Origin of the sequence: Mesorhizobium robiniae, assembly GCF_040545535.1 — a bacterium.
GTDB lineage: Bacteria > Pseudomonadota > Alphaproteobacteria > Rhizobiales > Rhizobiaceae > Mesorhizobium > Mesorhizobium robiniae.
Window position 1 is genome coordinate 288,357 of record NZ_JBEPMC010000005.1, and the last position, 56,986, is coordinate 345,342.

The 56,986-nt window shown below is 62.4% G+C and carries 53 protein-coding genes and 1 pseudogene (2 of these 54 only partly in view); 23 read left to right on the forward strand and 31 right to left on the reverse strand.

Features of this window, described 5'->3' with window-relative positions:
* The 3 genes from ABID19_RS16180 to ABID19_RS16190 form a co-directional block, all read right to left on the reverse strand.
* On the reverse strand, positions 1-180 hold the 5' portion of the coding sequence (locus tag ABID19_RS16180; RefSeq protein ID WP_354492187.1) for a 5'-methylthioadenosine/S-adenosylhomocysteine nucleosidase. The gene continues 486 nt to the left of window position 1, outside the view; only the first 180 of its 666 coding nucleotides appear in the window; its start codon is at positions 178-180; its stop codon lies off the left edge, out of view.
* A 4-nt stretch (positions 181-184) separates the two neighbouring features.
* Positions 185-643: a PaaI family thioesterase gene (locus tag ABID19_RS16185; protein ID WP_354492002.1), complete on the reverse strand. Its 459-nt coding sequence runs from the start codon at positions 641-643 to the stop codon at positions 185-187.
* Between the two features lie 97 nt (positions 644-740).
* On the reverse strand, positions 741-2,030 hold the full coding sequence (locus tag ABID19_RS16190) for an RsmB/NOP family class I SAM-dependent RNA methyltransferase (RefSeq protein WP_354492003.1): 1,290 nt from the start codon (positions 2,028-2,030) through the stop codon (positions 741-743).
* 336 nt (positions 2,031-2,366) lie between these two features.
* Here ABID19_RS16190 and ABID19_RS16195 point away from each other — a divergent pair, with 336 nt between their 5' ends.
* Positions 2,367-3,044: an MIP/aquaporin family protein gene (locus ABID19_RS16195; RefSeq protein ID WP_128285315.1), complete on the forward strand. Its 678-nt coding sequence runs from the start codon at positions 2,367-2,369 to the stop codon at positions 3,042-3,044.
* Positions 3,045-3,144: 100 nt separating this feature from the next.
* On the opposite strand, the gene katG is transcribed toward ABID19_RS16195, so the two are convergent.
* Entirely contained in the window at positions 3,145-5,340 is a 2,196-nt protein-coding gene (gene katG / locus ABID19_RS16200) for a catalase/peroxidase HPI (protein ID WP_354492004.1), read from the reverse strand.
* Between the two features lie 145 nt (positions 5,341-5,485).
* On the opposite strand from katG, the gene ABID19_RS16205 reads away from it, so the two are divergent.
* On the forward strand, positions 5,486-6,391 hold the full coding sequence (locus tag ABID19_RS16205; protein ID WP_354492005.1) for a hydrogen peroxide-inducible genes activator: 906 nt from the start codon (positions 5,486-5,488) through the stop codon (positions 6,389-6,391).
* A gap of 104 nt (positions 6,392-6,495) precedes the next feature.
* On the opposite strand, the gene ABID19_RS16210 is transcribed toward ABID19_RS16205, so the two are convergent.
* Genes ABID19_RS16210 through ABID19_RS16220 form a run of 3 tightly spaced genes read right to left on the reverse strand, consistent with a single transcriptional unit; the run spans position 6,496 to position 9,414 of the window.
* On the reverse strand, positions 6,496-7,281 hold the full coding sequence (locus ABID19_RS16210) for an ABC transporter ATP-binding protein (protein ID WP_354492006.1): 786 nt from the start codon (positions 7,279-7,281) through the stop codon (positions 6,496-6,498).
* A complete protein-coding gene (locus ABID19_RS16215) occupies positions 7,275-8,342 on the reverse strand; it encodes a FecCD family ABC transporter permease (protein ID WP_354492007.1) in 1,068 nt (355 codons plus the stop codon). Before ABID19_RS16215 ends, ABID19_RS16210 begins: the two co-directional genes overlap by 7 nt.
* Positions 8,332-9,414, reverse strand: a complete 1,083-nt coding sequence (locus ABID19_RS16220) for an ABC transporter substrate-binding protein (protein WP_354492188.1) — start codon at positions 9,412-9,414, stop codon at positions 8,332-8,334. The genes ABID19_RS16215 and ABID19_RS16220 overlap by 11 nt, the downstream gene beginning before the upstream one ends.
* A gap of 161 nt (positions 9,415-9,575) precedes the next feature.
* Between ABID19_RS16220 and ABID19_RS16225 the strand changes: the two genes are divergently transcribed.
* Both ABID19_RS16225 and ABID19_RS16230 read left to right on the forward strand, forming a co-directional pair.
* Entirely contained in the window at positions 9,576-10,364 is a 789-nt protein-coding gene (locus tag ABID19_RS16225; RefSeq protein ID WP_354492008.1) for a class I SAM-dependent methyltransferase, read from the forward strand.
* A gap of 143 nt (positions 10,365-10,507) precedes the next feature.
* Entirely contained in the window at positions 10,508-11,206 is a 699-nt protein-coding gene (locus tag ABID19_RS16230) for a haloacid dehalogenase type II (protein WP_354492189.1), read from the forward strand.
* A gap of 492 nt (positions 11,207-11,698) precedes the next feature.
* Here the strand turns inward: ABID19_RS16230 and ABID19_RS16235 are convergent, their stop codons facing one another.
* The 6 genes and pseudogenes from ABID19_RS16235 to hisS form a co-directional block, all read right to left on the reverse strand.
* Positions 11,699-12,355, reverse strand: coding sequence for a hypothetical protein (locus ABID19_RS16235; protein ID WP_354492009.1), 657 nt, complete (start codon positions 12,353-12,355; stop codon positions 11,699-11,701).
* A gap of 218 nt (positions 12,356-12,573) precedes the next feature.
* Positions 12,574-14,340, reverse strand: a complete 1,767-nt coding sequence (locus ABID19_RS16240; RefSeq protein WP_354492010.1) for an AMP-binding protein — start codon at positions 14,338-14,340, stop codon at positions 12,574-12,576.
* Positions 14,341-14,606: 266 nt separating this feature from the next.
* Positions 14,607-15,546: pseudogene (locus tag ABID19_RS16245) on the reverse strand (IS110 family RNA-guided transposase).
* 323 nt (positions 15,547-15,869) lie between these two features.
* A complete protein-coding gene (hisG, locus tag ABID19_RS16250) occupies positions 15,870-16,571 on the reverse strand; it encodes an ATP phosphoribosyltransferase (protein WP_354492011.1) in 702 nt (233 codons plus the stop codon).
* A complete protein-coding gene (locus ABID19_RS16255) occupies positions 16,568-17,689 on the reverse strand; it encodes an ATP phosphoribosyltransferase regulatory subunit (protein WP_354492012.1) in 1,122 nt (373 codons plus the stop codon). Before ABID19_RS16255 ends, hisG begins: the two co-directional genes overlap by 4 nt.
* A 175-nt stretch (positions 17,690-17,864) precedes the next feature.
* Positions 17,865-19,541, reverse strand: coding sequence for a histidine--tRNA ligase (gene hisS, locus ABID19_RS16260; protein ID WP_354492013.1), 1,677 nt, complete (start codon positions 19,539-19,541; stop codon positions 17,865-17,867).
* 214 nt (positions 19,542-19,755) lie between these two features.
* Between hisS and ABID19_RS16265 the strand changes: the two genes are divergently transcribed.
* Entirely contained in the window at positions 19,756-20,007 is a 252-nt protein-coding gene (locus ABID19_RS16265; protein ID WP_354492014.1) for a hypothetical protein, read from the forward strand.
* Between the two features lie 31 nt (positions 20,008-20,038).
* On the opposite strand, the gene ABID19_RS16270 is transcribed toward ABID19_RS16265, so the two are convergent.
* The gene (locus ABID19_RS16270; RefSeq protein WP_354492015.1) at positions 20,039-20,674 is read right to left on the reverse strand and encodes a DNA-3-methyladenine glycosylase I; all 636 of its coding nucleotides are present in this window, start codon (positions 20,672-20,674) and stop codon (positions 20,039-20,041) included.
* A gap of 212 nt (positions 20,675-20,886) precedes the next feature.
* Here ABID19_RS16270 and ABID19_RS16275 point away from each other — a divergent pair, with 212 nt between their 5' ends.
* Positions 20,887-21,633, forward strand: a complete 747-nt coding sequence (locus ABID19_RS16275; RefSeq protein WP_354492016.1) for a L,D-transpeptidase — start codon at positions 20,887-20,889, stop codon at positions 21,631-21,633.
* Between the two features lie 275 nt (positions 21,634-21,908).
* Positions 21,909-22,829, forward strand: a complete 921-nt coding sequence (locus ABID19_RS16280; protein WP_354492017.1) for a bifunctional 5,10-methylenetetrahydrofolate dehydrogenase/5,10-methenyltetrahydrofolate cyclohydrolase — start codon at positions 21,909-21,911, stop codon at positions 22,827-22,829.
* 18 nt (positions 22,830-22,847) lie between these two features.
* Here ABID19_RS16280 and glcF read toward each other — a convergent pair whose 3' ends face one another.
* The 6 genes from glcF to ABID19_RS16310 form a co-directional block, all read right to left on the reverse strand.
* Positions 22,848-24,179, reverse strand: a complete 1,332-nt coding sequence (glcF, locus tag ABID19_RS16285; RefSeq protein ID WP_354492018.1) for a glycolate oxidase subunit GlcF — start codon at positions 24,177-24,179, stop codon at positions 22,848-22,850.
* Between the two features lie 11 nt (positions 24,180-24,190).
* The gene (locus ABID19_RS16290; protein ID WP_354492019.1) at positions 24,191-24,592 is read right to left on the reverse strand and encodes a DUF4870 family protein; all 402 of its coding nucleotides are present in this window, start codon (positions 24,590-24,592) and stop codon (positions 24,191-24,193) included.
* Complete coding sequence (locus ABID19_RS16295; RefSeq protein ID WP_354492020.1) at positions 24,589-25,845, reverse strand: FAD-binding protein; 1,257 nt, start codon at positions 25,843-25,845, stop codon at positions 24,589-24,591. Before ABID19_RS16295 ends, ABID19_RS16290 begins: the two co-directional genes overlap by 4 nt.
* Entirely contained in the window at positions 25,842-26,426 is a 585-nt protein-coding gene (locus tag ABID19_RS16300) for an ASCH domain-containing protein (RefSeq protein ID WP_354492021.1), read from the reverse strand. Before ABID19_RS16300 ends, ABID19_RS16295 begins: the two co-directional genes overlap by 4 nt.
* Positions 26,427-26,535: 109 nt before the next feature.
* Positions 26,536-27,000, reverse strand: a complete 465-nt coding sequence (locus tag ABID19_RS16305; protein WP_354492022.1) for an endonuclease domain-containing protein — start codon at positions 26,998-27,000, stop codon at positions 26,536-26,538.
* A gap of 50 nt (positions 27,001-27,050) precedes the next feature.
* Positions 27,051-28,547 (reverse strand): FAD-linked oxidase C-terminal domain-containing protein, encoded by a 1,497-nt coding sequence (locus tag ABID19_RS16310; protein WP_354492023.1) that lies wholly within the window; start codon positions 28,545-28,547, stop codon positions 27,051-27,053.
* Between the two features lie 261 nt (positions 28,548-28,808).
* Here ABID19_RS16310 and ABID19_RS16315 point away from each other — a divergent pair, with 261 nt between their 5' ends.
* The 3 genes from ABID19_RS16315 to ABID19_RS16325 are packed head-to-tail and all read left to right on the forward strand — an operon-like array spanning position 28,809 to position 31,614.
* The gene (locus ABID19_RS16315) at positions 28,809-29,612 is read left to right on the forward strand and encodes a FadR/GntR family transcriptional regulator (RefSeq protein WP_352937215.1); all 804 of its coding nucleotides are present in this window, start codon (positions 28,809-28,811) and stop codon (positions 29,610-29,612) included.
* Positions 29,613-29,668: 56 nt separating this feature from the next.
* Positions 29,669-30,805 carry an alpha-hydroxy acid oxidase gene (locus tag ABID19_RS16320; protein ID WP_292405417.1) on the forward strand — a complete coding sequence of 379 codons (1,137 nt, stop codon included), beginning with the start codon at positions 29,669-29,671 and terminating at the stop codon, positions 30,803-30,805.
* A 35-nt stretch (positions 30,806-30,840) separates the two neighbouring features.
* The gene (locus tag ABID19_RS16325) at positions 30,841-31,614 is read left to right on the forward strand and encodes a metallophosphoesterase (protein ID WP_354492190.1); all 774 of its coding nucleotides are present in this window, start codon (positions 30,841-30,843) and stop codon (positions 31,612-31,614) included.
* A gap of 60 nt (positions 31,615-31,674) precedes the next feature.
* Here the strand turns inward: ABID19_RS16325 and ABID19_RS16330 are convergent, their stop codons facing one another.
* On the reverse strand, positions 31,675-31,806 hold the full coding sequence (locus ABID19_RS16330) for a hypothetical protein (protein WP_352937229.1): 132 nt from the start codon (positions 31,804-31,806) through the stop codon (positions 31,675-31,677).
* Between the two features lie 268 nt (positions 31,807-32,074).
* Positions 32,075-32,773 carry a type 1 glutamine amidotransferase gene (locus ABID19_RS16335; RefSeq protein ID WP_354492191.1) on the reverse strand — a complete coding sequence of 233 codons (699 nt, stop codon included), beginning with the start codon at positions 32,771-32,773 and terminating at the stop codon, positions 32,075-32,077.
* An 87-nt stretch (positions 32,774-32,860) separates the two neighbouring features.
* Here ABID19_RS16335 and ABID19_RS16340 point away from each other — a divergent pair, with 87 nt between their 5' ends.
* From ABID19_RS16340 to ABID19_RS16355, 4 genes are all read left to right on the forward strand, one after another.
* Positions 32,861-33,508: a hypothetical protein gene (locus ABID19_RS16340; protein WP_354492024.1), complete on the forward strand. Its 648-nt coding sequence runs from the start codon at positions 32,861-32,863 to the stop codon at positions 33,506-33,508.
* A 31-nt stretch (positions 33,509-33,539) separates the two neighbouring features.
* Positions 33,540-34,274 (forward strand): 16S rRNA (uracil(1498)-N(3))-methyltransferase, encoded by a 735-nt coding sequence (locus ABID19_RS16345; protein ID WP_354492025.1) that lies wholly within the window; start codon positions 33,540-33,542, stop codon positions 34,272-34,274.
* Positions 34,275-34,473: 199 nt separating this feature from the next.
* A complete protein-coding gene (locus ABID19_RS16350) occupies positions 34,474-35,847 on the forward strand; it encodes a glutamate--cysteine ligase (protein WP_354492026.1) in 1,374 nt (457 codons plus the stop codon).
* Between the two features lie 101 nt (positions 35,848-35,948).
* Positions 35,949-37,040, forward strand: coding sequence for a DUF937 domain-containing protein (locus ABID19_RS16355; RefSeq protein WP_354492027.1), 1,092 nt, complete (start codon positions 35,949-35,951; stop codon positions 37,038-37,040).
* Positions 37,041-37,184: 144 nt separating this feature from the next.
* Here ABID19_RS16355 and ABID19_RS16360 read toward each other — a convergent pair whose 3' ends face one another.
* The gene (locus ABID19_RS16360; protein WP_352937205.1) at positions 37,185-37,475 is read right to left on the reverse strand and encodes a DUF1127 domain-containing protein; all 291 of its coding nucleotides are present in this window, start codon (positions 37,473-37,475) and stop codon (positions 37,185-37,187) included.
* 232 nt (positions 37,476-37,707) lie between these two features.
* On the opposite strand from ABID19_RS16360, the gene ABID19_RS16365 reads away from it, so the two are divergent.
* From ABID19_RS16365 to ABID19_RS16375, 3 genes are all read left to right on the forward strand, one after another.
* Positions 37,708-38,664, forward strand: a complete 957-nt coding sequence (locus tag ABID19_RS16365; RefSeq protein ID WP_352937204.1) for a LysR substrate-binding domain-containing protein — start codon at positions 37,708-37,710, stop codon at positions 38,662-38,664.
* A gap of 73 nt (positions 38,665-38,737) precedes the next feature.
* Complete coding sequence (xseA, locus tag ABID19_RS16370) at positions 38,738-40,303, forward strand: exodeoxyribonuclease VII large subunit (protein WP_354492028.1); 1,566 nt, start codon at positions 38,738-38,740, stop codon at positions 40,301-40,303.
* Positions 40,304-40,326: 23 nt separating this feature from the next.
* Positions 40,327-41,457 carry a DmpA family aminopeptidase gene (locus tag ABID19_RS16375; RefSeq protein ID WP_354492029.1) on the forward strand — a complete coding sequence of 377 codons (1,131 nt, stop codon included), beginning with the start codon at positions 40,327-40,329 and terminating at the stop codon, positions 41,455-41,457.
* A gap of 84 nt (positions 41,458-41,541) precedes the next feature.
* Here ABID19_RS16375 and ABID19_RS16380 read toward each other — a convergent pair whose 3' ends face one another.
* From ABID19_RS16380 to ABID19_RS16400, 5 genes are all read right to left on the reverse strand, one after another.
* Positions 41,542-41,796, reverse strand: coding sequence for a DUF768 domain-containing protein (locus ABID19_RS16380; RefSeq protein ID WP_352937201.1), 255 nt, complete (start codon positions 41,794-41,796; stop codon positions 41,542-41,544).
* A 617-nt stretch (positions 41,797-42,413) separates the two neighbouring features.
* Positions 42,414-43,169, reverse strand: a complete 756-nt coding sequence (locus ABID19_RS16385; protein ID WP_354492030.1) for an ATP-binding cassette domain-containing protein — start codon at positions 43,167-43,169, stop codon at positions 42,414-42,416.
* Positions 43,162-44,223 (reverse strand): ABC transporter permease subunit, encoded by a 1,062-nt coding sequence (locus tag ABID19_RS16390; protein WP_354492031.1) that lies wholly within the window; start codon positions 44,221-44,223, stop codon positions 43,162-43,164. Before ABID19_RS16390 ends, ABID19_RS16385 begins: the two co-directional genes overlap by 8 nt.
* A 99-nt stretch (positions 44,224-44,322) precedes the next feature.
* Positions 44,323-45,303 carry an ABC transporter substrate-binding protein gene (locus tag ABID19_RS16395; RefSeq protein WP_354492032.1) on the reverse strand — a complete coding sequence of 327 codons (981 nt, stop codon included), beginning with the start codon at positions 45,301-45,303 and terminating at the stop codon, positions 44,323-44,325.
* A 457-nt stretch (positions 45,304-45,760) separates the two neighbouring features.
* The gene (locus ABID19_RS16400; RefSeq protein WP_354492033.1) at positions 45,761-46,666 is read right to left on the reverse strand and encodes a sugar-binding transcriptional regulator; all 906 of its coding nucleotides are present in this window, start codon (positions 46,664-46,666) and stop codon (positions 45,761-45,763) included.
* A gap of 281 nt (positions 46,667-46,947) precedes the next feature.
* Between ABID19_RS16400 and ABID19_RS16405 the strand changes: the two genes are divergently transcribed.
* Entirely contained in the window at positions 46,948-47,853 is a 906-nt protein-coding gene (locus tag ABID19_RS16405; protein ID WP_354492034.1) for a tagatose-bisphosphate aldolase, read from the forward strand.
* A gap of 149 nt (positions 47,854-48,002) precedes the next feature.
* Entirely contained in the window at positions 48,003-49,454 is a 1,452-nt protein-coding gene (locus ABID19_RS16410) for an ROK family protein (protein WP_354492035.1), read from the forward strand.
* Positions 49,455-49,523: 69 nt separating this feature from the next.
* Here ABID19_RS16410 and ABID19_RS16415 read toward each other — a convergent pair whose 3' ends face one another.
* Genes ABID19_RS16415 through ABID19_RS16425 form a run of 3 tightly spaced genes read right to left on the reverse strand, consistent with a single transcriptional unit; the run spans position 49,524 to position 52,472 of the window.
* On the reverse strand, positions 49,524-50,357 hold the full coding sequence (locus ABID19_RS16415) for a DeoR/GlpR family DNA-binding transcription regulator (RefSeq protein WP_352937191.1): 834 nt from the start codon (positions 50,355-50,357) through the stop codon (positions 49,524-49,526).
* A gap of 60 nt (positions 50,358-50,417) precedes the next feature.
* Positions 50,418-51,191: an SDR family NAD(P)-dependent oxidoreductase gene (locus tag ABID19_RS16420; protein ID WP_354492036.1), complete on the reverse strand. Its 774-nt coding sequence runs from the start codon at positions 51,189-51,191 to the stop codon at positions 50,418-50,420.
* A gap of 12 nt (positions 51,192-51,203) precedes the next feature.
* Positions 51,204-52,472 carry an ADP-dependent glucokinase/phosphofructokinase gene (locus tag ABID19_RS16425; protein ID WP_354492037.1) on the reverse strand — a complete coding sequence of 423 codons (1,269 nt, stop codon included), beginning with the start codon at positions 52,470-52,472 and terminating at the stop codon, positions 51,204-51,206.
* A gap of 407 nt (positions 52,473-52,879) precedes the next feature.
* Here ABID19_RS16425 and ABID19_RS16430 point away from each other — a divergent pair, with 407 nt between their 5' ends.
* The 4 genes from ABID19_RS16430 to ABID19_RS16445 form a co-directional block, all read left to right on the forward strand.
* The gene (locus ABID19_RS16430; protein ID WP_354492038.1) at positions 52,880-53,896 is read left to right on the forward strand and encodes a hypothetical protein; all 1,017 of its coding nucleotides are present in this window, start codon (positions 52,880-52,882) and stop codon (positions 53,894-53,896) included.
* A 129-nt stretch (positions 53,897-54,025) separates the two neighbouring features.
* Positions 54,026-55,309, forward strand: coding sequence for an ABC transporter substrate-binding protein (locus tag ABID19_RS16435; RefSeq protein ID WP_354492039.1), 1,284 nt, complete (start codon positions 54,026-54,028; stop codon positions 55,307-55,309).
* 191 nt (positions 55,310-55,500) lie between these two features.
* Positions 55,501-56,436: a carbohydrate ABC transporter permease gene (locus ABID19_RS16440; RefSeq protein ID WP_354492040.1), complete on the forward strand. Its 936-nt coding sequence runs from the start codon at positions 55,501-55,503 to the stop codon at positions 56,434-56,436.
* Positions 56,436-56,986, forward strand: the 5' portion of a protein-coding gene (locus ABID19_RS16445; protein WP_354492192.1) for a carbohydrate ABC transporter permease. The gene runs 283 nt beyond the window's last position; the window shows 551 of its 834 coding nt (coding positions 1-551); its start codon is at positions 56,436-56,438; its stop codon lies beyond the right edge, outside the window. Before ABID19_RS16440 ends, ABID19_RS16445 begins: the two co-directional genes overlap by 1 nt.

The following is a 56,986-nucleotide window of genomic DNA, read 5'->3' on the forward strand; positions in this document are numbered from 1 at the left end:
CGGCAGCGCCTTTTCAGACTTCAACCATGACAGTTCGGCACCCAGCCTGACGCCCGCCTCGACCGGCCCCACGCCTGTCATGACAGGCGTGAAAAGCCGCTGCAGATGCGGACCGTATTCGGCCTGCGCCGCCATCACGAAAAGGACGTCCCGACCCGCAATTCTGACCGCCTTGGGCATCGGATCAACCTTCAATGCCATCGCGACCGACCACCGTCATCATCGTTCCGGTCATGGTGGCGATCAGCTTGGCCTCGCCGTCGACGGCGAAGGCATAGGCCTGCCCGTCGGCGACGATGATGGTGCGGCCGGGCTTCGTCACCGAGCCGCGGAACAGGAAACGCTCGCCCAGGCCCGGCGCCAGCAGATTGACCTTGAACTCGATGGTCAGCACGCCGGAATTCTCCGGCATCAGCGAGAAAGCCGCATAGCCGCAGGCCGAGTCCAGCGCCGTCGAAATGACGCCGGCATGGAGAAAGCCGTGCTGCTGGGTCAGCGCCGCCGAATAAGGCATTTCGATCTCGATGATGCCGGGCGTCACCAACGTCAGCTCGGCGCCTATGGTCGTCATGGCGTTCTGGCGCGCGAAGGATGTCCTGACGCGATCCTCATAATCGGAGGCGGGTACGATCTTTGCGGCCATGGCTTTTCACGCTCCTGTCAGAAAAGCTTATTGCAGAGGCATAAGCGGCAGGCAATCGCTATTGCTGCACTGCAGCAATCAGGCTCGCTGGCAAAGTTCAGCCGCCCTTGCGCAGCGCGCAGACATAAAACCCATCGGTACCGCTCAGCGCCGGCGACAGCGAAATGCCGCCTGCAGCGCCGATACGCGCGGCCGCCTCGTGGCCCGGAAAGCGGCTGTCCCAGAGCTGACGATGGTCGACCGAAACAAAGCCGCTGTTCCGATCCCGGAAGGCCGCGATCTGCTCGCCATTCTCCTCGTCGAACACCGAGCAGGTGATGTAGACCAGCAGCCCGCCCGGCTTGACGAAGGCTTTGGCCGCGTCGAGGATGGCCGATTGCTCGCCCTTGCGTGCATCGAGCTGCTTCTGCGTCAGCCGCCATTTGGCATCGGGCCGGCGCCGCCAGGTGCCGCTGCCGGTGCACGGCGCATCAACCAGGACGATATCCATGTGGCCCGAAAGGGCGCCGAGCTCCGTCGGCTTGGTGACGATTTGCACGTTGCGGTTTTCCGAGCGGCGGATGCGATCGAAGATCGGCGCCAGCCGCGCCTTTTCGGCGTCATGCGCAAACACCTGGCCGCGATTGTCCATCGCCGCCGACAATGCCAGGGTCTTGCCGCCGGCGCCGGCGCAAAAGTCGAGGACCTGCATCCCGGCCTCCGCGCCAGCCAGCGTGGCGGCGATCTGCGAACCTTCATCCTGAACTTCGAACCAGCCTTTCTGGAAGGCCGGCTCCGCCTGCACGTTCGGGTGCCTGCCGTCGCCTGCGATCGGCGGGATACGGATGCCGTGCGGCGCGATCCGTGCAGCCTTGGCGCCGGTCTCGGCCAGCTCGGCGAGCACTTTGCTGCGATCGGCCTGCAGCGTGTTGACCCTGATATCCAGCGGCGGGCGAGTCGCCAGCGCCGCACCCTCTTCAACCCAGGCGGCGCCGAAGGCCTGCTCGAAGAGCGGTTCGCACCAATCGGGAATGTCGGCACGCACCACCGGCGGCGCATCGTCCAGCTGGCGGGCGGCGATCGCCTTCAATTCGTCGGCGTTGAGCAGCGGCGGCGCGAATTTGTCGCCATCGAGCGCCTCGTTCAGCGACTGCGCGGTCTGGTTCCATTCAAGCAGCAGCGCGCCGAAGCCGATGGCGCGTGGCGTGTCCTCGTCCAAAAGCCAGCCGGCGGAGCGCTTCCGGCGCAGCGCGTCATAGACGATGTTGCCGATCGCCGCGCGATCACCGCCGCCGGCGAAGCGGTGCGACAGGCCCCAGTCCTTCAGCGCATCGGCGACCGGCCGGTGACGCCGGCCGATATCATCCAGCACTTCGATGGCCGCCGCCAGCCGTCCGCCCAGTCGCATCTTGTCATTCCGTTATTCAGCAAATTACTTCCGCCCTGCTCTAAAGCGCTGGACTGGCGCACACAAGCCGGGAGAGCCTCGGACGCTAGATCGAGCACAGATATGTTAGCACCCACAGATCTAGCGCATGACCCCCGAAAATCGGAATCGATTTTCGGTAAGGATCATGCGCAAAATCAAAGTGCTACAGCGTCCTTTGCGCGTCCCAATGGACGCGCGGCGCTGTAGTCAGGCGTAATGCTTGTGCTTCCAAAGTTTTGAAGTTGCGATACTCTTTCGCTGCGTGATTCGCCAAGAACTGCAAGCGGATCGGCGGGAAATTACGAGGAGAGGGCAATGAAGACTTATCTGGCGGAAGTTCTAGGGACATTTCTACTGGTGTTCATCGGCACGGCTTCGGTGGTGACGGGCGGCTTCGGCGGCGCGCTGCCGCTCGGCCAGGAAGGCATCGGGCTTGCATTCGGCATCGGCCTGATTGCGGCGGCCTATGCGATCGGCCCGATCTCGGGCGCGCATCTCAACCCGGCGGTGACACTCGGCGTGTTCCTTGCCGGCCGGATGCAGGCCAAGGACGTCATTCCGTATTGGATCGCGCAGATCATCGGCGCCATCATTGCGTCGCTGGCGCTGTGGATCATCGTCTCCGGACAGGTCGGCGGACACACCGGCGGCTTCGGCGCCAATGGCTGGGATGCGACGAAATGGGGCGTCAGCTCGGCGTTCCTGTGGGAGCTGATCGGAACCTTCACCTTCGTGACGGTGATCCTCGGCGTCACCAGCGGCAGCCACACGACAGCCTTTGCCGGCCTCGTTATCGGCTTGACGCTGGCGGGACTGCACTTCGCCATCATCCCGGTGACCGGCACGTCGCTCAACCCGGCCCGCTCGATCGGCCCGGCGCTGTTTTCCGGAAGTGCTGCGATCGGCCAGCTCTGGCTGTTCATCGTCGCACCGCTGATCGGCGGCGCCATCGCCGGCGTGGTCGCCAAGACCCGGATCTTCGAGAAGGACTGATTTTCGAAGGCTTCAATGCAAAAAGGCGCGGGCCAAGACCGCGCCTTTTTGTTGAGACTTACCGCAAGCGGCGATGCTGTCCGCTCCGGATCTTCGCCGATCAGGCGAGTTCGAACCGATCGGCGTTCATCACCTTGTTCCATGCCGCCACGAAATCGTTGGCAAACTTCTCTTTGGCGTCCGCGGTTGCATAGACTTCCGCCAGAGCGCGCAGTTGGGAATGCGAACCGAAGATCAGGTCTACGCGGGTGCCGCTCCACTTGAGCGCGCCTGTTGCCCGGTCGCGTCCTTCGAACACGTCCTTGGCCTCCGATGTCGCCTTCCACACCGTGCCCATGTCGAGCAGGTTGACGAAGAAGTCGTTGGTCAGCGTCTCAGGCCGATCGGTGAAGACGCCGTGCCCGGACTGGTCGGCGTTTGCGCCGAGCACGCGCAGGCCGCCAACAAGGACTGTCATTTCAGGCGCCGTCAGCGTCAGCAATTGCGCCCGGTCCACCAGCGCCTCCTCGGGAGACAAACGCTGACTGCCGCTAAGATAGTTGCGGAAGCCGTCGGCGGTCGGTTCGAGCGGGGCGAAGGATTCCACGTCGGTCTGCTCCTGCGAAGCATCCATGCGCCCCGGCGTGAACGGAACCTTCACGTCATTGCCGGCATGCTTCGCGGCTTTCTCGATCGCGGCGGCGCCGCCAATGACGATCAGGTCGGCAAGCGAGACTTTCTTGTCGCCGGACTGCGAAGCATTGAACTCGTTCTGGATCGCTTCGAGCTTCTCCAGGACCTTGGCCAGCTGAACCGGCTGGTTGACGTCCCAGTCCTTCTGCGGCGCGAGGCGAATGCGCGCGCCGTTGGCGCCGCCGCGCTTGTCGGAGCCACGAAAGGTCGAGGCGGACGCCCAGGCTGTTGACACCAGTTGCGGCACCGAAAGGCCGGAGGCGAGAATCTTCGCCTTCAGGGCGGCCACGTCCAGCTCATCGACCAGCACATGATCGACCGCCGGGATGGGATCCTGCCAAGGCAGCTCTTCCTTGGGAACGAGCGGACCGAGATAGCGCACGATCGGGCCCATGTCGCGATGGGTCAGTTTGTACCAGGCGCGGGCGAAGGCATCGGCGAACTGATCCGGATTCTCATGGAAGCGCCGCGAGATCTTTTCGTACGAAGGATCGAACCGCAAAGCGAGATCGGTGGTCAGCATCGACGGCGCGTGGCGCTTGGCCGAGTCATGCGCGTCCGGCACCGTGCCTGCGCCCGCGCCACCCTTCGGCGTCCACTGATGCGCGCCGGCCGGGCTCTTGGTCAGCTCCCACTCGTAGCCGAACAAATTGTCGAAGAAGTTGTTGCCCCATTTCGTCGGCGTCGTGGTCCAGGTCACTTCCAGGCCGCTGCCGATCGCGTCCCCGCCCTTGCCGGTGCCGAACTTGCTCGCCCAGCCCAGGCCCTGCTCTTCGATGCCGGCGGCTTCAGGCTCCGGACCCACCAGCGTTGCATCGCCAGCGCCGTGGGTCTTGCCGAAGGTGTGTCCGCCGGCGATGAGCGCGACAGTCTCCTCGTCGTTCATCGCCATGCGCGCGAAGGTGTCACGAATGTCGCGCGCTGCGGCGAGCGGATCCGGATTGCCGTTCGGCCCTTCCGGGTTGACGTAGATCAGACCCATCTGCACCGCGGCGAGAGGGTTCTGGAGATCGCGGTCGCCGCTGTAACGCTCGTCGGCCAGCCATTTGCCTTCGGGACCCCAGTAGATGTCCTGTTCGGGCTCCCATACGTCGGCGCGTCCGCCGGCAAAACCGAAGGTCTTGAAGCCCATCGATTCCAGGGCGACGTTGCCGGTCAGAATCATCAGGTCGGCCCAGGAGATCTTGCGGCCGTATTTCTGCTTGATCGGCCACAGCAGCCGGCGGGCCTTGTCGAGGTTGACGTTGTCCGGCCAGCTGTTCAGCGGCGCGAAGCGCTGCTGACCGGCTCCGGCACCGCCACGTCCGTCGCCGATGCGGTAGGTGCCGGCGCTGTGCCAGGCCATGCGGATGAACAGCGGCCCGTAATGGCCAAAGTCGGCCGGCCACCACTCTTGCGAGTCCGTCATCAGGGCATGCAGATCCTTGATCACGGCGTTCAGGTCGAGACTCCTGAATTCCTCGGCGTAGTCGAACGCCTCGCCCATCGGATCGGACAGTGCCGATTGCTGGTGGAGAACCTGGACGTTCAGCTGGTTCGGCCACCAGTCACGGTTGGCCCTGGCAGCCGTCGTGTGCACGACCGGGCATTTTCCCGCGCTATTGTCATCGGTCTTTGCGTCCATCGTTCTCTCCGATTTGTCGATTTTCCGGGATTTATCGATTTTCCGGGCGGGCCTTGAGCCACGCCATTCTGGAATGGTTCCAGACTAGGCTGCCGTGCCGATAAAAACAAATTGCCTTTCCTGTTTGTTGCGATAGGTTTTCCTTATGATAGGCCTCACTGTACGGCAGATGCATTATTTCGAAGCGTTGGCGCAGACGCTGCATTTCGGCCGCGCCGCGAAGCTGGCCGGCGTCAGCCAGCCGGCGCTGTCCTCGCAGATCGCCGAGATGGAGCTGCGCCTGAATTGCCGGCTGTTCGAGCGCGGCAAATCGGTTCGGATGACCGACGAGGCGCTGGCCATGCTGCCGCGCATCGAGCGCATTCTTGCCGATATCCGCGAGATCGAGACCACGGCCCGGCGCGGCCGCCCCGCTATGGAGGGGCGCTTCCGGCTCGGCATCATTCCGACGGTGGCACCCTATCTCCTGCCGCATGTGCTGCCGGAGCTGAGACGTCATTTTCCGGCCTTGCAGCTCGAATTGCGCGAAGCGGTGACGGCGTCGCTGATCGAAGACACCAGCCTGGGGAAGCTCGACGCCTTCATCGCGGCCCTTCCCCTCGATCAGCCGGGCCTGATCACCGAGGCGCTTTTCTCTGATCGGTTCTTCCTTGCCGTGCCGGCCGGCGATCCCGCCTTCGCCTCGCCGCCGGTGCCACCCGAAAGCCCGGCGCTGGAAAGGCTGATGCTGTTGGAGGAAGGCCATTGCCTGCGCGAGCAGGCGCTTGCGGTCTGCGGCAGCGTGCGCCCGGTGGCAATGGCGAGCTACGGCGCGACCAGCCTGACGACGCTGCTGCAGATGGTGGCGCACGGGCTCGGCGTCACGCTCATTCCGGAAATGGCAGCAGGGCCGGCCAGCGCCATGCGCGATTTGAAGATCGTGCCCTTCCAGGAACCGATGCCGCAGCGCACGATCTGTCTCGCCTGGCGGCGCAACAAGGTTCGGCACGATGAATGTGTGGAACTGGCGAAGATTATTCGCGGGCTGGATGCAGCTGTGCTGGCGGCGTGAGGCGCCTATCGTGAAACGGCGTCATTCCGCGCACGCCCGCAAGCGCCCAAAAGGAGCAGTCGCCGCCCACGAGAATCGGGAATCTCTCTCGCAGCCTTTTCGCGCTACGCCGCCATCGACGCCGGCTTTGTCGCCGCCACTGCTCCGTCTATGATTACATGACCGATGCCGCGGGAACACATCTCGATCCGCGCATCCACCTTGTAGACCTGCCGCAAAAGGGCGCTGGTGATGACATCGCGCGACGGGCCGCATGCGACGAGCCTGCCTTCGACGATGACCATGGTCCGGTCGGCAAAGCGAAGGGCATGATTGATGTCGTGAAGGGCCATCAGCACCACCGCGCCCCTTTCTCGCGCGACCGTTCGCATCAAACTCAGGACTTCCACCTGGCGACTGAGGTCCAGCGCGGAGGTCGGTTCGTCCATCAGCAGCACCTCAGGTTCGCGAACCAGTGTCTGCGCCAGGCTCACCAACTGCCGCTGCCCGCCGCTAAGCTCCCCGATATTGCGAAAGGCGATGTCGGACAGGTTCAGACCGGCTATGGTTAGGTCGATCGTTGCCAGATCCGCGGCGGTGACGCTCCAGGCCGAGTCCTGTTTGCGGGCAAGCAGGATCGATTCGTAGACGGTCAGCACTGCGTTGGCGGCTGTATCCTGCGGCATGTAGCATATGGTATTCCGTGCCGCAGCGCGCGCGCCTTCGACCTCGATACGGCCCGGCCCCCGCAAGAGCCCGGCGATACGTTTGAATAATGTGGACTTGCCCGCGGCGTTCGGGCCGATGACGGCGACCACTTGCCCGCCGGAAAGATGCGGTGTCGTAACCCCGCTCAGCACCAGCCGGTTACCGTGGAAAGCTCCGAGATCGTCAAGCCTGATCGTCACCATGAGCGCCTCGTATTCGAGAGGATGAGCGAGATGAAAAAGGGAATGCCGATGAGTGAGGTGACGATGCCTATCGGGAAGATCGTGCCCGGGATGAGCGACTTGCTCGCGACCGAACTCGCCGAAAGGATGAGCGCCCCTGAAAGAGCCGAGGCGGGCAGGAAGAAGCGCTGATCTTCTCCGATCAACATGCGGGCGATGTGCGGGCCGACCAACCCGATGAAGCCGATCGTGCCGACAAAGGCGACAGGGATAGCGGCGAGCAGGCTCACCATCATCATGGTTTCGAGCCTCAGGCGCGCGACCTTGACCCCGAAACTCGCGGCCTTGTCTTCGCCTAGCCGCAGCGCCGTCAGCGCCCAGGCGCGGCGCGCGAAAATCGGAAGCGTTACAAGGAGGATGAGGCTGGTGATGATGAGCTTGGGCCAGGTGGCCTTGGTGAGGCTTCCCATCGTCCAGAACACGACCGCGGCCAGCGCCTGCTCTGAGGAAAGATACTGGACGAGCGATAGCAGCGCATTGAAGGTGAAGACGAGCGCGATGCCGAGAAGCACGATGGTTTCGACCGTCACGCCGCGCTTGAGACTCAGCAGGTGGATGACGAGCGCGGTCAGCATCGCCACCGCGAATGCGTTGAGCGGGACGACATATTCGATCGCGGCTGGGATGAGTGCCACGCCGAAGGCAAGCGCGAGCGCGGCGCCGAAGCTGGCCGCCGCCGAAATGCCCAGCGTGAAGGGGCTGGCGAGCGGATTGTTGAGGATGGTCTGCATCTGCGCGCCGGCGACCGACAGTGCAGCGCCCACGACCACGGCCATCAGCGCGATGGGAAGCCGGATTTCCCACAGCACCACGCGCACCTGGAGCGGCACGCTGCCGGGAGAAACCAGTGCGAGCACCACCTGGTCGAGGCTGTAGCTGGCAGGGCCGAGCGCGAGGTCCACGCACAGGCTCAGGAGGAGAGTTACGGCCAACCCTGCCAGGATGAGCTGCTTGCGCAGAACAAGGGCGCGGTAAAGCCCGCGCCCTTCTTTGGCCGATAATGCCGCTGGTTCACTGCTCATCGGAGAGTGAGACCCAATGGCCGGGCCTGTAGTCGACCGGCAGGAACTTCTCGTGCAACTCCTTGAACGTGGCCTCGGCGTCCAGGTCGGCGAACAGGTCGGGGTGCAGCCACTTGGCCATCTGCTGGATGGCGACGACCTGATAGGGGCTGTTGTAGAACTGGTGCCAGATGGCGTGGACTTGTCCGTTCTCCACCGCTTTGATGCCGGTTAGCGCGGGCCGTTCCGTCAGGCCCTTGAGCTTCTTCAGTGCTTCCGCTTCGTCCGCGCCGGGACCAACGCCGACCCATTTGCCGCCCGGCACATAGGCCTCCCAGTTACCGCCCGTCACAATCACTTGGTCGGGATCGCTTGCGATGATCTGTTCCGGGTTGAGCGCGCCAAAGGTGCCTGGGATCAGGTCCGCCGCGATATTCTGGCCGCCGGCCATCTCGACGAATTTGCCGAAATTGTCGGTGCCGAAGCTCATACAGCAATCGTCGGAATAGCCCCCGGCGCGCTCGATGAACACGGTCGGGCGCTTGGGATTCTTCTCCGCGATAACATCGGTGACGCGCGCGATCTGGGCCGCGCGGTAGGCGATGAACGCCTCAGCCCGCTTTTCCTGGCCAAAGAGCTTGCCGATGAGGCGCATGCTCGGCTCGGTGTTGGTGAAGGGATGCTCGCGGAAATCGACATAGACCACCGGGATGCCGACGGCGGCGAGCTTTTCGATGTATTGCGCGTCCTCGGTTGCCTGCTTGGACTCGATATTCATGATCATCACGTCCGGCTGAAGCGCGATGGCCTGCTCGATGTCGAAGGTGCCGTCCTTGAAACCGCCGAAGGTCGGGATCGTGGCCATCGAGGGGAATTTTGCCAGGTAGACGGCGTAATTGTCGGGATCGGCCTGCGAGAAATCCTCGCGCCAGCCGACGATCCGCTTCAAGGGATCGTCGGTATCGAGTGCGGCGATCAGGTAGATCTGCCGGCCTTCGCCGAGGATGACCTTCTCGACCGGCGTCTTCACCTCGACCTTGCGGCCGCTAATGTCTGTAACGGTCTCAGCGCGCGCGCCTGGGGTAAGCGCCATGAAGGCCGCGAGGGCGACCGCGGCCGCAAATATCGACTTCAAAATCATTGTGCTCTCGTGATTTTAGTTTGCCGCCCGGCTTATAAAACATGAGTTGTGTAATCAAGAATTATCTTTTAGAGCAATTCCAATGTACAGCTTTGGAGAGAGCGGTTCGGGCGATGACGGCTCACGCAAACTACTCGCTGCGCGACGAAATTCGGGACTATTGGTCCGAGCGCGCCGAAACCTTCGACCTGCAGGTCGGTCACGAGATTTTTTCCGAGCAGGAGCGCACCGCCTGGCATGCCCTCATACGCAGGCATCTTGGACCCGGCGCCGGGCGGACATCGCTGGACCTCGCCTGTGGGACGGGTGTGATTTCGCATCTGATGCACGAGTTGGGATTTGTGGTGACGGGCCTCGACTGGTCGGAAGCCATGCTCGCCAAAGCGCGCGCCAAGGCACAAAACCGCGGCGCCGATATCCGCTTCAGGTTAGGAGACGCTGAGCGGACATTCGAAGACAAGGCCAGCTACGACGTCATTGTTACCCGTCATCTGGTCTGGACGCTGGTGGATCCGAAGGCGGCCTTTGCCGAATGGTTCTCGCTGCTGAAGCCCGGCGGTAAGCTGCTGGTCATCGACGGGGATTTTGTCAGCCGCAACTGGGCGATGAGATTGCGGGAGGTTTGGGAGAAGTTCACGGCAGGCCAGTCCCGGGTCGCGGACAATGACGGCGCTTCGATGGCCAGCCGCCACCTGAGTATTCTTGCCCGTGTCTATTTCTCAGGCGGCGCACGGGCCGGAGAGATAAGGCGCTTACTGGCCGAAGCCGGGTTCGATCAGCCCGTTGTCGACTGGAAACTGGGCGCAATCCATCGCGCTCAGGCTCGACAGATGAGTTGGCCCAGGGCGATCGAACGAGCCACCCAACACCGCTTTGCGATCTGCGCTACGAAGCGGAAGTAAGCTCCGGACAGACTTGATGTCGATTGCGTAAGAGGAACCGCGCGGGCAAAGTTTGACTCAGAGCAGCCGTTCGTGGCTCCACCTGCTGGCGGCTCGGACCACCAGACCGACGAGCATGGAGAGCTAAAGTGACGAAAGTTGAGGTGTTGTTCTTCGACGTCTTGGGAACCGTTGTCGATTGGCGCGGCAGCATAGCGGCGGAGGCGAGTTCGTTTCTGAAGCGCCATGACGCCTCGCATATCGACGCTGGCGCTTTTGCCGATGCATGGGTCGGACACTATGATGCATCGGTTGAAGCCGTTCGCCGCGGTCGGCGGCCCTTTGTCCCGCTCGATCTGCTCAATATGGAGAACCTGGAAACGTGCCTGAAGGAGTTCGGGTTGACGCCATCGGCTGTACCGAGTCCTGAACTGGAAGACCTCAATCTGGCCTGGCACCGCCTCAAGCCGTGGCCGGATTCGGTGGAGGGCGTCTCCAGATTGAAGGAACGCTTCATCGTCGCACCGCTCTCCGATGGGAACACCCGACTTCTGGTGGACATGGCAAAACATGCCGGGCTGCCATGGGATACGATCCTCGGCGCTGATATCTCTGAGGCCTATAAGCCGATGCCACAGGTGTATCTTCGTGCCTGCGAGCTGCTGGGCGTGGAGCCGGACAGGGCGATGCTGGTTGCCGCCCACGACTACGATCTGGACGCCGCGCGTCAATGCGGATTGAAGACGGCGTATGTCGTTCGCTCAAATGCGCATGACCCATCGAAGGCTGCCGCTGTCAAACGGCTCGATGGTTGGGAATACATGGCAAGCGACTTGATCGAACTCGCTGCGATCCTGAAGTAGATTGCGAGGGGCCGCTCCGGCAGCCGGGTAGTAAAAGGCCGCGTTGCTCGCAAAGCGAACAAACTTCCCAACCCGCAACCAGACAACAACCCGGCCACGAAACGTCCCAACGGGGGAGTGCCCCCTGGCGGCAGCTTCTCGCCCGCACCGCTGAACATGGACGTCATCCCTGCAAACTTGTCCTTGTCGGCCGACCACAGGACATCCGCGGCGGGACCAGCGGAGTGCTACAGGCCCTATGGATCGGCCCGACACAAGACAAGGTCATCCCATAGTAGACGGATTGAAGCGCCTTGCCCACTCACGCAGTCTTCTGCATCACCAGCCCCAGATCCTCGACCATCCGTACACTCTAGTTCACCTACACCAATTATATGTTACCTTCTTTCATAGTAAAGAATTCAAAGAATAGACCCGATTCCTCTTTTTGCTTCTTATTTAAGATTCTCTTGGGAGTCCCGTCAGGCAGTCCCCACTGATGTATGGCAAATTCTATACTTGCGTAAAAACTAGCTTTGAATGCCCTCTTGACGATACGGGAATGGATATCGAAAAAGTACAAAAAGGCCAACTGTTTCTCATTTCCAAAAAAAGTTGAAATCCAGCTTTTACCATTGGATTAATTTCCCAAGCTTCTTCCATTGAGACAATCATATTTCCGAGCGTCTTCCTTTTCCAACCCTCCTTTAAATCATCTAGCGTCTTATATTTAAGTTTTTGTTTTTTTGAAATTCCCAGTAAAAATGAGTTTACGATGTAGTTCTCTATTTGATGACATCTTATTAAGCACATACCTAGCATCGTTACAATATGAATAACGGGGCCATTCCAAACGTCTTCCTCATCATAATTGTTAACCAGATCGGAAAGTCCTGGATCCCTTCGCAGTTCGTCTACAGCTCTATGTCCAATCGATCTCTCTTTTTCTATACCACATGGCCTGTAATCATCGACGCTGAAAACAATATCGCATAGAAGCATTTCCTCCTTACTCTCAATATTTCTGAATTCTGCGCCAAGGTCTTTAAATATTCTCCTACCATAAATGTACCAAGGCCATGGGTTTTTCTTATAGTGATCTTGCTTTTTATAATTTCTAACAACCTTTTCAGGGATAGACAGAATCCTTTCCGCAATTACCTCGCTCAACTCAAAATCGTTCTCGCGACATTCAACGCAGCGCGCGCTCCGGCTATTTTTTGCAGCAACAAAACAATCCTCGTACCCATCTGAAGTGACCCAATATAGATGCCAGTTGTTAGATGCCTTGCCCATTAAGCCGCCAATTTTTCGAAAACAAAATCTCTCAAAAATGCCACAGAATTGATCTGACTCTGGTACCTAAGGCGAAGCTAGGACGTGCCCCCTCAAGCCGTCTTCGCCGCCACCAATCCCAGTTCCTCGACCATCGCCTTGCGCATGAGAAACTTCTGCGGCTTGCCGGTCACCGTCATCGGCAATTCGGTGCGGAAGCGGATGTGGCGCGGGATCTTGTAATGCGCGATCTGGCCGGCGCAGAAGGCCTTGATCTCCTCAGCGGTGGCGATCTGGCCGGGCTTCAGCACGATCCAGGCGCAAAGCTCCTCGCCATATTTCGGGTCGGGAATGCCGAACACCTGCACTTCCCTGACCTTGGGATGGCGGTAGAGGAATTCCTCGACCTCGCGCGGATAGATATTTTCGCCGCCGCGGATGACCATGTCCTTGACCCGGCCGACAATGTTGCAATAGCCCTCGGCGTCGATGGTGGCGAGGTCGCCGGTGTGCATCCACCCGTCGGCGTCGATCGCCTCGCGGGTCTTTTCCTCGTCGTCCCAATAGCCCTTCATCACCGAATAGCCGCGTGTGCACAATTCGCCCGGCGCGCCGACCGCAACGGTGGCGCCGTCGGCATCGATCGCCTTGACCTCGACATGAGGGTGGATGCGGCCGACCGTCGACACGCGTTTTTCCAGCAGATCGTCGACGCTGCTCTGGAACGAGACCGGGCTGGTCTCGGTCATGCCATAGGCAATCGTCACCTCCGCCATGTGCATCAGCGACACCACCTTCTTCATCACCTCGATCGGACACGGCGAGCCGGCCATGATGCCGGTGCGCAGGCTTGTGAGATCGAAGGATTGGAAATCCGGATGATCGAGCATGCCGACGAACATGGTCGGCACGCCGTAGAGGCCGGTGCAGCGCTCGCCCGTCACCGCCTTCAGCGTGGCGCCGGCGTCGAAGCCCTCGCCGGGGAAAACCATGGTCGCGCCCTTGGTGACGCAGCCGATCGTGCCCATCGACATGCCGAAGCAATGATAGAGCGGCACCGGGATGCACAGCCGGTCGTCGACGCTCAGCCTGATCGCCGAGGTGACGAAATTGCCGTTGTTGACGATGTTGTTGTGGGTCAGCGTCGCGCCCTTTGGCGCGCCTGTCGTGCCTGAGGTGAACTGGATGTTGATGGCGTCGCCGGGCTTCAGCCCCTCGGAGATGCGGTCGAGGCTGTCATGCTCGTCGCGCCCGGCCATCGCCAGCACGTCGGCGAAATTGAACATGCCGGGCGAATTCTCCTCGCCCATGCGGATGACGATCTTCAGCGCCGGCAATTTCTTCGCGTCGAGCTTGCCGGGCGGCGCTGTCGCGATCTCCGGCGCCAGCGTCTCGATCATACCGAGATAGTCGGAAGTCTTGAATTTGGCAGCCGTCACCAGCGCCTTGCAACCAACCTTGTTCAGCGCATAGTCCAGCTCGACCAGCCGGTAGGCCGGATTGATGTTGACCAGGATCAGGCCGATGCGCGCGGTGGCGAATTGCGTCACCAGCCATTCCCAGCGGTTGGGCGACCAGATGCCCACCCTGTCGCCTTTTGCCAGGCCGAGCGCCAGAAAGCCGGCGGCCAGCGCGTCCACCGTGTCCGAAAGTTCGCTCCAGGTGAAGCGCTTGTCCTGTTCTACGAAAACGGCGGCATCGAGCGTGCCGTATTTGCTGACGGTGTCCGAAAGCAACCCCGGGATGGTCTGCTGCAGCAGCGGAACGGTGCGCTCGCCCGACACATGCGCCCGGCCGTCGACCGGCGCAATGAAGGTTCCGCCATTGCGCTTGCCGCGCAGATTGGTGGCATTCTTCAACTCGTCGAGATTGATCGGCATCGCCGTCTCCTCCGCGGACAAGCCTGAGTCTATCAGCCTGCCGGGGTGGTGGAAATCCCGTCGATGGTATGGCCGGAGTGGGAACTCGCCTGTCCAGGCCGAAAATAAAAAACCCGCCACAGAGGGCGGGGTCTTCGGGGCCAATTGGCACCATAGCGAAATTAGTAGCATAGCTGCCGGCACAAAGCAAGAACAAAATTGCTGTACCTTCATGCCGGCTTGGGTTCCTCGCCCCACGAAAGTGGGGAGAGCGACTATCTGGGGTGTCAAGTTGCAATGGCGAACTCGTTGCGCGCATCGCGTGCTTTTGCATTGAGGATGACCAGGAGTTTTCTGGCGAGTGCGATGCGGATGAGCATTTTTGGCTTTCCCGCCTGTTGCAACCGTTGCGCGAAAGCTTTGAGATGAGGATCGAATTTGGCCACGATGGCTGCGACGATGAAGAGGATGCCACGCGGCCCGGCGCGTCCGCCTCGCACATGCCCTGTTGCTGGTGCGCTTGCCGCTATCGTTGGCGAAGGGAGCGAGGCCTGCCAGCTTGGCGATGGCCTTGTTGGAGATGAGGCCGATCTCAGGCAGTTCGGCCATCAGGCGGGCGACGGTGCGTCCGGCGACGCCCTTGAGCGAACGAAAGGCCCGCTCCAGCCTGGCCCACAGCGGATCGTCATCGATCATCGAGGCAATCTCGCCTTCCAGGCGCCGTTGCTCGCGCTTGAGGAAGACCAGCATCGCCTCGATGCTGGCGCATACCTCGGCGTCGCGTGCGGCACTTCTACGCTGCTTGTTGATGGTCGCATCGCCGACAATCTGGCAAAGCCGGCCAACCAACGCGGCAAGCCGCTGCTGGGCAGCGCTTGGCGGTGGCGTCGGCACCGTGTTCTTGACTACGCCGTAGTGGGCGATGACAGCGGCGTCGATCCTGTCGGTCTTCTCAAGATAGCCCATCGCCTCGGCGAAACGGCGTACGCTCTTGGCATTGACCACGCCGCACGGCATGCCGTGCGCCCACAAGAGCATGAACCCCAGCCGCTCATAGCCGCCCGAAGCCTCCATCACCGCAAGGGCTGCGCCATGGCTGCGGCAGAACAGCCAAAGAGCTGCAATCCCCGCCGCGTCGTTGGCGAAGCGCGCTGCCGCTCCGCCAGGCCAGACATGCGCGTCCAGCCAATCTTTCGAAACATCAACTCCACAAATAATCCTGTTCACGGTAACCTGCCTTGTGCGTACGGTTGGAACCAAGCGACTGTTCGGTCGTGCGTGATGAAGGCGAAGATCCCAAGCTCTCCCGCGGCTGTAACCTCAGGTGGTACGGGCGACTTCGCCAAGCCAAGGTCCGGGCGGCTACCCGGACCTTGGCTCAATCGCTCTAATCCCACGAAATCTCTCTCGTGTAGATACAAGGTGGCTCGGCGAAGCCGAGACGGAGAGGGGACTGCGCCCTACGAAGGCCCCCTCTCCGGCCGCTTCGCGGCCACCTCTCCCCCGCTTCGCGGTGGGCGAGGAACCCTGGTCTTGAGAGGTCGTCCGCGTCAGCCCGCGTTCACCAACGCCATCTTCGCGGCGATGTCGCGCAACACTGCTTCATCCGCAGCCGCACGCGTCTTCCTCGATGCAACAAGGCAGGCCTGCGAGCGCAAGATGACGCCGTCGGCCAGCACCTTCAGATGATTGGCGCGCAGCGTTGAGCCTGACGTGGTGATGTCGACGACGACATCGGCCAGTCCTGCTGCCGGCGCACCCTCGGTGGCGCCCAAGCTTTCGACGATGCGGTAGACCTGGATGCCGTGCTTTTGCGAAAAGAACTGCTGCGTCAGCCGCCAGTATTTGGTGGCGATCCTGAGCCGCCTGCCGTGGCGCTGGCGGAAGTCGGCGGCAACGTCGTCGAGGTCGGCCATCGTGTCGACGTCGAGCCAGATGTCGGGCACCGCCACCACGACATCGGCATTGCCGAAGCCGAGGCGGGCGACAATCTCCGCACGCGCCTCCCAGTCGGCGAGGCTTTCGCGCAACAGATCCTCGCCGGTGATGCCGAGATCGACCGAGCCCTGGCCGATCTCGCCTGCGATTTCGGACGCCGACAGGAACGCCACCTCGACGGCTTCCACGCCTTCGATGCGGGCGCGGTATTTGCGCTCGTCGCCGGGCAGGTTGACGGCAAGTCCAGCTTTGGCCAGCACCTCCAGCGCTTGCTCCTTGAGCCGGCCCTTCGACGGGATTGCCAGCGTGATCATGGCGCCTGCTCCCGCAGCGCTTCGATGCGGTCGAGCCAGACGGAAAAGCCGACGCCGGGGATCGGCGTTTTCGCGCCGAGCAGCGTCAGCAGCCGATCATAGCGGCCGCCGCCGGCCAAAGGTCGCTCGCCGTCTTCCGCCGCGATCTCGAAGACCAGGCCGGTGTAGTAATCGAGCGGACGGCCAAAGGCGGCATCGTAGCGGATTTTTTCGACTGGCAGGCCAAGAGCTTCGATCGACTTTGCACGTGCGGAAAAATTGTCCAGCGCCGCGCCCAGCGAAAGCCCTGCGCCGGTCGCAAAGATTTCGAGCGCTTTTGCTGCTCCGTCCAGCGGCACGTCGATCGCCAAAAAAGTCTTCAGCGCCGAAAACGCCTCGTTGGACAGCCGCACGCTGCGCAACTCGGCCTTCTCGATCAGACGCCGCGCAATGTCGGCCGGCGACCGTCCGGCCGACGCCGACAGCCCGGCCTGCTCCATGCCGCCGGCGATGTGCGACGAAAGCCCTTCCAGATCGCCATCGAGCACAAGGGCAGCGACCGCACCGGCGAGTTGACCGTTGCGCGGCGGGTTGGCGAGGTCGGCAAGCGCTGCCTCCAGCATCGCCGCCGAACCGAAGGCGCGGGCCAGCCGCATGCGCCAGCCACGCGGTAGGCCGAGGGCGGCGAGCACCGCCTCGAAGAGGGTCTGGTCGCCGAGCGTGACCGTCAAAGGCCGTGCCGGTAGCACCAGGGAAAGCAGCGCATGCGCATCGGCCAGTGAACGGGCGTCGGCGGCGGCCGTGTCGCGGTCGCCGAGATCCTCGATACCGGCCTGGAAAAACTCATTGGCGCCCTCGCGGCGCTGGCGAAACACCTCGCCGAGATAGGAATAACGGCGCGGCGTGCCGGCCTGCGAGCTGATATGGTCGAGGCAGACGGGTATGGTGAATTCGGGCCGCAGGCAAAGCGTCTGGCCGGTCTCGCTTTCGGTGAGAAAAATACGCCGGCGCAAATCCTCTCCGGCCATGTCGAGAAACGGGTCGGCCGGCTGCAGCACTGCGACTTCCACCGCATGGGTGTTGCGCGTGGCGAAGAGCTTGGCGATGTCGGCTGATATGGCGGGATAGCGGGAGGTCATTGATCGGTTGGGCGCGAGGCACCCCCCTCTGGCCTGCCGGCCATCTCCCCCGCAAGGGGGGAGATCGCCCTCGTCACCGCCCTCGCCCTACTTTCAGGGTCGAAAGGCAAGTGGCGCCGACGCTGCCGATCTCCCCCCTTGCGGGGGAGATGGCCGGCAGGCCAGAGGGGGGTGTTCAAGCGCCACCTTTCGCGCGATCGGCCGCCTGCGCCGCGAGTATCTTCCCCACCTCGCCAACCAGCTCGCTCTCCGCCACCGTCACCTGCGCCGGCCGTGCGGCGCGCCATTCGGCGTTGTCCGCGATCTCGGCCGACATACGCGCGCCTTCGATCAGGTCCTTGATCTGTACCTCGCCCTTGGCGCGCTCGTCGCCGCCCTGGATGATGGCGACCGGGCTACCGCGACGGTCGGCATATTTGAGCTGCGCCTTCATGCCGGCGCCGCCGAGATACATTTCGGAGCGGATGCCGGCGGCGCGCAACTCAGCCACCATCTTCTGGTAGCGGCCGAGGCTTTCCGTGTCCTTGTCCATCACCAGCACGACGACCGGTGCGATCACATCCGACGTGTCGAGCTTGCCGAGGTTCTTCAGCGCGGTCATCAGCCTGGAGACGCCGATGGAAAAGCCGGTTGCCGGCACCGGTTCGCCACGGAAACGCGAAACGAGGCCGTCATAGCGCCCGCCGCCGCCGACCGAGCCGAAGCGAACGATCTGACCGTCCTCATTGGGGATTTCTGCGAGCAGCTCGGCCTCGTAGACAGGGCCGGTGTAATATTCGAGGCCGCGGACGACCGAGGGGTCGATAAGAACACGATCAGCACCATACTCGGCAGCATGGGCCATCGCGGCTATATCGCACAGCTCTCGGTATCCGTCATATGAAGACATATTCGCCGAGAAATCGCCTCCAACTTTGAAGAAAACGGCCCTAATATATCCAAGTGCGCTTGCGTTCTCAGCTCCAAAGGCATCAATGATTGTTTGAGCTTGGTCTGAGTGTTTCTTCGTTCGAAGCTGATCTCTGGTGATCTCTTCAAACCTTGGATTATTTGGCTCATCACCCTCGATCGCAATTGTTATTGTTTCGGCATTGCGTCGGAAAAGCAAAATTGGTTCCAGAACCGAAATCGATTGCTCACTAAGCCCAGCGCCTTTGGTGAAATCCCCCTCGCCTTCCTTGCCCCCATCCCAGCGCCCTTTGCCGAGCAAGAGCTTCACGCCATCCGGCCCTAATTTATCCAGCTTATCGATGGCACGCAGCACCGTCAGCCGGCGCCCGGCATTCTCATCACCGCCCAGGCCGATTGCCTCCAGGACGCCGTCGAGCACCTTGCGGTTGTTGACGCGGATGACGTAATCGCCGCGTTTGATGCCGAGCGCTTCCATCACATCAGCCATCATCATTGCCATTTCGGCATCCGCCGCGACGCCCGGCGTGCCGACCGTATCGGCGTCGAACTGCATGAACTGGCGGAAGCGGCCGGGGCCGGGCTTTTCGTTGCGGAACACCCAGCCGGAGCGGTAGCTGCGGTAGGGTTTCGGCAGGCGCTCGTAATTCTCGGCGACGAAACGCGCCGTCGGCGCGGTCAGGTCGTAGCGCAGCGACAGCCACTGGTCGTCATCGTCCTGGAACGAGAACACACCTTCGTTTGGCCGGTCCTGGTCGGGCAGGAATTTGCCCAGCGCATCGGTGTATTCGATCAGCGGCTGCTCGACCGGCTCGAAGCCGTAAAGCTCGTAGACCCCTCGGATCGTTGCCATCATCTTTTCGACGGCACGGATGTCGTCGGCGCTGCGGTCGGCAAAGCCGCGCGGCAGCCGCGCTTTCGTCTTTTCCGATTTGTCGGCCATGGCATGGGTACCCGGTGTTTCGTGGTGCTCCGTGGATCGGTGAATAACCGATTTCCACGGCGCGGGTGTCCTAACCGATGCAGCCGGGAGCGGCAAGCGTTTGCACGTTTCCTGAAACAAACCGGACCCAAAACGAAACAATTCCGCCATAAGCGCGGCATTGTGCCGACACAATCGCAGCCGATAAAGCGCGCCGAAACAAGAGGTTCGGGCCATGATCACGGCACGGGAATTCGACATCATAGACAGCGGCGCCGCCGACCTGCCCCGGCTGCGACGGGCCGGTGGCCATGCATCCGGATTGGCCGGCCAAACGGCGGGGCCATTCGAGATCGCCGCGGACGAGCGTACAGGACCGACCATGCGCGATGCGCTGATGACCAGCCTGCTGGTGATCTATCCGGCTTTTGCCACGATAGCGGCCATCGTCGCCGGGCTCTTTCTGGCCGGCGCCAGCGGTGCTTGAGTTTTGTCGCCCACTTCGACCGTGAGGAAGCTCACTTCGGCCTTTTGAACGCCTTGCGGTCCGCTTCGACCTGTTCGCGGCAAACGCAGCCTTCGAGATGGTCGTTGACCAGCCCCATGGCTTGCATGAAGGCGTAGACGGTGGTCGGGCCGACAAAGCTCCAGCCGCGTTTCTTCAGCTCCTTCGAAATCCGCACAGAGACCGCCGTGGTGGGATTGGCGCGCAGATGGGCGAGATCGACGATTTCGGGCCGTTCGTCCGGGCCGGGTTCGAACTTCCAGAACCATGCGGCCAGCGAGCCGGCCTTGTCGGCCATTTCGCGCGCACGCTTGGCGTTGTTGATGGTCGAGACGATCTTTCCGCGGTGGCGGATGATGCCGGCATTGCCGAGCAGGCGCTCGACATCCTTGTCGGTGAAGGCGGCGACCTTGTCGACGTCGAAGCCGGCGAACGCCTCGCGGAAATTCTCGCGCTTGCGCAATATGGTCAGCCAGGACAGGCCCGACTGAAAGCCTTCGAGGCAGATCTTTTCGAACAGCCTGCGGTCGTCGGTGACCGGCCGGCCCCATTCGTGATCGTGGTAGTGCAGATAGTCCGGCAGATTGCCGTGCCAGAAGCAGCGCGCGATACCATCGGGGCCGGCGAGCAGGCCTGTGTTCTCATTCATGGCGGAATTCCACTTCGTTAATGCGCTTTTGCGCCGCTTTACTCCGGCTTTACCAGATTCCTGAACCGGCCGGTAACCACACCGAAAGCTTTACTGACACATCCGCATTTTACGCATTCCGATTCATGTTTCAGTTGCCGCTTCGCGCCAATGTCCGGGCGATCGGGGACGCCTTTGCGCCCCGGCATGTTCGACGATCAAGGTGCGTTTCGATGAAAACATTTTTGTTCCCGCTGCTCGGCGCCGCAGCCGTACTGGCGGCCACCGCTACATCCTCCAGTGCCCGCGACCGTTATGCCGACAGGCCGCCGGTGGTGGTGAGTCCCGACCTTTCGGCGCCCTGGGTGCTGCAGCTTGGCCACGCGCCGGGCATCGTCCGGCAGGGTAGGCAAGAGATGCAAAGGCCGCAGCGCCGTTATCAACGGCAGGCGCAACCGGCTCAGCTGCACACGGCCGCGGTGCAGGCGCCGTCCAAGAAGCGCATGGTCGCGCGCCCGCAGATCAACCCGATCTACCTGCCGCAGGAAGTCGCTTATGACGGCCCGCACAAGCCGGGCACGATTGTCATCGATACGACGGAGAATTTTCTCTATCTGGTCGAGAACAACGGCAAGGCGCGGCGCTATGGCGTCGGCACCGGCAAGCCAGGCTTCGAATGGGCCGGCAAGCACAAGATCTCGCAGAAGAAGGTCTGGCCCGAATGGCGGCCGCCGGCGGAGATGATCACGCGCGAGGCCGCCAAGGGGCGTTATCTGCCGACCTATGTCGCCGGCGGCGCCGAGAATCCGCTCGGCGCACGCGCGCTTTATCTCGGCTCGACGCTCTACCGCATCCACGGCACCAACCAGCCATGGACGATCGGCGGCGCGGTGTCGTCGGGCTGCATTCGCATGCGCAACGAAGATGTTGTCGACCTTTATGAACGCGTCAATGTTGGCACGACGGTTGTCGTGATATAATCTGCAGTTGATTTTATTGCTGATTCTGTCCAGAAAAGCTCTGGATCAGGGATACCAGACAACTCTGGATCAGGGATAACGGGGGACGGGCCGTGTGGGGATGCGGCCGGTCAAGAAAGGGCAGCGCGGCAAACCGCGCTGCCCTTTCTGTTTCTGGAACACGATCGGGCTTGGCCGGCACGTCGCGCTGAAGGTATGGCGGTTCGCATTCCCGCTGCCATTCTTCTCGTTTTTTTGCTATGTCGGCCGCAGCGCTTCCAGATAAGGCCAATCTCATGCCCCTGCCCGACGACAGCCGCTATCTCAAAGGTGGCCCGGTCGCCCAACGCATCATCGCTGCCGTTCGCGAGGATGCAACGATCGCCACCGCCGAAGGTTTTCCGCCCAAACTGATATCGATCACTGTCGGCGACACCGCAGCGGTCGACGTCTATGTGCGCAACCAGCGTGCCAAGGCGGCATTGGCCGGCATCGGTTTCGAGGAAAGACGGTTTCCCGCCGACATCACATCAGGCGAACTGGAAGCGGCGATCCACGGCCTTAATGCCGATCCGCGCGTCACCGGCATCATCATCCAGCGGCCGGTGCCGGCGCATATCCCGATCAAGACGCTGCAGGCGGCGGTGCATCCGCTCAAGGATGTCGAGGGCATGCATCCGGCTTCCATCGGCAACATCGTCTACAACCAGCTCGACCTTGCGCCGTGCACGGCCGCCGCTTCGGTCGAACTGCTCAAGGAAACCGGTCTCGATCTCAAGGGGCTCGAGGTCGTCATTGTCGGTCATTCCGAGATCGTCGGCAAGCCGATCGCCTTCCTGCTGATGAGCGAAGGCGCGACGGTGACGGTCTGCCATCACATGACGCGTTCGGTGGCAGCGCACGCGCGCCGCGCCGACGCGCTGTTCGTCGCGGTCGGCAAGCCGCGGCTGATCAAGGCCGACATGGTCAAGCCGGGTGCGGCCGTCATCGACATCGGCATCAATGCCGAGATCGGACCGGACGGGGAACGCCGCATCGTCGGCGACGTCGATACCGAGAGCGTCAAGGAGGTGGCGTCCTGGATCACGCCGGTGCCCGGCGGCGTCGGCCCCATCACCGTGGCGATCCTTTTGCGCAACACGATGGTGGCGCTCAGCCGGCAACGCGCGCGTTACCAGGCGACCTACGGCGTGGTGGACAAGCTCGCAGCGGAGTGAGAGCAGTGTGGAGTCACGTCACTCCGCAGCCACGACTGCCCTGTTTTCCGGAACGCCCTCCGGCTGCGGGCCGCCGTAGGCCCAGTCCAACAGCTTGATCGTGTGCACCACCGGCAGCTTCGCAGCCGAGGCGATCTGAGTGATGCAGCCGATGTTGCCGGTGGCGACGATTTCAGCACCGGTCGCCTCGATATTCCTGACCTTGCGGTCACGCAGCTGAGCCGAAATCTCGGATTGCAGGATGTTGTAGGTGCCGGCCGAGCCGCAGCACAGATGGCCCTCGCGCGGCTCGCGCACGACGAAGCCGGCCTTGGCCAGCAGCTCCTTGGGCTGACGAGTGATCTTCTGGCCGTGCTGCATCGAACAGGCGGAGTGATAGGCGACGATGGTGCCCAGCTTGCGCACGGGTTCCGGCAGGTCGAGGCCCACCAGATATTCGGTGATGTCCTTGGCCAGAGCCGACACAAGCGCCGCTTTGTCGGCATAGGCCGGATCGAGGCGCAGCATGAAGCCGTAATCCTTGATGGTGGTGCCGCAGCCGGACGCGGTGATGACGATGGCATCCAGCCCGCCCCGGTCGATGGCGCGCGTCCAGGCGTCGACATTGCGTCTGGCCGCAGCAAGTGCGGCCTCCTCGCGGCCCATATGATGCACCAGCGCGCCGCAGCAGCCCTCGCCCTCGGGCACGACCACCTCGACGCCCAGCCGCGTCAGCAGCGCGATCGTCGTGTCGTTGATGCCGGGATCGAGTACGGATTGCGCGCAGCCGGTGAGGATGGCGACGCGGCCCATTTTTCTCGCACCCTGCCCGGCATGGATGCCCGGCGAAGCCATTGGCGAGGCGACGGGAACCGACGCCGGAGCGAGCTTGAGCATCGCGCCCAGCGGCTTCAATGCCGAGACCTTTTCGAACAGACCGGCAAACGGCTGGCCGAGCTTCGCCAGCTTGAGCGCGGCGCGAAAGCGCGTGGGATAAGGCAGGACGAATGCCAGCATGGCGCGTGTCAGGCGATCGAGCAGCGGGCGCTTGTAGGTTTCCTCGATATGGGCACGGGCATGATCGACCAGATGCATGTAGTTGACGCCCGACGGGCATGTGGTCATGCAGGCGAGACATGACAGGCAGCGGTCGATATGGGTGACGATCTCCTTGTCGGCGGGGCGACCGTTCTCCAGCATGTCCTTAATCAGGTAGATCCGCCCCCGCGGCGAATCCAGCTCGTTACCAAGCGTCACATAGGTCGGGCAGGTGGCCGTGCAGAAGCCGCAATGCACGCATTTGCGCAGGATCTTTTCCGATTCCGCGACATGCGGATCGGCAAGCTGGGCAAGCGAAAAATTTGTCTGCACGCAAAGGAATCCTATAATCCCAGAAACCAGCTTTCCGGGTTTTTGACCGGCTCGCCGCGCTGCAGCGCCTGCAGGCCGAGAATGCAGCGAGCGATGAACCAGACGGCGACGGCGAACATCAGCACGACCCCTATCGCCACCATCATCAGCACAACCGAGACCAGCGCATAAAGCAGACCGATCCAGAAGGTGCGGATCAGGAATGTGTAGTGGCTCTCTACGAAGCCGCCTGATTTGCCGCGGTTGATATAGGCCAGAACGATGCCGACAATGCCGGTGACGCCGATGACGAGGCTGGCAAGATAGAGGATGTATATGACCAGTGCGTTGGTCGGGCCGGGCTCCAGCCAGCGGTCGGTCTGGCGCGGCGCGGGTTTGCCTGAATCGGTCGGGCCTGGATTGATGTCGCTCATGATGCTGCTCCCTCGGTTGCCGAGCCAAGAGTAGCAGAGCCTGCAGCCGGCGCCATACGGCCGGGATTGAGGATATTCTTGGGGTCGAACTCGGCTTTGAGCCGCGCCGACAATGCTGCCAGTTGCGGCGCCTGCGGCTCGAACACCGGCACAGCGGCGCGATGCGACGGGGCGGCGCGCACCAGCGTCGCATGGCCGCCGCCATGCTGTCTCACCAGTCCGCGCAGGAGATCGGCTTCGGGATCGCCATGCTCCATGCGCAGCCAGATCAATCCGCCCTGCCAGTCATAGAAGGCATCGACCGCCGCCTGCATACGCAGCGCCAGCACCATCTGGTGGCCTTCCGCCGGCGCCATCGAGACGCGCCACACCGGCTTTTCCAGGCCGTCGGCAAACGGCACGCAATCTCTGATATCGCGCCAGACGGAACGCGAGATATCGCCCGAGATTTCCTCGAGCGGGCCGGCATTCCTGAGCAGATCTTTCAGCGCGGCAATGCGGTAGGCAACAGACGGACCGAACCCCTCGACGCGCAACAGCGTCGCGGCCGTGCTACCGAGACTACCGCCGGCGACCCGCGCGGCGACGCGTTCGGGAAGATGGGCAGCGCTCGACACTTCGGCACTGGAGCCGAGCGCCAGCGCCATGGCGGCTGCTGCGTGATCGTCGAGCAGGCCGCGCAGAGCGAGCGAGACTTCGGTCTCGGCGGCTGGCAGGACCTTGAAGGCGACGTCGGTGAACACAGCCAGCGTGCCCCAGCTGTTGGCCATGAGCTTGGACAGGTCATAGCCGGTGACGTTCTTGACCACACGACCGCCCGACTTGAAGGCCTCGCCGCGGCCCGAAACCGCTGCGATGCCGAGGATATGATCGCGCGCCGCGCCCGCCTTCAGCCGGCGCGGGCCGCAAAGGTTCGCCGCCAGCACGCCGCCAATGGTGCCTTTTCCCGGCTTGCCGCCGAGCAGCGGGCCATAGTCCAGTGGCTCGAAGGCAAGCTGCTGGCCGTTTTCGGCAAGCAGGCTTTCGATTTCGGCGAGCGGCGTGCCGGCTTTCGCCGACAGCACCAGTTCGGCCGGCTCGTAGAGCGTGACACCGGACAGTTTCGACAGGTCGAGCGTGTGTTCGGTCTGCAGCGGCCGGCCAATGTCGCGTTTGGAGCCGTGGCCGAGGATTTCGAGCGGCGATTCTTCCGCCGCGGCCCAGGCAACGGTGGAGAGGACTTCGGCTGATGTGGATGGGGTGAAGGTGGTCAAAGCCTATGCTCCCGAAGTCTTTCGAGAACTGCCTCACCTCTTGGCGACAATTTGTAACCGACATCAAGGCTCTCGGTCAGGCCAAGTTCCTTGAGCTTGCGGACGTCCTGTTTGAATTTCGGCTTTTCGACGCTGAATTTGTCGGCGAGGGACGCTGCTGATGTGGCAGCGTTTCTCGCGATCAAGCTGAGTATCGCAGCGAAGTAGCCAGGAGCGGTCTTGTCCCAGCGTTCGAAACGCGCCGCAAGCGCATGCCAGTCGGCATCGGACAGGTCCCCCGAATTGCGCAAGCCAATCCGTGCGTCTACCTCAATGCCGTCGAAAGCAATCCGGTAGAGGCTGCGGTCACCACCGGCGCGGAGATCCGCAAGGAGGGCGGCGCGATCGGCGTAACCCGCAGCCATCGCATCTGCGTCAGTCAGTCCAGCCTCGTCTGTCGGTTCCACCTTGCCGATGCGCACGACGCCGGCTGCCGTCCGCAGCCTCGTGCCGGCCTTAACCGTCGGCCGCTTCCATCGGCGAAAGGCGAGCGTAATGTCGCCGCGGGCGATTTTGTCCAGCGAGGATTGTTTGAACAGCAACTCAGGCCTCACGCGGGTATGTGGACAAGCGCGGCAGAACTTGGGTTCCTCGCCCCCGCAACGCGGGGGAGAGGTGGCTCGGGCGAAGCCCGAGACGGAGAGGGGGCAATCATAGAGCGCCTCCTCCAACCCTCTTGGGCGTAAAAACGAACCTCAGGTCCGAGGCGATCACGTCTTCGGCCAATCGCCCTTCCAGCGCCGCAAGAATGGTCTCGCAAACGTTCGTCCGGCTCTTGAGTACGTCGAGGTTCCAGAACCGCATCACCGAGAACCCTTCACTCCGCATGAATTCGTCGCGTCGCCTGTCGTAGGAACTGTCGGCATGTTGGCTTCCGTCCAGCTCAACGACCAGCTTTTCGCTCCGGCACGCAAAGTCTGCAAAATACGGCCCAATCGGCATCTGCCGCACGAATTTGTACCCGCCTAGCCTTTTGGCCTTCAACTCATTCCAGAGGGTCGCTTCCGCCTGATTGTCGCCGCGACGAAGTGCGCGGGCGCGGGCGATCTTTTCCGGTGAACGCCGGCTCGGCGCATCGGTCGCCCCCCTCTCCGTCTCGGGCTTCGCCCGAGCCACCTCTCCCCCGCTTCGCGGGGGCGAGGAACCGCCATTCTGCGACGCTACCATCAAAACCTCGGAATGTCGGGAAACGCCGTCTGGCCGCGGTGTACGTGCATGCGTCCGAGCTCGGCGCAGCGGCGCAACTGCGGAAACACCTTGCCCGGATTGAGCAGATGGTTGGGGTCGAAAGCGCATTTGACCCGCATTTGCTGGTCGAGGTCGATCTGGTTGAACATTTCCGGCATCAGGTCGCGCTTCTCCACCCCTACCCCGTGCTCGCCGGTCAGCACGCCGCCGACCTTGACGCAGAGCCGCAGGATGTCGGCGCCAAAACTTTCCGCCTTGTCGAGTTCGCCCGGTATGTTGGCGTCATATAGGATGAGCGGATGCAGGTTGCCGTCGCCGGCATGGAAGACATTGGCGACGCCGAGCCCGTATTTCTCGGAGAGCTCGCGCATGCCGGCGAGCACGCGCGGCAGTTCCTTGCGCGGGATGGTGCCGTCCATGCAGTAATAGTCGGGTGAGATGCGGCCGACCGCCGGGAAGGCTGCCTTGCGGCCGGCCCAGAAGCTCAGCCGTTCCTGCTCCGACTGCGAGATGCGGCATGTGGTCGAGCCGTTCCTATAGGCGATGGCTTCGACAAGGCCGATCAAATGATCGACCTCGACGCCGGGCCCATCGAGCTCGACGATCAGCAGCGCCTCGACGTCCAGGGGGTAACCGGCATGGACGAAATCCTCGGCGGCGTGGATCGCCGGGCGGTCCATCATCTCCATGCCACCAGGGATGATGCCGGCGCCGATGATGTCGGCGACGCACTGGCCGCCCTGCTCGCTGGTCGGAAAGCCGATCAGAAGCGCCCGCGCCGTCTCCGGCTTCTTCAGGATCCGCACGGTGACTTCGGTGACGACGCCAAGAAGCCCTTCGGAACCGGTCATGACGCCGAGCAGGTCGTAGCCTTCCGCGTCGAGGTGCTTGCCGCCGAGCCGCACCACCTCGCCGTTCATCAGCACCATCTCGATGCCGAGCACATTGTTGGCGGTAAGACCGTATTTCAGGCAATGTACGCCGCCGGAATTCTCCGCGACATTGCCACCTATCGAGCAGGCGATCTGGGAGGATGGATCGGGGGCGTAATAAAAGCCCTCCTGCTCGACGGCGGTGGTGATGCCGAGATTGGTGACGCCCGGCTGGGCGACGACGATGCGGTTTGGAAAATCGATCTCGAGGATGCGGTTGAAGCGGCTCATCACAAGCAGCACGGCATCTTCGAGCGGCAGCGCGCCGCCGGACAGCGAGGTGCCGGAACCACGCGGCACGACGCGGATGTTGCGGTCGTTGCAATATTTCAGCACGCGGGAAACCTGCGCCACCGTTTCGGGCAGCACCACGACCAGCGGCAATTGCCGATAGGCGGTGAGGCCGTCGCTCTCGAACGCACGCATCGAATTGGCGGCGTCGACGACGCCTTCGCCGGGCACGATGATGCGCATATCGGCGACGATCTCGTCGCGCCGGCGCATCGTGGCGTCATCTGGCTTCGGCATCAGCAGGCCGGACATTCACAGCCTCCTTCGGTTGAGTGGTAAAAATGTTTTACCAGCGACTTGTGCTTGTTGCAAACCCCCACTTGGCCGAAAATCGGGAACCGACGGCCTGGCAATCTTCCATGTCGGCAATGTTCAGTCGCAAACAAGAAATTAGCCGAAGACGATGTCCGCCGCAGCGCAACCTGCCCGGCGAACCAATTGGATAAATAATTTGACCGCTCAACGACACTGGCTTTATCCTGCGCGACACCGGTTCAACCCCAGGCATTCCCGTTGAGCGACATATTCTCCAGGATCGAGCATTCCCGCACCGCCGACGAGGTGGTGCAGCAGATCGAGAACCTGATTCTCGAAGGCGTCCTGCGCACCGGCGACAAGCTGCCGGGCGAACGCGAGCTGGCGCGTCGGTTCGAAGTATCGCGGCCGATCCTGCGCGATGCGCTGAAGGTGCTGGAGGGTCGCGGGTTGCTGACGACACGGCCCGGCGGCGGCACCCATGTCGCCGACGTCATCGGCCAGCTGTTCACCAAGCCGGTGACGGACCTGATCTCGATGCACCGCAAAGCGGCAACCGACTATCTGGAATACCGCCGCGAGATCGAAGCGGTAGCGGCCGAGTACGCGGCGCGGCGCGCCACATCCGACGACCTGGCGCTGCTCGACCGCATCATGGCGCGCATGGATGAGGCGCACCGGACCGGCAACTTCGACGACGAGGCGGAAATCGACGTCGAGTTCCACCACGCGATCTGCGAATGTGCGCACAACATCATCCTCTTGCATACGCTGCGCTCGTGCTACCGGCTGCTGTCGGAGGGCGTGTTCCAGAACCGGCTTTTGGTGTTCAACGTGCCGGGCGCGCGCGAGGCGCTGCTTTCGCAACACCGGGCGATCTACGCAGCGGTGAAAGCCGGCGACCCGGCGGCTGCAAGACAGGCGGCCATGGACCACATCACCCATGTCGAACGCGCCATGACCGAGGCCGAGCGCAGCGGCGACTGGCAGCGCGTGTCGCGCCTGAGGCTCATGCAGCGCTCCGAAGCCGGCGACAGCGAGCCGGCAAAGAAGCGCTCTTGAGCGCCGGCAAGAAAAAATCAACAACGCCGAATTAGCGAAGAACCAGCGGGAAGCCCATGAGCATGATCCTCACCATCGCCGATCTCAAGGACCTGGCGCGCCGCCGCGTGCCGAAGATGTTCTTCGACTATGCCGATTCAGGTGGATGGACCGAAAGCACCTACCGGGCCAACGAGGAGGATTTCCAAAAGATCAAATTCCGCCAACGCGTGCTGGTCGACATGAGCAACCGTTCGCTGGAATCGACCATGATCGGCGAGAAGGTGGCGATGCCGGTGGCGCTGGCGCCGACCGGCATGACCGGCATGCAGCACCCCGACGGCGAGATGCTGGCAGCGCAGGCGGCGGAGGAATTCGGCGTGCCGTTCACGCTGTCGACGATGAGCATCTGTTCGATAGAGGATGTCGCATCGGTGACCAAGAAGCCGTTCTGGTTCCAGCTCTACGTGCTGCGCGACAAGGATTTCGTCCTCGACCTGATCGACAGGGCGAAGGCAGCGAAATGCTCGGCGCTGGTACTGACGCTCGATCTGCAGATTCTCGGCCAGCGTCACAAGGATATCCGCAACGGGCTTTCGGCGCCGCCGCGTTTCACGCCGAAGCACATGTGGCAGGTGGCGACCCGGCCGGGCTGGTGCATTGGCATGGCAGGCACCAAGCGCCGAACCTTCCGCAACATCGTTGGCCACGCCAAGGGCGTCGGCGACCTCACCTCGCTGTCGTCATGGACGACGGAGCAATTCGACCCGCATCTGTCGTGGAAGGACGTTGCCTGGATCAAGGAGCGCTGGGGCGGCAAGCTGATCCTGAAGGGCATCCTCGACAAGGAAGACGCGCTGATGGCGGCCAAGACCGGCGCCGACGCGATCATCGTCTCCAATCATGGCGGACGCCAGCTCGATGGTGCGTCGTCGTCGATCGGAGTGCTCGAAGAGATCGCCGACGCGGTCGGCGACACGATCGAGGTCCATATGGATGGCGGCATCCGCTCGGGCCAGGATGTGCTGAAAGCGCTTTGCCTCGGTGCCAAGGGCACCTATATCGGCCGGCCTTTCCTTTACGGCTTGGGCGCGCTCGGTAAGGAAGGCGTGACAAAAGCCTTGGAGATCATCCGCAAGGAGATGGACATAACGCTGGCGCTGTGCGGAAAGCGTTTGGTAACCGACATGGGCAAGGATCAGCTTCGACGTTAGACTCCCGTGACGGCATGATCACAGAGATGCAAGCATTGACCGCCCCCGGCATCCACTTTCTCGACGCGCGCGGACCGGAAGGCATCCGCCTTTATGCGGTCGGCGACGTGCATGGCCGGCTCGACCTGCTTGCCGCCATGTACCACCGGATTGCGGCCGAGATCCGCCAGGCACGGCCGGCCGACTGGCGTGTCATCCATCTCGGCGACTATGTCGACCGCGGCCCGGATTCCAAGGGGGTCCTCGATTTCCTGATCGAAGCGCAAAAACGCGACCCGCGCCACCTGATGCTCGCCGGCAATCACGACATCGGCTTCCTCGACTTTCTCGACACACCGGATGCTGACGGGCTTTTCATGCGCTATGGCGGCATCCAGACTGCGCAATCCTACGGCGTGGCGCTCAATGAAGGCGGCGGTGCATGGTTTGGCAGGTCCGAGGCAGCACTGCGGCAAGGCCATGCAGCACTTGTCGAGGCCGTGCCGAAAAGCCATGTCGACTTCCTGCAGTCGCTGCCGTTTTCATTGACGTTCGGCGACTTCTTCTTCTGCCATGCCGGCATCCGGCCGGGCATTGCGCTGGAAAGTCAGACCACGCAGGACCTGATCTGGATCCGCGACGTTTTCCACAACCATGCGGGCCTCCATCCGAAGATCGTGGTGCACGGCCACACGCCGGTGCCGGAGGCGGAGGTGATGGTAAACCGGGTCAACATCGACACGCTCGCCTACCAGACGGGGAACCTTACCGCGCTCGTCGTGGACGGCGCCGACAAGCGTATCCTGGTGGTGTCAGGTGAGAGGGCTTAAAGCGCGTCGCGCTTCAAGTCTTTATTTGTTTATCCCAAAAACCGCCGCGCACCCTCGGCATTAGCGAAGCGCAGTGGTGACGCCATAGCCGTCGATGGCGTTGTGATTGTTGGCTGCGTCGCCGGCATAGGTGCCGAGGCCGCACAACACGATGGCCGACAACATGACAAAGGACAGAAGCGCTGCTTTCACGGACGTCATCTCTTGTTGAGCTTTCTGTATCTGTGCACGAGCCGGGTTACCAAGGGGTTGAAACGGAAAACACGATTTCGCGCTTCTAGGGATATTCTGTATCGGCGATGTGTCGCGCGAGTGATCCGAAGGGTTCATCGCGTTGCACGGACGATGCAGAGCGCGTGCCTTCTAGGGTGGCGGGCGGCCACAAGCCAAGGACGAAAGAAACTGTCCACAGCGGATTTTTGCCGGCGTGCCAAATATGCAACGTCGGTCCTGACAGGCGTCAGATTGCCGCCACCCAGGCGCGGGCGATGGCCAGCCCGGCGGCATCGGCATCCGGTCCGTTGCGGGCGATTTCATCGTCGAGCCGATCGCTCCAGTCGGGGTGCCGCTGGGCTATGAGCGGGGCGAAGGACTTGCTCCAGTCGCGGACCATCGGACGGTCGGCCTCGAAATGGAACTGAAAGCCATAGACGGCGCGACCGATGCGAAACGCCTGGTTCTCGGCGACATCGTTGCCGGCGAGCCGCACGGCCTTTTCAGGCAGCACAAAGGTGTCGTCGTGCCATTCGAAGATGGGAAATTTCTCGGGCAGCGCGCCGAGCACCGGATCGGCCTTGGCCGCCGGCGTCAGCGATACGCCGCACCAGCCGAATTCGTTGGCAGTGCCGATCCGGTTCTCGCCGCCAAAGGCGCGGGCGACCAGCTGACTGCCGAGACAGATGCCGAGCACGGCGCGGTCCCTGTCGGCGAAATCGCGGGTCAGTTCGAGCAAGGCGGGGAAATAGGGATAGTCGTCGTCGGCCAGCGCGTTCTGGCCACCGCCAAGCACCACCAAGGCGTCGTGCCCGGCAGCATCTTCCGGCAGGGCATCGCCTTGATAGGGTCGGCGCAGATCGAGATCGGCGCCGGCTTCAGCAAGCGCTGCGCCGACCTGGCCAAGGCCCGTTTTGTCGTAGTTCTGGACCACCAGCACCCGCATAGAAAAACCTGCTGACATGAAAAAGATGCGACGAGCGATATCATGCCGCCGTCATTCCAGCCAAGATGCGTATTCGGGGAGAAAGCTATGCCACTGCAGAACCGGGTAGACCCGTTCGGCGTCATCCACGCCGTGCCGGAACGCGGCCTGTTCATGGGCAATCGCGGCATCATCCATGATCCCGAAACGAAGACGCTGCTGAAAAAGCGCTGGGCGCTGCATGCCTGGATCATCTGCGTGTGCGAATTCCGCGATGCGCAGCGCGAGCCGATGGGCCGAAATCGGCCAGGAGGAAAACCCGGCTGGACCGAATTGTTTTTCCTGGACGAGGTGACGGCGCTCTCGGCCGGGCATCGGCCCTGCTTCTTCTGCCGGCGCGAGCGGGCCAAGGATTTCGTCCAGCGCTTCGGCGTATCCTTCGGCATTGCCGAGCCGCGCGCACCGCAGGTCGACAAGCGACTGCATAAGGAGCGGCTCGCGGCAGGCGGGCGGGCACCGGTCGTATCCGCAGAAGAGCTTGCCGGGCTGCCGGACGGCGCTATGGTCGCGGACGGCGGCAACGCTCATGCATTGCGCAGCGGCAAGGCACTGCGCTGGTCGTTCGCAGGCTATAGCCATCCGGTGGGATTCGGCGGCTTTGCCAACCGTCCAATCCGCCTGCTCACGCCGGCAACCACCGTGTCCGTGCTGAGGCAAGGCTACGAACCCGTCTGGCATCCCTCGGCCGAGACTTGACGCCAGGAGCCGGCTCGCCCATTCCTCGGCGATGCGCGCCAATTACAAGATGCAGCGGCTGTTCGTGCCGGACGACCTCGGACCGGATATCGAGTTTGAGGCGAGCCCGCAGCAGGGCCACTATTTGATGCATGTGCTGCGGCTGGGCGAAGGCGCCGAAGTCCTGTTGTTCAACGGCCGCGACGGCGAATGGTTAGCGGCAATCGCCGCCAAATCCAAGAAAGCGGTACGCCTGAAGGTGCTCACCTTGCAGCGGCCGCAGCCGCCGCTGCCCGATCTCGTCTACTGTTTTGCGCCGATAAAGCAGGGGCGGCTCGACTATCTGGTGCAGAAGGCGGTCGAGATGGGCGCCGGCGTCCTGCAGCCGGTCGTCACCCAGCACACGCAAGTGACAAAGCCTGGCATAGAACGCCTGCGCGCCAATGTCGTCGAGGCAGCCGAACAATGCGGTATCCTGGCGGTGCCGGAGGTGCGCGAAGCGGAAAAATTCGAACGCCTGCTGGCAGGCTGGGACAAGGAACGGCGGTTGATCTTCTGCGACGAGGATGCCTCGACCAACAATCCCCTGCCTGCGCTGCAAGCGTTGCGGGAGAAGAAGTTCGGGCTGCTGGTCGGGCCGGAGGGTGGGTTTTCCGACGAGGAACGAAGGCTGCTGAGGGCGCTGCCCTTCGTCACGGCGATTCCGCTTGGTCCGCGCATTCTGCGCGCCGATACGGCTGCGGTGGCGGCACTTGCGGTGATGCAGGCGACGGTCGGGGACTGGTGATCAATTCCACTTGACCTGTGGCTCAGGATTTTTCGCTTGATCGGCTACTGACATTTCGTCATCTAGCGCCGGCGGTCGTCTGGCCGCCTGCAGCGCCGCGCGTCCTTTCGGGCGCGCATAGGACGTTGTAGCACTTTGGTTGGCGCATGATCCCAGCGAAATCGACCGATTTCGGAGTCAATGCGTCGGAGGGCTTTTGATGGCGCGCGACACAACCGATTTCCGGCCCATTGAAGGCGTCGACGAGCTTGTCGAGCATCTGGCCGAAGGCAACAAGCCGCGCGACAAATGGCGCATCGGCACCGAACACGAGAAATTCCCGTTCTATATCGACGGCAATGCGCCGGTGCCCTATGGCGGCGAGCACGGCATCCGCGCCATTCTCGAAGGCATGCAGGAAAAACTCGGCTGGGATCCGATCATCGACGACGGCCGCATCATCGGCCTGGTCGAGCCGACCGGCCAGGGCGCGATTTCGCTGGAACCCGGCGGCCAGTTCGAGCTGTCTGGCGCACCGCTGGAGACGATCCACCAGACCTGCCGCGAGGGCAATGCGCATCTGGCGCAGGTGCGCGAGATCGCCGAGCCTATGGGCATCCGCTTCCTCGGCCTCGGCGGCAGCCCGAAATGGTCACTGGCCGAGACCCCGAAAATGCCGAAATCGCGCTACGAGATCATGACGCGCTACATGCCCAAGGTCGGCACCAAGGGCCTCGACATGATGTACCGCACCTGCACCATCCAGGTGAATCTCGACTTCGAGAGCGAGGCCGACATGCGCCGCAAGATGCAGGTGTCGCTGAAGCTGCAGCCGCTGTCGACGGCGCTGTTCGCCAACTCGCCCTTCACCGAGGGCCGGCCCAACGGATTTCAGAGCTGGCGCGGCGACATCTGGCGCGACACCGACAACCAGCGCTCGGGCCTGCTCGAATTCTGCTTCTCGCCCGATTTCGGCTTCGCCGACTATGTCGAATGGGCGCTCGACGTGCCGATGTACTTCGTCATCCGCGACGGCCAGTACCACGACATGACGCACGTCACCTTCCGCCAGTTCATGGCAGGTGCCGCCCGCAAGGAGATACCCGACGGGCTGCCGACGATGGGCGATTGGGCGAACCATCTGTCGACGCTGTTTCCCGACGTGCGCTTGAAGCGTTTCCTTGAAATGCGCGGCGCCGATGGCGGACCGTGGCGGCGCATCTGCGCGTTGCCGGCCTTCTGGGTCGGGCTGCTCTATGACGCGGCGGCGCTCGACGCGGCCGCGGCGCTGACCTCGAGCTGGAACTATGAAGAAGTGCTGGCGATGCGCAACGCCGTGCCGGCGCAAGGTATTTCGGCGCCGTTCCGCAACACGACACTGCGCGAGATCGCCCGCGACGTGCTGGTCATCTCGCGCATGGGGCTGAAGAACCGCGGCCGCAAGAACCGCGACGGCTACGACGAAACTTCGTTCCTCAGCACGCTGGACGAAGTCGTCGCGCGCGGTACCACCAGCGCCGAAGAGCTGCTCTCGGCCTATCATACGCGCTGGGGCGGTTCGATCGAGCCGGTGTTCATGGAGTATGCGTATTAACTGTTCGCTATCCGCTTGGCCGATAGCTCAAGAAAGCCGCTTCAATCAATGATGGAAACGGATTAGTTTCTCTCCCTAGGATTTTCCCGAGGAGAAAACCAATGCCTTCCTTGTTCGACATTCTGGCACAGGCTCAGAACGGCAACGGCATACAGGCGCTGGCCCAACAGTTCGGGCTTTCGCAGCAGCAAACGCAATCGGCGGTCGAGGCGCTGCTGCCGGCCTTTTCGCAGGGGCTGAAGCGTAACACCTCCGACCCTTACGGGCTCGGCTCGTTCATGACGGCAATGGCCAGCGGCCAGCACGCCAAATATTTCGAGGACGCAAGCCGGGCTTTCTCGCCGCAGGGCGTCGATGAAGGCAACGGCATTCTTGGGCATCTGTTCGGCTCGAAAGATCTGTCTCGCGCCGTTGCCGGCCAGGCTGCGCAGGCAAGCGGCGTCAGCCAGCAGGTCTTGCAGCAGATGCTGCCGGCCGTCGCTTCGATGGTGATGGGCGGATTGTTCAAGCAGACCAACAACCAGATGCAGGCGGCCGGCGGCTTCGGCGGCAGCGGCAATCCACTCGGCGAGCTGATCGAGCAGATGATGCGGCAAGCGGGCGGCGGCGGCCAGCCGCCGGCACCACAGCAACGCCAGGCGCCGCAGCCTGCAGACCCAGCTGACAATTCGCTTGGCAAGGTGCTGCAGGACATATTCGGCGGCGGTGGCCAGCAGCCGCAAAGCCAGCCACAGCAGACACAGAACCCGATGGGCGACAATCCGCTCGGCAAGGTGCTGCAGGACATGTTCGGCGGTGGTGCGCAGCAGCCGCAGCGCCAGCCCCAGCAGACGCAGAATCCAATGGGCGACAATCCGCTCGGCAAGGTGCTGCAGGACATGTTCGGCGGTGGCGCGCAGCAGCCGCAGCGCCAGCCCCAGCAGACGCAGAACCCGATGGGCGACAATCCGCTCGGCAAGGTGCTGCAGGACATGTTCGGCGGCGGCCAAGGGGGCGGCATGGCTGGCGGGCAACCGGCGCCGCAACAGCGCCAGGCACCGCAGCCCGCGCCCAATCCGAGCGGCAGGCCAAGCAATCCATTCGACGATCTGTTCGGCAAGATGTTCGAAACGGGTGCGCAGCAGCGCGACGACTACCAGAAGGGCATGGAGTCGATCTTCGACCAGTTCAAGCAAGGAATGGGTCGGCGGTAAACTGACGAGGTCGCCGACACCTGATCTTCAGCGCCCAAAGAAAATGCCCGGTCCTTGTGAGAACCGGGCAGTGTGCAGGCGAGCCGGCGGGGAACCGGCAGGGAGTGGGAGCCTGCGAAATCCTGGGCAGCAAACGGAACGCGATCAGGCCACCTTGCGGGCAAGATCCTCGATCGTGTCCGCGCGATCGGTCGCGATGACGCGAAGCCTCTCGGTTGGATCGCGGCCAAACGGTACCTCAATGGCGACGTGGAGATCGGCGCGCGTCAAGCCGATGTCGGCGAGTTCGGAGTCCGACATTTCGCCGAGGCGATAGAAGGCGCGGCGGTTTTTCCAAGCGCGGTAGACGTTGGAAATGGCGTTGGCCGCGCGCGTCGCAATAGCCGGACGCGACGTGATGCGCGAAGTCTCGGTGGCGAAGTCGAACGTAGCCATATCAGCCTCCTTCAAATTTTGAACGGACGAAGCGGGGCGATCGGCGCTGGCACCAGCGGCCGTTCCGGTCCCAATCCACGTAGAAGATGCACGTCGTCGTCCCAAAAACGGTGACCACTTAGGCGACATGCACTGCCTTGATGTGGACAATGCCGAATCTGCCACCGCTTGATTGATTAATCCAACGAATGTTTCTAATCTTTAGCATCAACACTAATGATGGATTGGACCGATGAAAGCGCCACTCGATCTCGATCAGTTGCAGACCTTTGTCTCGATCGTCGACACCGGCAGCTTTACCCGCGCGGCGGAAGAGGTGCATCGGACGCAGTCGGCGGTGTCCATGCAGATGCGCCGGCTGGAGGAACGGGTCGGCAAGCCGCTGTTCGAGAAGGACGGGCGCACCAACAAGCTGACCGAGGATGGCGACAGGCTGCTGTCCTATGCAAGGCGGCTGCTGTTCCTCAATCGGGAAACGCTGGCTGCGTTCGACGACCGGCGGCTCGAAGGCACGATCCGCATCGGCACGCCGGACGACTATGCCGATCGCTTCCTGCCCGAGATCATGGCCCGCTTCGCCCGTTCCAATCCGCGTGTCGAGCTGACCGTGATCTGCGAGCCGACGCCGGGGCTGGTCGACCATATCAAGCGCGGCAATCTCGATCTGGCGCTGGTGACGCACAATGACGCGCACGGCCAGTCGGAAGTGGTGCGGCGCGAACCGCTGCTGTGGGTCACTTCGGCCAACCACGCGACGCATGAGCAGGACACGTTGCCGATGGCTTTCGGCCGGCCGAACTGCATCTGGCGGCGGGCTGCCGTCGACGTGCTCGACCGGCAGAACCGTGACTACCGCATCCTGTTCACCAGCTTCTCGGCAACCGTCATCACCGCCGCGGTGCTTTCCGGCCTGGCAATCTCGGTGCTGCCGGAATGTGCTCTGCGGCCCGGGATGAGGGTTCTGGGCGACGCCGACGGATTCGGCCCCCTGCCCGATTGCCGCATCGGCATCATGCGCGGCCAGACGTCGCGACCGGAGATCGTCGAGGCGCTTGCCCGTCACATTTCGGAAAGCCTCGACAATATTTCCGTGCCGCTCGGCGAAGAGACGGGGACCTTCGACTTTGCAGCGCTCGCCTTTTCGAAGATGAAGCGAACCAAGCCGAACCAGATCCTGCCGGGCTGGTGAAAGAGCCCGCAATTGGGCAGGCACCGGACACAGCCGTCTTGACGCGGACGCACAACCGCCCCCCAATCGGCCAATGAGCGACGCAGTATCCGAATCACGCACCAATGCCACCGAATACACGGTGAGCGAGATTTCCGGCGCACTGAAGCGCACGGTCGAGGACGTCTTCGGCAATGTGCGGGTGCGCGGCGAAATTTCCGGCTATCGCGGGCCGCATTCCTCGGGCCATGCCTATTTCTGCCTGAAGGACGACCGCGCGCGGCTCGATGCCGTGGTGTGGAAGACCACGATGAGCCGGCTGAAATTCCGCCCCGAAGAGGGCATGGAGGTGATCGCCACCGGTAAGCTCACCACCTATCCTGGAAAGTCCAACTACCAGATCGTCATCGACAATCTGGAGCCGGCCGGCGCCGGGGCGCTGATGGCGCTGCTGGAAGAGCGCAAGCGCCGGCTGCAGGCCGAAGGCCTGTTCGATGCCGACCGCAAGCGCTTGCTGCCGTTCATGCCGCGCGTCATCGGCGTCGTCACCTCGCCGACAGGCTCCGTCATTCGCGACATCATCCACCGCGTCAAGGACCGGTTTCCGCTGCATGTGCTTGTGTGGCCGGTGCGGGTGCAGGGCGAGACGGCAGGCGCGGAAGTGACCGCCGCCGTCAACGGGTTCAACGCACTGGCGCAGGATGGTGTTATCCCGCAGCCCGACCTGTTGATCGTGGCGCGTGGCGGCGGCAGCCTCGAGGATCTTTGGGGGTTCAATGACGAGGCGCTGGCTCGTGCCGTCGCCGCCTCACGCATTCCAGTGATCTCCGCCGTCGGCCATGAAACGGACTGGACGCTGATCGACCTGGCGGCGGATGTGCGGGCGCCGACACCGACGGGTGCCGCCGAAATCGCGGTGCCCGTGCGGGCCGACCTAGAAGTGACGCTTGCCGGTCTTGGCGCGCGGCTCAAGGCTGCGGCATCGCGTAATTTCGAGCGCAAGCGCCAGGCGGTCCGTGCCGCCGCCCGTGCGCTGCCCTCGCCCGACCAATTGCTGGCGCTGCCGCGCCGGCGTTTCGACGAGGCGACGAGCCGGCTTGGCCGGGCGCTGTCCGTCAGCGTCCAACGCAAGCGAGCCAGGCTTCAGGCGCAGCGACTGACACCGGCGACGCTGTCGCGACGCATGAACGAGGCCCGCACGCTGGCCGGCCGCGACCTCGCCCGCGCGCAAGCGGCGTTCTTCGCCATCGTGCGCGAGCGGCGAACACGGTTTTCGCGTACCGCTGCAAGGCTGTCCCCCGCGCCGATTGCAAGGCGGCAGAAATTGCAGGCCGATACTTTGGCTGCTTTGTCACGGCGGCAGGACCGGGTGATTTCGGTGCGAATCGAACGGTTGCGCGGGAAACTGACGCAGGCCGACCGGCTGCTGGCGACGCTGTCGCACAAGGCGGTGCTGGCGCGGGGTTTTGCCTTGGTGAAAGACGCCGACGGTACGGTGATCAAGCAGGCGGCTGACGTGGCGTCGGGGATGGCGCTTTCGCTGGAGTTCGCCGACGGAACCGCCAATGCGGTTGCGACCAGCGGTGCCGCACGGCCGAAAGCAACTGTAAAGCCAGTTGCCAAAGGCAAGGAGCCTGGCAATCAAGGCTCCTTGTTCTGAATCCCCATGACTTCTGAATGGCAATGACCGACAATCATCACCAGACGACACCGTCCGGCAGGCCTCGCGCAAGGGCGTTCGGCATAAGTTTTGACGGCGCCCCCGGACCTTTCAACGCCATCACCGATGTGCCTGGCGTTGCGGTCGGTTATTCGACGCTGATTTCCGGCGATGGTGCGCTGGTGGTCGGCAAGGGCCCGGTGCGCACCGGTGTGACCGCTATCCTGCCCAGACCGCGTGCCGAGCTGGCCACACCGGTCTTTGCCGGTATCTTCAGCCAGAACGGCAATGGCGAATTGACCGGCTCGCACATCGTCGAGGAAACGGGCGCCTTCAATTTCCCGATCACCATCACCAACACGCATTCCTGCGGGGTTTCACGCGACGGAACGCTGCGCTGGATGCAGCGCGTGCTGCCAGCCGCGCTCGACAGCGCCTGGGGCCTGCCGGTGGCGGCGGAAACCTATGACGGCTTCCTGAACGACATCAACGGCCACCATCTCACATTCGAGCATGTTGCCGCGGCACTCGACGGCGCGACCAATGGGCCGATCGAGGAAGGCAGCGTCGGCGGCGGCACCGGCATGATCGCCTTCGGTTTCAAGGCAGGCTCCGGCACGGCATCGCGCGTCGTCGAATGGCACGGCCGGCGCTACACGGTCGGCGCGTTCGTGCAGGCGAATTTCGGCAAGCGGAGCAATTTTACCATTCGCGGCCTGCACGCCGGACCAGACCTCGTGGAACCGGCGATCCGGGAAGGCATGCCACGCGCCGAAAAGGGCTCTATCATCGGGATCGTCGCCACCGATGCGCCATTCCTGCCGCATCAGATGAAGCGGCTGGTCCGCCGGGTGCCGCTCGGTGTCGCCATGACCGGCGGCTTCGGCTATCACAGCTCGGGCGATATTTTTCTGGGCTTTTCGACCGCCAACCCCGAGGCGGCACTGGCGCCGTCAGGCCGCATCGCCAACGCCGATTTCATCCCCGATAGCGATATCGATCCATTCTTCGACGCGGTGATCGGGAGTGTGGAGGAGGCAATCCTCAATGCGCTGGTCGCCAATGACGACATGACCGGGCGGGACGGCAATTTTGTGCCGGCGCTGCCGAAGGCATGGCTCGAGGGCCGATTCGGTGCAAGTCAGGGGATGTAAACTGCCTGGCGCTCGCACGCGGGGTGCAGGTCTTGCAAGTTGAGCCGGGTCAATAGATGCCCGGCCTTTCGCCGGATCGGCATATCACTCGGCTGGCTTTTCCGAATTCTTTTCTTCCTCACCGGCCTCGGCCGCTTCTTCCAGCCTCGACGCTATAAGCTCCTTGATATCGCCAACCTCTTCCTGGATGTCCTCCAGCGGTATGCCGGCCTCAGCCGCCTTGGCGGCGCATTCCCTGGCGAGGGTCTCGGCCTGCTTCTCGATCCTGTCCGGCGAGGCGTGGCAGTGGACCTTTTCGCCGATCCACTCCTGCAAGAACTCGATCGCGTGTTCACTCATACTGCTATTCCCTGGCGGCTGCGCCGGTTGGTAATCATAAACGCCAGCATCCCGGAAAAGATGCACGCCCCATTCCAACCGAGTCGTCGTCACCCGGCAAGCCGATCTTGTCCAAGCTCCACAGAGCTGAAGGAAATCGAAGGTTCAAGGAGCACATTCTAATTCTTGAGGGATTCTGTTTTCTTGAGGAGACCGGCACCGTATGCTGGGATCATGTCCCGGAACGCGCCATTGTTTCTACTTGCTTTTTTTCGGTATTCCAGCCGATTGCCATCACTACAGGTGTCATAATATGTGACGCCATTCGCCGCGCGACCCTAGGTACGCGGGCCAAAGCCGCCGCTATATAGTGACATCCTCATGCAATGTCGACTCTGCTCGCCATCCTGCCTCTTCCCGCTACGTCGCGCATAGCTGGATGGCATCTTACCGTCATCGGGAGCGAGCATATTTCGCCGAAAATCGACCGAGCGCATTGCGATGCTGCGTAGCGGCCAAGCGCGGTGGCTGTGCCGGCGACCTGGCTGTCCTGACGGGTTCTGGCGCCGTGCAGGCCGCGATACGGCGACGCATGTTAGCCTAGAGAAGTGGTTGTTTCAGCAGTCGAAAAGTTCGGCCTATCCACCAACCATGAGCTTGACGACTTCGTCATGATTGGTTTCCGAAATCTTGCGCTCGCCGGCCTGAACGCCCCGGCGCAGCACGACGATGCGGTCGGAAACGGCGAAAATATCCTGCAGATTATGCGAGATGAAGATCACGCCCCGCCCTTGCGCCTTGAGCTGGTGGATGAGCGAAATGACCTTGCGCTGTTCGGGTACGCCGAGGGCCGCGGTTGGTTCGTCCATGATCAGGATTTGCGCGTCCCAATAAACGGCCCGGCCGATGGCGACGGCCTGCCGTTGGCCGCCCGAGAAATTGCTGACCGGGGCGTCGAGCCGGCTGACATGGAAATCCAGCCGGCCCATCGTCTTCTTGGCGGCAACCGCCATGGCCTTGCGATCGAGCACCGGCAAAAAGCCGAAGGCCTTGCGCATGGGCTCACGGCCGAGGAAGATATTGGCGCCGATAGACAAATTGTCGGCGAGCGCGAGATCCTGATAGATGGTTTCGATGCCTTTGTCGCGCGCCTCATGCGGCGTCGCGAATGTCACCGGCTGCCCCCTCAGCAGAATTTCACCGCCCGTCGGCTGAAAGACGCCCGATATCGCCTTGATCAGCGTCGTCTTGCCGGCGCCGTTGTCGCCCGCCAGGGCCACCACTTCGCCGGGCCGCACAACCATGGAGAAATCGTTGAGCGCCCGGACGGCGCCGAAGTGCTTGGAAAGGTTCCGGACTTCCAGAAGGGGGGCGGTCTGGGCTGGGCTATTCATCCTGACGGGCTCCACTGAACCGGCGCTGCGCCTGGTCGATGAGAACGGAAATGATGATGACGAAGCCGACGGCGATGAATTGCCAGAACGGCTCGACATTGACGAAAACCAGCCCGTACTGAATGACCGCGATCACCAGCGCGCCGGCAACCGTCCCGAAGATGGTGCCGGATCCGCCGAACAGGCTGGCGCCACCGATCACGACGGCTGCGACGCTGTCGAGCAGCAACGGCTCGCCGGCCTGGGCCGCGCCCGCGGCAAAGCGCGCTGCATAGAGCGCGCCACCGAGACCTGCGCACATCGCCGAAAGCACATAAAGACGCAAGGTATGGCCCCTGATGTCGATGCCGGCACGACGCGCCGCCTGCACATTTGCGCCGATAGCGTAGTTGTGCTGGCCGAACCGGGTCTGGCTCAGGATATAGTGCATCACGACGACGAAAACGGCGGCGATGATGACGAGATAAGGCACGCCGTAGAACCTGCCGTTGCCGAGCAGCGCGAACCAGGAATTCTGGACCGGCACCGTCGTGCCGCCGGCCAGCAGGTAAGCAACGCCGCGCGCAACGCCGAACATGCCAAGCGTGCCGATAAAAGGCGGAACTCTCAGGCGCGAGATCAGCAAGCCGTTGATGACGCCAGGCACGCCTGCGACGATCACGGCCGCCAGAATGCCCAACATCATGGCCAGTGGCAGCGGCATCGCGACGCCGGCCAGATTCGTGGCATGGGCCGCGACAACAGCCGCAAGGCCCATGATAAAGCCGAGCGAGAGGTCGATGCCTCCCGAAATGATGACGAATGTCTGTCCGGTCGCAAGCAGCAGCGGCGCCACGGCGAATATCGCAATAGACTGCAGGTTGAACGGATTGAGCATGAAGGTCGCGCCGAAGGAGAGCCTCGACCAAACCTCGAAACAGATGATCAGGCCGGCGAGAAACAGCCAGGCCCGCCCATCGGCGATGCGTCCGAGCCAGGTCCTGGCTGGATCACCATGGTCAGCCTGTGGAGCGACATGGGGTTCGCTTTGCTCGATTGGTGATGTTGAGGTCATTGATATCCGATCCGCGGCGCGGCCTCCGTCAACAGGGTCCCAGAGACCCGGCGCAGATCTCCTCCCGGTAAGCCGGAAGGAGATCAAGCTGGTTTGGACTCATTCGGAATAGAGGTACTTCGAGATGTTCGGATCGGCGATGTTCGACTTGTCCATGATCGTGAAGCCGGTGCCGATCGCAACCGGGATCGACTGCCCGGTCAGGTGGGCATAGGCCGAAACGACACCATAATAGCCGATCTCAGCCGGATGCTGGGCAATCGCAACGTCCACCAAGCCGGTATTGATGTTGTCGGCGATGCTGGTCGGCGCGTCGAACGCCACCACCTTGACGGTGCCGGTCTGCCCAGCTTGCTGGACGCCATTGGCCGCGCCGAGCGCCGAAAACAGATTTGCACCGAACACGCCAACGAGATCGGGATTGCGCGCGAACACAGCCTGCAGCTGCGAGGCGGCCTTATTGGCGTCGTTGTCGTTGAACTGGGTTTCGAGCACGGTGATGCCGGGATGGTTGGCCGCCATCTCCTTCTTGAAGCCCTCTTCACGCTGATCGGTGGTCGAAATGCCAGGCTTCACGTTCGAAACGTAGACCTTGCCCTTGTCGCCTACGGCCTTGGCCAATGCCCGGGCGGCGATTTCGCCGCCGAGAACGTTGTCCGAAGCGATATAGGACAGCGGGAAATCCGCCTCGCCGGCGCCGGTCTGGTAAACGCCGCTGCCGATGAAGGTGTCGACCGTGATCACCGGAATGCCGGCATCATGGGCCTTGCGGAGCGGCTCGACCAATTGAACCTTGTCGGTCGGCGCGATCAGGATGGCGTCCGGCTTCTTGGCGATGACCGCATCAAGCACAGGGACTTGCGTGACCGGATTGAAATCCGGAGCGCCCTGGAAAACCAGGGTCACGCCAAGAGCATCGGCTGCCGCCTGAGCTCCCTTGCGCATGGTGATGTAAAAGCCGTCGGTGGTAAGGCCCGGAACGAGAGCAACGGTGAACTTCTTGTCCTGCGCCAAAGCGGGCGTGATCAGCGCCGTTGCGCAGATGGCGAGAGCCGCCAGGGCGGCAACAATCTTCTTCATAACATCCTCCTCTTAATGTTGGCAGATTTGCCGTTGCGACTGACGTTGGAAATGGCCGTCAATTCGTTTCGGCGACGTGACGTGCTGACGGCGAGAAACGGATTTCGCCTGCTTACTGTTATGGGCAGCTTTCCTCCCGAGCGCCCCCCATTCGTTTAGATCAGCCAGTCGAAACCGACCAGCCTGCTGCGTGCAGTCCCGGTCCTGGCCCCCGCAAGATCCAGGGAACAGCGCCGCTCGGCGCACATGCGCCTAGTCGCGAGGTTGTAACACTTTGCTGAAAGAAATTGCAACCCAGGTATTTCCGGGTCGAAACGCTTTCAAAACCGCACAACATCTGGCTGCTCCGCAGAGCCCGTACGCACGCAGCCTATTGCTCCAACTCTTCAACGACAACTGATGATTTCGCAGCGGCCGGCTCGCGAGCCGCGGTTGATGTCGATCAGCTTGGGATCGATTATTGCGGCAAGAGAGCCTCGAGGATGGCCTGAGCAGTCTTGGTGTCTGTTACCAGGGCATTGATAAGCTTGGCGCGGACGGCACCGATAATGGCCGTCGCCTTCTCCGGCGAGGCGGCAACACCGATCGCCAGGGGAACGGCTCGAAGCTGGGCCGGCGACATTGCGATCATCCGGCTCTCCCCCTCCCACGGGATAAGATTACCTTCGGCGTCGAAATAATGCCTGATAACGTCTCCAGCCGCATGAAACAGGGCCTGTTCGCTCAGCGTGGCCGCGCTCGCCTCAGGCTGGTTGATGGCATGGGGCAGGCCGACACCGACGATTGCAACGTCGGTCCGCTCCCAAAGCGCGACGCTGTCGCGGATGGCCGCATCGCCGAGGAAGACCTCACGCAATTCGCTGGACGGCAGATAGGGCGCATGGATGAAATGCGGCGTCCCGCCGAACTCTTCAGCGGCGAGCCGTACGAATTCGTTGATCTGAAAATGTGGCGCCTGCTGCTGCATGCCGCCGGTGGCAGCGACGGTAAGAACGCCGGGAATGCGCGGCAGGCCTGCCCGGATCACCTCGCGAACGGCGCGCCCCCAGCCAATGGCGACCGCCGAGCCGGCCGTCAGTTCGGCTTGCTTGAGCAAGGCGCCGAGCGGTGCCGCGAGCGCCGTCAGCGTGCCAGCTGCCGGCGTCTCGATGACCGCCGCGTCACGAAGTCCTAGCCCTTCGATCAGTTGCGTGGCGATGCCTTCAGGCGCTGCAAGATCGAGAACCTCGATCCGCACGATACCCTCTGCCCTCGCCCGCTGCAGGAGGCGCGATATGGTCGCGGTGGAGACACCGAGCCGCCGCGCGATGTCGACCTGCGACATCTCCGCCTCGTAGTGCAGTTTGGCGACCGTATGCAGCATTGTCCGCGATGCGGCCGCATCTTGTGCGGGAGGGACAGACAGGTTGCAATTCCTTTCAGCAATGTGTTACAGGCTTCCCGACCGATGGGAGTTATCGCGCAAATTCGGCCGACTCGCAACGTGGGCTCGTTTCCGGAGCCGGTTGCGGGCCAAGGCGGAATTCTCGGTTCGATAGCGCATCAAAGCGGCAAAATCTCTGCCGACAGGCAGGTAAAACTGAACCTTTCTTGTTCCACGGATCCGCGCCCTGGCGAATGGGCGCCAACATCGGACAAAAGACCATGACAAAGATGACGACCGCAGAGTTGCGCGGCTACCAGCAGATATGCGGCAAGGACGGGGCCATGATGGCCATCGCCTGTGACCAGCGCGGCGGCATGAGGAGCCTGCTCGCATCAGACCCTGCAGAACAGGCCAAGATCACCAACGACATGCTCGGCGACACCAAGTCGGACATCACGCAATACCTCGCCAGCCAGGCATCCTGCGTGCTGCTCGACCCGCTCTGCGCGGTGCCGCGGGTTGTCGATGAAGGGGTACTGAATCGTGATACGGCTCTGCTCATCGGCCTCGACGCCTCGGGCTTCGACGTCTCGCCCGCCGGCTACCGCCTGTCGCGCCTCGTTCCCGACATCGACGCGCGTCGCGTTCGCGAGCTCGGCGGTACCGGCGGCAAGATCATGGTCTATCTCAGGCCCGATAGGCCTGAGGCGAATGAGCACAATGTCGCCATTCTGCGCCAATGCATCGCCGACTTCGCGCGAGAGGACCTTTTGCTCGTCGTCGAGTTCCTGACCTATCAGGTTGAAGGCGAAAGTCTTGAAGACTATACGGCCAAGGTTCCCTGGCTTGTCGAAGAGGGCACCCGGATTTCACTGGAATGCGGGGCAAAGGTGCTCAAGCTTCCTTATCCCGGAACGCCGGAAGCCTGCGCCAGGATCACCTCCATGGCTGGCGAGGTGCCATGGGCGGTCCTCTCCGCCGGCGTCAACCATGAGACTTTCCTCGGCCAGGTCGAAATCGCCATGAAGAACGGCGCGTCAGGCGTCATCGCCGGCCGGTCGCTGTGGAAGGACTGCATCTCGCTTGACCGTGACATTCAGCGGGAAAGGCTTAGGACTATCGCAGTGTCGAGATTGCGCGAGCTTCAGGCGGTGATCGGAAACTACCGGCAGAAAGCCGCTTAACTATTCGGCGTTCACACCAGGCACGCACGGGACGTCATGCTCAGACCATGATCCCGAAAAGTGGGGACCGGTTTTCGGAAAAGATCATGGTCAAACAGCAAGATAGAGCCCCATTTCGATTTAGTCGAAATGGATCAGGCTCTAGTTCGATGGCCATAGGAATCGATATCGGCGGCACCAATCTGCGCGCCGCCCGCATTTCCGGCACAGGCGAAATCCTCGATCGTATTTCCGAGAAAAGCGCGCCGGATCCGGAGCTCGTGCTCTCCCGGATCGCCGGAATGGTGCGCCGGCTCGATTCACCCAGCGTTGCCGCCATCGGCATCGGCGTCCCCGGACGCGTCGATGCACGGCTTGGCGCGGTCTTGTCCGGAGGCTATGTCAACCTGGCTTCGATATCCCTGGCGCAGCGACTGGAAAGCCTGGCGAGCAAGCCCGTCGTAATCGACAATGACTGCAATATGGCACTGGTCGCGGAAATGGCATTAGGCGCCGCCAGAGGCCATGAAAGCATCGTCATGTTCACGATCGGGACCGGCATTGGTGGTGCCGTGGTTCAAGACCGGCGGATCGTCCGCGGCAAGGGGACGGCGGGGCAGCTCGGCCATATCACTGTCGACATATCGGGTGAAGCGTGCGTCTGTGGCCGGCGCGGCTGCGTTGAGACCACCAGCTCAGGCACCGCACTTGGCCGTCACGTCGCGCGGGCAGGCCTCGGTCCGGATGTTTCGGTCGATCAGCTTTTTGCCCGGGATGCGGACGGTGACATGCTGGCGCGCGGCATACTGGAAGCCTGGGCCAGACCGCTGCGTGCGGCAATCGATTCGGCCGTGGCCATGTTCGCCCCCGATCTGGTCCTGCTCGGCGGCGGACTTGGCCTAGCGGCCCACAGGGCACTTGCCATCGCCCCCGCGTTGGCTCCCTGGTACCAATGCCCGGTGGAACCGGCGCAACTTGGCGACGACGCCGGTGTCATCGGCGCCGGTCTGGAGGCGCTCGCCGCACAGGCAACAGTCGCACCACCGTCGCCAGTGTCTCTGCCGCCCGCCCGGCTCGGCCGGACCAGGCGCGCCGTGCTGGTCAACGGCATCCCGGCCAGCGGCAAAAGCACGGTCTCACGCGGCATCGCCGACCGGATGGGATGGCCGCTGCTTACGCTCGATACGATCAAGAACCCGTTCCTCGAAGCGCTCGGCGGCGGCGACCGTGAATTCAACCGCATACTCGGCCGTGCCAGTTACCAGGCCATCTGGTCGGTCGTCGGCGAAGCTCCAGCGGGCACCACGATTGTCGTCGATGCCTGGTTCGGCTTCCAGCCGCGCCAGCTGCTCGAGGATCACCTACGAAGGGCCGGCGTCGAGCAGACCGCCGAAATCTGGTGTCACGCGCCCGGCGAGGTTCTTGCCGAGCGCTATCGCGCACGGCTCGATCAGCGCCCCGCCGGCCATCCTGGCGCGGCCTATATCCCCGAACTCATCGAACTGGCCAAGCGCGCCGAGCCGCTGCGGCGCGGACCGCTGTTTGACGTCGACACCACCAAACCGATCGCTTTCGATGCCATCACGCAATGGCTGCAGGCGACGATTGCGGCGGATCCATAGGCAGAGCGGCCGCCTGACAAATTCGGGGCAAGTTGATTGCCGTCGGCACTTCGTCACAGGGCGACGGCATCACAATTTTGAACGCCCTGAAGCTGGCAAGGCGCCGACGCAAACCACCGTCACTTTTCGCTCGGCGGAGCGCAAGGACGAAAGTGCGTCCTGGGAGATACCCTCGTCGGTGATCACCTCGTCAATTTCGGAAATGTCCGAGAGCGTACAAAAACCAGGTGCGGTGAACTTCGAGCTGTCGACGAGCAGGATCGTCTTGCGGGCAGAAGAGATCATGGCGCGCTTGAGCGAAGCCACCTCCAGCGAGGTTTCCGTCAGCAGCGTGCCCGTCACAGCCGAAGCACCGGTCATGCAGAGGTCGGCATGGAGCGTCTTGATGAAGCTCTCGCCCGGCTCACCGGCAAGGTGCCGGTAGCCGGGACGGACGGTGCCGCCCGGCAAGATGATGCGCCAGGATTTGATGTCGGCCGCGAAATCGGCAATCTCTAGACTGTTCGTCACAACGGTTAGCGGCAAATCCCGATCGGCGGCGGCGCGCACCACCTCCATGACGGTCGAGGAACTATCGAAGATCACACTGTCGCGAGCGCTCAACCGCTGCGCGGCTTCGCGGCCGATCGCTACCTTCTCGGCGTGCTGCAGCTCTGCATTGACGGTCATCTCGCGTTCGAAGGTGGCGCGCATCGGCTGCAGCAAATGCGCGCCACCGTGGGTACGCTCGAGATAACCCTTTTCCACCAGATGTTCGAGATCTCGCCTTACCGTCGATTGCGATCCGCCGATCGTGTCGGCGAGTTCCTGGATGCTGGCCGCGCCGCTAACGCGCAGGTGCTCCAAAATAAGAGCCTGCCGCTTGGCAGGAACGATATCGACGCGTTTGCTCGGAGACTCCATGCTTCACCCGCTTGGTAGCCGACAGGGAGGTCGACAGATTTCAGCCAAATCGGTCAATCTCTACCAAATCGTATAGCCGCAATCCACGACCACAACCGCGCCGGTCATGGCACTCGCGGCATCCGAGGCGAGGAAGAGGATGGAGGCGGCAATCTCGTCCGGGCGCGCAACGCGCTTCATCGGCGTCATCTCCATCCACACCGGCATCAGCTTATCGTCGGTGAAGCCGCCGCGCGACATGACGGTATCGACATAGGTCGGCGCGACACAGTTTACCCTCACGCCGCGTTCGGCCCATTCTCCGGCAAGGGAGCGTGTCATGTGGTGGACGGCTGCCTTTGCCGAATTGTAGTGCACCTGACGTTGCGGCTTGTTGGAAATCAGTCCGGACATGGAACCGAGCGTGACGATCGCGCCCCGGCCCCGTTCAAGCATGGGTCTTGCGAATTCCCGGCAGGACCAATAGGCGCCGTTCAGGTCGACGTCGACCACCTTCAGCCATACCTCGTCGCTCATCTCCTCCCCACCCGTGTCGGGCCAGGCGATCCCGGCATTTGCGATCAGGATATCGACCGCGCCGTGACGCTCGTTGGCGGATCGCGCAGCTGCGGCAACGGCCTTGGAATCGGTTACGTCGAGCTGTACCGCCTCGATATCGTGGCCCTTCCGCCTCAGCTCGTCACGCCCTGCCTCCACAACTTGCGGATCCATGTCTGATATGATGACCCGTGCGCCGGCTTCGGCGAGCGCTTCGGCCGTCGACAGGCCGATGCCGCGGCCGCCGCCGGTGATGAAGGCCGTTTTGCCGTCCAGGCGGAACCGTTCGAGAAACATGCGGATTGTCCTTCAGGCGTGTTGGAGAGTGGGGCCGGCGTCGGCGTGGCGGTTGCGTCCGAGGATGAGCAGACAGCCGGCGGTGAAGCTGTCACCCAGGCCGAGGGTCGTCACTGGCTTCTCGACATAGGGAGAAGCACAGGCAACGAAGGTCCAGCGCCCCTTGCCGACAGGCGTCTCGAAGGGAAGCGGATGGAATTCGGCCGTCGGTGCGATCGCGATGGTTCGTGCGGGCTCTCCGTTCGCGGCCCTGGCGCTGGCGATTGCGCAGCCTGCCATCAGCGCGCGTTCCTCTTCCTTCGGGTCGTTCAAGGTTGCAGCGGCGGCCCATGTATCGGCATGCACGCAGACTCGCTCCAGATCAAGCCGTTCGCCGAGCGCCACAAGAGCCTCCATGGGATGATGGGCGGACGGGTTCATGGCGAGCAGTTCGGAATGGCTCATTCCCAGCGAGGTGATCGCGCCGCGGGCATGGACAAAAAGCTCCTCGACTGCCTGCTGCGTCGCATAGCCCGCCAGCTCGAAATGGATGGTCTTGAGGCCGGCTGCCTTCCAGTCGCGGCTAAGTGCGAAGACGTGCCGGCTGGCGGCGCCGACATTCTCCACCGCCTCGTCGTTCAGTCCGGAAAGAAGCCCGGCGGCGGCTGACGGTGCCAGCCGACGTGACATGGCCTCGAAATGCTCGTCATGCTGAATGCCACGGTCACAGAAGCGGACGATGACACGCGAGGAACGGGTCGGCACGACAGCGCCGATCGCGCGGCCGGCGGTGAATTCGAAGATGAATATTTCGGGGATGTGCGGGCCAGCGGCCGATATCGCATTCGCCGTTTTGAGCGCCCCCCTTTCCGCCAACAGAACGCCGGCTGGAATCTGCCGCAGCATCGCCGCGTGGCGATCCTCGATAGCGACGAGAGAGCGGACGCCAAGTTGCCCGAGCACCCAAGCCGCCTGAGGACCGGTTCCGCCCAGTGCATAGCGCAGCGGGAGCCGCTCGCGCAGCCATGCCGGGCCTTCCGACCAGTCAAACCGTACCTCGCCGCCCACCCCGCACGCGGCACGGGAAAGAAGAAGGTTGGCAAGTTGCGCCGCAGGGGTATCGGCGGGCGCGTCCAGAAGCGGCTGCATGTCATGCATCTCGACCCGCGCATCGACGCATGCGCTGATGCCGCACAAGAAAAGGCCTGCCGACGACAGGGCGTCCGCGCCAAGCGGACCGGACCGTGGATCGACCAGGGCGGAATAGCGTTCTGCGCACGATCCGGTGAAACCATCCCTCATGGCCGCGCTCCTCCTCGTCTAGCGACGCTGTCAATTGCTACCATTATCTTCCAAGTCGTCAACGTGATTTTGCCATCTCGTACCAAAATTGCACAAAATATGTTATTGCAGACTCTTTCCCTGGGCGCTGCAGCAAGAAATTTTGTGAAAATGCTCAAATTTGCTCCATGCCTCAGGTCTACGAAATTTCATCGTAAAAACTTATAGTTATCTCTAAATAAGCAATGGGTTTGTGATGCCGAATTGTGATATTGCATCGTCCGGCAGCTTAGTGTGGTCGAAATTAGAGAGAATTAGATAGCTATTGACAGATTATGAGAAATATCCGCATATGGCATCAAGCCTGGAGCGGCGAAATGAAGACCGCCGGCGACAGAGCCATACAACACGCCTACCGAGGAACACTTATGGTCACGAGACTCGACAGAAAGCTGGCGAACATCCGCGCCGGCCGCTACAAGCCGACCGACTTCGTCATTGCCGATGCCAAGGACAGCGACGTCGGCGCCGGCGTGACCGCTACCGGTTTCGACTACTCGGTCAAGCCGCCGCGCCGCCGCAGCCGCCAGGAATTCCTCGCCCAGATCGAGGAGATCATCAAACAGGACATCGTCGACATCATGCTGGTGTCGCAGTCCAACCTTGATCTTCTCGACGAGCGCGGCGCCTTCTTCGGCAGTGAGATGAAACCGGCGATCCGCGGCAATCTGGAAACGATGTGCTGGGGTGCCGTGCGCCACGGCGTCTATACCCAGAAGCCGTCGGTGCCCTTCCGCGATGCCAATCTTTCGCGTGCCATCGCCAACTATCCGACGCGCGGCACGGACCTTGCCCTCTATTCGGTTTCCTTCAGCAACGACGTCGAACTCGACATCCGCACGTTGAATGCCTTTGCCGAGTTCCGCGCCGAGGCGGCCCGGACCAACTTCAAATATTTCTACGAGGTCTTCAATCCAAGCGTCGATATCGGTCTCAGCACTGAGCAAATCGGCGAATTCGTCAACGACAACATCATCAAGTCATTGGCGAGCGTGCCGAAGGCCGAGCGTCCGCTGTTCCTGAAGACATCGTATAATGGGCCGAAGGCGATGGAAGAACTCGCCAATTTCGATTCCGAGTTGATCGTCGGCGTGCTCGGCGGCGGGGCTGGCACCACCCGCGACACGTTCGAGCTAGTCGCCCAGTCGCAGCGTTACGGCGCTCGCCTGGCGCTTTTCGGCCGCAAGATCAACCTCGCCGAGGCGCCGCTTCACCTCATCGTTTTGATGCGGGCGGTTGCCGACGGCACGATCGGCCCGGAGGAAGCGGTGCGCGCCTATCACGGAGAACTGCAAAAGCTTGGGCTGACGCCCAACCGCTCGCTCGCGGACGACCGGGTGATCACGGAAGACGTGTTGACGGTTGCGGCGGCCAAGGCCGCCTGACGCCGGAACTGATGAGCGGCGGAAGCATGAACCGCCGCTCCGTTTGGAACGTGACCCTCCAATGGGTCGCTGCGCCCGCGAGTAGGAGGCTTGCGACGCGCACCACGTGGGAGAAAAGGGAGGAATATGATGAGGAAGATGCTGTTTTTTGCGACGACGATCCTCGCCGCCGCTCTTTCTGCTTCGGCGAATGCCGAGCAGAAAGAGGTGACCGTCTGGTCCTGGTTCGTGCAGAGCACGATGAACAAGTCCATCGCCGCCTTCGAGAAGGCACATCCGGACGTCAAGGTGAAATATACCTATTACAACTATTCGCCCGAATACATCACCGCCCTGAAGGCGGCGGCGGCGTCCGGGAGCCTTCCTGACGTGATCGGCTTGCAGCCGGGATCACTCACCCAGCAGTATCGGGAACATCTCGAAGCAGTGAACGAACGCGCCGCCAAGCAGTGGGGCGATAACTGGGCGGACAAGATCTTCCCGGTCAACCGCAAGCAGATGCTGATGGGCAACCCGAAGGGCGACGAAAATTATTACATCATCCCCCAGGAATCCCAGGTTCTGTGCATCTGGTACAACCGCAAGATCTTCGAAAAACTCAATCTTTCGGCGCCAAAGACCTACGACGAGTTGAAGGCTGCGGCCAAGGCGCTGACCGACAACGGCTATATCCCGATGTTCCAGGGCGCGGCCGACGGCTGGCAGAACGAGAACGTTTTCCTCATGCTCGCCAACCAGTTCTCGCCGGGCATCGTCGACAAGGCCCAGGCCGGCGAAACGCCTTGGACGGCGCCGGAACTCGTCGATGCCATGAAGGCCTGGAAGGGTCTTTTCGACGACGGCATCTTCCAGCAGGGAGCGCTCGGGGCTCATGCCTATCCGACCGGCGCGCAGCTTTTTGCACAAGGCAAGGTCGGTATGATGGCACTCGGTTCTTGGTGGATGCAAGAAAGCAAGTTCCCGCCGCCGCTTTCGGACTATGTCCAGAACATGGACGGCTTCGATTTCTTCTATATGCCCCCTGTCAAGGACGGCAATTCCGCGAGCCCGCCCGTCGGCGGCATCGACATCGGCTACGGCCTGACCAAGAACGGTGGCAAGAACCCGGAAGCCTGGACCTTCCTTGCCGAACTCACCAACGGTGTCGGCCTGCAGGAGGCGTTGAACGACCTCAATGACCTTCCCGCCTTCGAGGGTAATTCCCCGAAGGGCGACATCACCGATCATGTGAAGGAGATTTCGGCCCGCTTCATGGCAGATCTGCCCAAAGCGGAAAACCAGCGCTTTGCCTCGCCGGCAGTCGCAGAGGCGCTCGACAATGCGCTTGCCGGCGTCGCGGCCGGCAGCATTGAGTCGGAAGCCGCGCTCGCCACCGTCCAGGCGGCGACAGAGAAGGCACTTGCTGTAAAGTAAACTGAGACGAACGACCGGGCGCAGAAGCGCGCCCGGTTCCCTTTCAGTCTAGAGCGGTTCAGCTTTTGATAGAATCGCTGACCCGCCCTAAGTGTGTGTTTTTACGCAATTCCCCAGGGAAAGCGCTACGCGCTTTTCCCGGGAAAACCACTACGCACTTTTCCTGGAATTGCTCTGAAATGGCGAGCATCATGAGCACAGAAGCCATGCGAGCCGGATCTGCCATCACGGCGGTCAAACGGCGACCGGCAGCCAGAGCTTCGAGGCTCTATCTTTTCGTTCTTCCGGCGACGCTTCTGTTTGTCGTCTTCATCGCCTACCCGATTCTCTGGGTTGCCGGGCAGAGCCTCTATGTCGGCACGAGTGGCGGAGCGGCCTTTGCCGGGCTTGCCAACTACACGACGGTTCTAGGCGATCCGACCTTCTGGATCGTGGTGCGCAACATGTTTCTATGGGGCGTCATCACCATACCGGTGCAGATGCTGATCGGCGGACTGCTCGCCTATTTCATCGAGCGCCATACCCATGCCCTTCGCGGCTTCTTTCGCACCATGTTTTTCCTGCCGGTGGTGACCTCGGTTTCGGTCATCAGCCTGGTGTGGGTGCAAATTTACGCGCCCTACTATGGCATCGCCCAGGAATACCTAAAGGACGTCGGCATCGTCATGGTGACGTCGCCGATCGGCGACCCGAAGACCGCGATCTATGCGTTGATCATCGTCAATATCTGGCAATGGACCGGTTTCTCGATGCTCATGTACATCGCCGGCATTGCCAACCTGCCCAGCGAAGTGCTCGACGCCGCCCGCATTGACGGCGCGAAGGGCTGGCGGCTTGCCGTGCATGTCATCGTACCGATGCTGGCGCCAGCAACGAAATCCCTGTTGCTCCTAGGCGTCATCGGCACGTTGCAGACCTTCCCCATCGTGCACCTGATGACCGGAGGCGGCCCGAATCGGGCCAGTGAGGTCTTCGGCACTTTCATCTTTAAACAGAGCTTCGTGCTGGGCGACACCGGCAGCGGGGCAGCACTCTCCGTCATCGTGCTGGTCATCGCACTCACCCTCTCGCTGATCCAGATCGCAGCGCTAGGTGCCCGTCTGACGCCTGCCGGGAGGCGGCCGTGATGATATCGTTCGCCCGCAGCCGGATCCGCAGCATGTTTATCCATGCGGTTCTCTTCATCGTGCTCGGCTTCTGGATGGTGCCCCAGATCTATATGCTGTCGATCGGGCTACGCACCCCGGCGCAGGCCTTCGACGCCGAGCTCTTCACCTGGCCGGTGACCTTCGACAATTTCGTCACCGTGGTTCGCGACAATCCGCTGGGGGCGATCTTTCTGAACAGCCTGATCGTCACCGTTGCGACGGTGATGATCGTGGTCTCGGTCTCCTCGCTCTTTGCGTTCGCCTGCGCAATCCTGAGGCTGAAGGGCTCGACCTTCCTCTACACCACGCTGCTCACGACCTTGATGGTTCCGCTCGCCTCCATGGTCCTGCCGCTGGCCATCCTGCTCCAAAACTTCGGCTGGGTAAACACCTATATCGGCCTCATTCTGCCCTATGCGGCGCTCGGTGTGCCGTTTGCCATGGTCATCCTCAAGTCCTTCATGGAGGATGCCCCGCAGGAACTCTTTGAGGCGGCGCGGGTAGATGGCTGCAACGCCTGGCAAACCTA

Coding starts and splice junctions, on each gene's coding strand:
- ABID19_RS16195 (WP_128285315.1), top strand. CDS start 2,367: ATGAAGACTTATCTGGCGGAAGTTCTAGGGACATTTCTACTGGTGTTC.
- ABID19_RS16350 (WP_354492026.1), top strand. CDS start 34,474: ATGGCGCGCGACACAACCGATTTCCGGCCCATTGAAGGCGTCGACGAG.
- ABID19_RS16380 (WP_352937201.1), bottom strand. CDS start 41,796: ATGAGTGAACACGCGATCGAGTTCTTGCAGGAGTGGATCGGCGAAAAG.
- ABID19_RS16390 (WP_354492031.1), bottom strand. CDS start 44,223: ATGACCTCAACATCACCAATCGAGCAAAGCGAACCCCATGTCGCTCCA.
- ABID19_RS16290 (WP_354492019.1), bottom strand. CDS start 24,592: ATGAGCGACATCAATCCAGGCCCGACCGATTCAGGCAAACCCGCGCCG.
- hisS (WP_354492013.1), bottom strand. CDS start 19,541: ATGGCCGACAAATCGGAAAAGACGAAAGCGCGGCTGCCGCGCGGCTTT.
- ABID19_RS16425 (WP_354492037.1), bottom strand. CDS start 52,472: ATGAGGGATGGTTTCACCGGATCGTGCGCAGAACGCTATTCCGCCCTG.
- ABID19_RS16375 (WP_354492029.1), top strand. CDS start 40,327: ATGACCGACAATCATCACCAGACGACACCGTCCGGCAGGCCTCGCGCA.
- ABID19_RS16355 (WP_354492027.1), top strand. CDS start 35,949: ATGCCTTCCTTGTTCGACATTCTGGCACAGGCTCAGAACGGCAACGGC.
- ABID19_RS16190 (WP_354492003.1), bottom strand. CDS start 2,030: ATGCGACTGGGCGGACGGCTGGCGGCGGCCATCGAAGTGCTGGATGAT.
- ABID19_RS16335 (WP_354492191.1), bottom strand. CDS start 32,773: ATGCGGGTGCTGGTGGTCCAGAACTACGACAAAACGGGCCTTGGCCAG.
- ABID19_RS16205 (WP_354492005.1), top strand. CDS start 5,486: ATGATAGGCCTCACTGTACGGCAGATGCATTATTTCGAAGCGTTGGCG.
- xseA (WP_354492028.1), top strand. CDS start 38,738: ATGAGCGACGCAGTATCCGAATCACGCACCAATGCCACCGAATACACG.
- ABID19_RS16265 (WP_354492014.1), top strand. CDS start 19,756: ATGATCACGGCACGGGAATTCGACATCATAGACAGCGGCGCCGCCGAC.
- ABID19_RS16400 (WP_354492033.1), bottom strand. CDS start 46,666: ATGCTGCATACGGTCGCCAAACTGCACTACGAGGCGGAGATGTCGCAG.
- ABID19_RS16320 (WP_292405417.1), top strand. CDS start 29,669: ATGAGCATGATCCTCACCATCGCCGATCTCAAGGACCTGGCGCGCCGC.
- ABID19_RS16280 (WP_354492017.1), top strand. CDS start 21,909: ATGCCCCTGCCCGACGACAGCCGCTATCTCAAAGGTGGCCCGGTCGCC.
- ABID19_RS16415 (WP_352937191.1), bottom strand. CDS start 50,357: ATGGAGTCTCCGAGCAAACGCGTCGATATCGTTCCTGCCAAGCGGCAG.
- ABID19_RS16185 (WP_354492002.1), bottom strand. CDS start 643: ATGGCCGCAAAGATCGTACCCGCCTCCGATTATGAGGATCGCGTCAGG.
- ABID19_RS16340 (WP_354492024.1), top strand. CDS start 32,861: ATGCCACTGCAGAACCGGGTAGACCCGTTCGGCGTCATCCACGCCGTG.
- ABID19_RS16255 (WP_354492012.1), bottom strand. CDS start 17,689: ATGACCTCCCGCTATCCCGCCATATCAGCCGACATCGCCAAGCTCTTC.
- ABID19_RS16270 (WP_354492015.1), bottom strand. CDS start 20,674: ATGAATGAGAACACAGGCCTGCTCGCCGGCCCCGATGGTATCGCGCGC.
- ABID19_RS16275 (WP_354492016.1), top strand. CDS start 20,887: ATGAAAACATTTTTGTTCCCGCTGCTCGGCGCCGCAGCCGTACTGGCG.
- ABID19_RS16430 (WP_354492038.1), top strand. CDS start 52,880: ATGGTCACGAGACTCGACAGAAAGCTGGCGAACATCCGCGCCGGCCGC.
- ABID19_RS16310 (WP_354492023.1), bottom strand. CDS start 28,547: ATGTCCGGCCTGCTGATGCCGAAGCCAGATGACGCCACGATGCGCCGG.
- ABID19_RS16210 (WP_354492006.1), bottom strand. CDS start 7,281: ATGGTGACGATCAGGCTTGACGATCTCGGAGCTTTCCACGGTAACCGG.
- ABID19_RS16345 (WP_354492025.1), top strand. CDS start 33,540: ATGCGCGCCAATTACAAGATGCAGCGGCTGTTCGTGCCGGACGACCTC.
- ABID19_RS16420 (WP_354492036.1), bottom strand. CDS start 51,191: ATGTTTCTCGAACGGTTCCGCCTGGACGGCAAAACGGCCTTCATCACC.
- ABID19_RS16435 (WP_354492039.1), top strand. CDS start 54,026: ATGAGGAAGATGCTGTTTTTTGCGACGACGATCCTCGCCGCCGCTCTT.
- ABID19_RS16240 (WP_354492010.1), bottom strand. CDS start 14,340: ATGCCGATCAATCTCGACGAGTTGAAGAATGCCACCAATCTGCGCGGC.
- ABID19_RS16440 (WP_354492040.1), top strand. CDS start 55,501: ATGAGCACAGAAGCCATGCGAGCCGGATCTGCCATCACGGCGGTCAAA.
- ABID19_RS16365 (WP_352937204.1), top strand. CDS start 37,708: ATGAAAGCGCCACTCGATCTCGATCAGTTGCAGACCTTTGTCTCGATC.
- ABID19_RS16410 (WP_354492035.1), top strand. CDS start 48,003: ATGGCCATAGGAATCGATATCGGCGGCACCAATCTGCGCGCCGCCCGC.
- ABID19_RS16225 (WP_354492008.1), top strand. CDS start 9,576: ATGACGGCTCACGCAAACTACTCGCTGCGCGACGAAATTCGGGACTAT.
- hisG (WP_354492011.1), bottom strand. CDS start 16,571: ATGATCACGCTGGCAATCCCGTCGAAGGGCCGGCTCAAGGAGCAAGCG.
- ABID19_RS16215 (WP_354492007.1), bottom strand. CDS start 8,342: ATGAGCAGTGAACCAGCGGCATTATCGGCCAAAGAAGGGCGCGGGCTT.
- ABID19_RS16220 (WP_354492188.1), bottom strand. CDS start 9,414: ATGGCGCTTACCCCAGGCGCGCGCGCTGAGACCGTTACAGACATTAGC.
- ABID19_RS16395 (WP_354492032.1), bottom strand. CDS start 45,303: ATGAAGAAGATTGTTGCCGCCCTGGCGGCTCTCGCCATCTGCGCAACG.
- ABID19_RS16385 (WP_354492030.1), bottom strand. CDS start 43,169: ATGAATAGCCCAGCCCAGACCGCCCCCCTTCTGGAAGTCCGGAACCTT.
- ABID19_RS16360 (WP_352937205.1), bottom strand. CDS start 37,475: ATGGCTACGTTCGACTTCGCCACCGAGACTTCGCGCATCACGTCGCGT.
- ABID19_RS16405 (WP_354492034.1), top strand. CDS start 46,948: ATGACAAAGATGACGACCGCAGAGTTGCGCGGCTACCAGCAGATATGC.
- katG (WP_354492004.1), bottom strand. CDS start 5,340: ATGGACGCAAAGACCGATGACAATAGCGCGGGAAAATGCCCGGTCGTG.